The organism is Vreelandella sp. 2A-K22 (genome assembly GCF_054065485.1).
In genome coordinates, this window is record NZ_JBSUGC010000022.1 from 1 (window position 1) to 57,671 (window position 57,671).

43 protein-coding genes (1 of these 43 running past the window's edge) are annotated in these 57,671 nt (G+C 56.4%); 18 read left to right on the forward strand and 25 right to left on the reverse strand.

All coding sequences use genetic code 11. The features are described from left to right. Positions 1–1,082, forward strand: a 1,082-nt coding sequence (locus tag ACW17M_RS22530; protein WP_457548128.1) for a transketolase-like TK C-terminal-containing protein, incomplete at its 5' end; no start/stop codon positions are given. 79 nt (positions 1,083–1,161) lie between these two features. On the opposite strand, the gene ACW17M_RS22535 is transcribed toward ACW17M_RS22530, so the two are convergent. From ACW17M_RS22535 to ybaK, 3 genes are all read right to left on the reverse strand, one after another. After that, complete coding sequence (locus ACW17M_RS22535) at positions 1,162–2,037, reverse strand: PA4780 family RIO1-like protein kinase (RefSeq protein WP_457548129.1); 876 nt, start codon at positions 2,035–2,037, stop codon at positions 1,162–1,164. A 33-nt stretch (positions 2,038–2,070) separates the two neighbouring features. Continuing rightward, positions 2,071–3,504 carry an ATP-dependent RNA helicase DbpA gene (gene dbpA, locus ACW17M_RS22540; protein WP_190374810.1) on the reverse strand — a complete coding sequence of 478 codons (1,434 nt, stop codon included), beginning with the start codon at positions 3,502–3,504 and terminating at the stop codon, positions 2,071–2,073. Between the two features lie 99 nt (positions 3,505–3,603). Continuing rightward, complete coding sequence (gene ybaK / locus ACW17M_RS22545; protein ID WP_022522462.1) at positions 3,604–4,071, reverse strand: Cys-tRNA(Pro) deacylase; 468 nt, start codon at positions 4,069–4,071, stop codon at positions 3,604–3,606. Positions 4,072–4,387: 316 nt separating this feature from the next. On the opposite strand from ybaK, the gene ACW17M_RS22550 reads away from it, so the two are divergent. After that, positions 4,388–4,573, forward strand: a complete 186-nt coding sequence (locus ACW17M_RS22550) for a DUF3008 family protein (RefSeq protein ID WP_022522460.1) — start codon at positions 4,388–4,390, stop codon at positions 4,571–4,573. Positions 4,574–4,636: 63 nt separating this feature from the next. Here ACW17M_RS22550 and ACW17M_RS22555 read toward each other — a convergent pair whose 3' ends face one another. Further along, entirely contained in the window at positions 4,637–4,909 is a 273-nt protein-coding gene (locus ACW17M_RS22555) for a hypothetical protein (RefSeq protein WP_022522459.1), read from the reverse strand. A gap of 101 nt (positions 4,910–5,010) precedes the next feature. Further along, on the reverse strand, positions 5,011–5,877 hold the full coding sequence (locus ACW17M_RS22560; RefSeq protein ID WP_457548130.1) for a cation diffusion facilitator family transporter: 867 nt from the start codon (positions 5,875–5,877) through the stop codon (positions 5,011–5,013). A gap of 115 nt (positions 5,878–5,992) precedes the next feature. Between ACW17M_RS22560 and ACW17M_RS22565 the strand changes: the two genes are divergently transcribed. Both ACW17M_RS22565 and ACW17M_RS22570 read left to right on the forward strand, forming a co-directional pair. After that, a complete protein-coding gene (locus tag ACW17M_RS22565) occupies positions 5,993–6,862 on the forward strand; it encodes a LysR family transcriptional regulator (protein WP_144811058.1) in 870 nt (289 codons plus the stop codon). A 216-nt stretch (positions 6,863–7,078) separates the two neighbouring features. After that, a complete protein-coding gene (locus tag ACW17M_RS22570) occupies positions 7,079–8,488 on the forward strand; it encodes a PhoH family protein (protein WP_027958544.1) in 1,410 nt (469 codons plus the stop codon). Between the two features lie 75 nt (positions 8,489–8,563). On the opposite strand, the gene ACW17M_RS22575 is transcribed toward ACW17M_RS22570, so the two are convergent. The 10 genes from ACW17M_RS22575 to ACW17M_RS22620 form a co-directional block, all read right to left on the reverse strand. Then, entirely contained in the window at positions 8,564–9,547 is a 984-nt protein-coding gene (locus ACW17M_RS22575) for a YihY/virulence factor BrkB family protein (protein WP_457548131.1), read from the reverse strand. 36 nt (positions 9,548–9,583) lie between these two features. Then, on the reverse strand, positions 9,584–11,356 hold the full coding sequence (locus ACW17M_RS22580; RefSeq protein ID WP_457548132.1) for a proton-conducting transporter transmembrane domain-containing protein: 1,773 nt from the start codon (positions 11,354–11,356) through the stop codon (positions 9,584–9,586). After that, the gene (locus ACW17M_RS22585) at positions 11,353–12,858 is read right to left on the reverse strand and encodes a complex I subunit 5 family protein (protein ID WP_457548133.1); all 1,506 of its coding nucleotides are present in this window, start codon (positions 12,856–12,858) and stop codon (positions 11,353–11,355) included. The genes ACW17M_RS22580 and ACW17M_RS22585 overlap by 4 nt, the downstream gene beginning before the upstream one ends. Next, complete coding sequence (locus ACW17M_RS22590) at positions 12,855–14,345, reverse strand: complex I subunit 5 family protein (protein ID WP_457548134.1); 1,491 nt, start codon at positions 14,343–14,345, stop codon at positions 12,855–12,857. The genes ACW17M_RS22585 and ACW17M_RS22590 overlap by 4 nt, the downstream gene beginning before the upstream one ends. Continuing rightward, positions 14,342–15,040, reverse strand: a complete 699-nt coding sequence (locus tag ACW17M_RS22595; RefSeq protein WP_144811071.1) for a hydrogenase subunit MbhD domain-containing protein — start codon at positions 15,038–15,040, stop codon at positions 14,342–14,344. Before ACW17M_RS22595 ends, ACW17M_RS22590 begins: the two co-directional genes overlap by 4 nt. Positions 15,041–15,086: 46 nt before the next feature. Continuing rightward, complete coding sequence (locus ACW17M_RS22600) at positions 15,087–15,752, reverse strand: alpha/beta hydrolase (RefSeq protein ID WP_035584878.1); 666 nt, start codon at positions 15,750–15,752, stop codon at positions 15,087–15,089. A 90-nt stretch (positions 15,753–15,842) separates the two neighbouring features. Next, entirely contained in the window at positions 15,843–17,612 is a 1,770-nt protein-coding gene (locus ACW17M_RS22605) for an SLC13 family permease (protein ID WP_138801470.1), read from the reverse strand. A gap of 220 nt (positions 17,613–17,832) precedes the next feature. Further along, the gene (locus ACW17M_RS22610) at positions 17,833–18,039 is read right to left on the reverse strand and encodes a cold-shock protein (RefSeq protein WP_022522448.1); all 207 of its coding nucleotides are present in this window, start codon (positions 18,037–18,039) and stop codon (positions 17,833–17,835) included. A gap of 204 nt (positions 18,040–18,243) precedes the next feature. Then, positions 18,244–19,929 (reverse strand): GMC family oxidoreductase, encoded by a 1,686-nt coding sequence (locus ACW17M_RS22615; protein ID WP_051052176.1) that lies wholly within the window; start codon positions 19,927–19,929, stop codon positions 18,244–18,246. Between the two features lie 26 nt (positions 19,930–19,955). After that, positions 19,956–21,467, reverse strand: coding sequence for a CoA-acylating methylmalonate-semialdehyde dehydrogenase (locus ACW17M_RS22620; protein WP_041158289.1), 1,512 nt, complete (start codon positions 21,465–21,467; stop codon positions 19,956–19,958). 150 nt (positions 21,468–21,617) lie between these two features. Between ACW17M_RS22620 and ACW17M_RS22625 the strand changes: the two genes are divergently transcribed. The 3 genes from ACW17M_RS22625 (at position 21,618) to ACW17M_RS22635 (ending at position 24,839) form a co-directional block, all read left to right on the forward strand. Then, positions 21,618–22,526 (forward strand): LysR family transcriptional regulator, encoded by a 909-nt coding sequence (locus ACW17M_RS22625; protein WP_022522445.1) that lies wholly within the window; start codon positions 21,618–21,620, stop codon positions 22,524–22,526. Positions 22,527–22,633: 107 nt separating this feature from the next. Further along, positions 22,634–23,257 (forward strand): peptide-methionine (S)-S-oxide reductase MsrA, encoded by a 624-nt coding sequence (msrA, locus tag ACW17M_RS22630; protein ID WP_039860491.1) that lies wholly within the window; start codon positions 22,634–22,636, stop codon positions 23,255–23,257. A 199-nt stretch (positions 23,258–23,456) separates the two neighbouring features. Next, positions 23,457–24,839 carry an NAD-dependent succinate-semialdehyde dehydrogenase gene (locus ACW17M_RS22635; RefSeq protein WP_009288336.1) on the forward strand — a complete coding sequence of 461 codons (1,383 nt, stop codon included), beginning with the start codon at positions 23,457–23,459 and terminating at the stop codon, positions 24,837–24,839. 89 nt (positions 24,840–24,928) lie between these two features. Here ACW17M_RS22635 and ACW17M_RS22640 read toward each other — a convergent pair whose 3' ends face one another. The 5 genes from ACW17M_RS22640 to ACW17M_RS22660 all read right to left on the reverse strand — a co-directional run bounded on the left by ACW17M_RS22640 (position 24,929) and on the right by ACW17M_RS22660 (position 32,304). Beyond that, positions 24,929–25,417: a phosphatidylglycerophosphatase A family protein gene (locus tag ACW17M_RS22640; protein ID WP_457548135.1), complete on the reverse strand. Its 489-nt coding sequence runs from the start codon at positions 25,415–25,417 to the stop codon at positions 24,929–24,931. After that, the gene (locus ACW17M_RS22645; RefSeq protein ID WP_457548136.1) at positions 25,417–26,163 is read right to left on the reverse strand and encodes a tellurite resistance TerB family protein; all 747 of its coding nucleotides are present in this window, start codon (positions 26,161–26,163) and stop codon (positions 25,417–25,419) included. Before ACW17M_RS22645 ends, ACW17M_RS22640 begins: the two co-directional genes overlap by 1 nt. A 129-nt stretch (positions 26,164–26,292) precedes the next feature. Further along, complete coding sequence (locus ACW17M_RS22650) at positions 26,293–29,358, reverse strand: AAA family ATPase (RefSeq protein ID WP_457548137.1); 3,066 nt, start codon at positions 29,356–29,358, stop codon at positions 26,293–26,295. Continuing rightward, entirely contained in the window at positions 29,355–30,503 is a 1,149-nt protein-coding gene (locus ACW17M_RS22655) for an exonuclease SbcCD subunit D (protein WP_457548138.1), read from the reverse strand. Before ACW17M_RS22655 ends, ACW17M_RS22650 begins: the two co-directional genes overlap by 4 nt. Positions 30,504–30,654: 151 nt before the next feature. After that, positions 30,655–32,304 carry a DASS family sodium-coupled anion symporter gene (locus tag ACW17M_RS22660; protein WP_457548139.1) on the reverse strand — a complete coding sequence of 550 codons (1,650 nt, stop codon included), beginning with the start codon at positions 32,302–32,304 and terminating at the stop codon, positions 30,655–30,657. Positions 32,305–32,606: 302 nt separating this feature from the next. Here ACW17M_RS22660 and ACW17M_RS22665 point away from each other — a divergent pair, with 302 nt between their 5' ends. The 8 genes from ACW17M_RS22665 (at position 32,607) to ACW17M_RS22700 (ending at position 47,404) form a co-directional block, all read left to right on the forward strand. Continuing rightward, a complete protein-coding gene (locus ACW17M_RS22665; protein WP_457548140.1) occupies positions 32,607–41,243 on the forward strand; it encodes a GH36-type glycosyl hydrolase domain-containing protein in 8,637 nt (2,878 codons plus the stop codon). Positions 41,244–41,342: 99 nt separating this feature from the next. Then, positions 41,343–42,563 carry a serine/threonine transporter SstT gene (sstT, locus tag ACW17M_RS22670; protein WP_009288341.1) on the forward strand — a complete coding sequence of 407 codons (1,221 nt, stop codon included), beginning with the start codon at positions 41,343–41,345 and terminating at the stop codon, positions 42,561–42,563. Positions 42,564–42,719: 156 nt separating this feature from the next. After that, positions 42,720–43,250 (forward strand): helix-turn-helix domain-containing protein, encoded by a 531-nt coding sequence (locus ACW17M_RS22675; RefSeq protein ID WP_414122867.1) that lies wholly within the window; start codon positions 42,720–42,722, stop codon positions 43,248–43,250. After that, positions 43,247–43,987, forward strand: coding sequence for an AzlC family ABC transporter permease (locus ACW17M_RS22680; RefSeq protein ID WP_022522426.1), 741 nt, complete (start codon positions 43,247–43,249; stop codon positions 43,985–43,987). The genes ACW17M_RS22675 and ACW17M_RS22680 overlap by 4 nt, the downstream gene beginning before the upstream one ends. Continuing rightward, positions 43,984–44,319 carry an AzlD domain-containing protein gene (locus ACW17M_RS22685; protein WP_022522425.1) on the forward strand — a complete coding sequence of 112 codons (336 nt, stop codon included), beginning with the start codon at positions 43,984–43,986 and terminating at the stop codon, positions 44,317–44,319. Before ACW17M_RS22680 ends, ACW17M_RS22685 begins: the two co-directional genes overlap by 4 nt. 108 nt (positions 44,320–44,427) lie before the next feature. After that, positions 44,428–45,372 (forward strand): ABC transporter substrate-binding protein, encoded by a 945-nt coding sequence (locus ACW17M_RS22690; RefSeq protein WP_457548141.1) that lies wholly within the window; start codon positions 44,428–44,430, stop codon positions 45,370–45,372. Further along, complete coding sequence (locus ACW17M_RS22695) at positions 45,366–46,370, forward strand: FecCD family ABC transporter permease (protein WP_457548142.1); 1,005 nt, start codon at positions 45,366–45,368, stop codon at positions 46,368–46,370. The genes ACW17M_RS22690 and ACW17M_RS22695 overlap by 7 nt, the downstream gene beginning before the upstream one ends. Continuing rightward, complete coding sequence (locus ACW17M_RS22700) at positions 46,367–47,404, forward strand: FecCD family ABC transporter permease (protein ID WP_457548143.1); 1,038 nt, start codon at positions 46,367–46,369, stop codon at positions 47,402–47,404. Before ACW17M_RS22695 ends, ACW17M_RS22700 begins: the two co-directional genes overlap by 4 nt. Before the next feature lie 84 nt (positions 47,405–47,488). Here ACW17M_RS22700 and ACW17M_RS22705 read toward each other — a convergent pair whose 3' ends face one another. After that, positions 47,489–49,627: a TonB-dependent receptor gene (locus ACW17M_RS22705; RefSeq protein ID WP_457548144.1), complete on the reverse strand. Its 2,139-nt coding sequence runs from the start codon at positions 49,625–49,627 to the stop codon at positions 47,489–47,491. 283 nt (positions 49,628–49,910) lie between these two features. Here ACW17M_RS22705 and ACW17M_RS22710 point away from each other — a divergent pair, with 283 nt between their 5' ends. Then, positions 49,911–50,747: an ABC transporter ATP-binding protein gene (locus ACW17M_RS22710; RefSeq protein WP_342584941.1), complete on the forward strand. Its 837-nt coding sequence runs from the start codon at positions 49,911–49,913 to the stop codon at positions 50,745–50,747. A 63-nt stretch (positions 50,748–50,810) separates the two neighbouring features. Here the strand turns inward: ACW17M_RS22710 and ACW17M_RS22715 are convergent, their stop codons facing one another. Together ACW17M_RS22715 and ACW17M_RS22720 are read right to left on the reverse strand one after the other, a co-directional pair. After that, complete coding sequence (locus ACW17M_RS22715) at positions 50,811–50,870, reverse strand: FitA-like ribbon-helix-helix domain-containing protein (protein ID WP_412768185.1); 60 nt, start codon at positions 50,868–50,870, stop codon at positions 50,811–50,813. Between the two features lie 117 nt (positions 50,871–50,987). Continuing rightward, the gene (locus tag ACW17M_RS22720) at positions 50,988–53,051 is read right to left on the reverse strand and encodes a TonB-dependent siderophore receptor (RefSeq protein WP_457548145.1); all 2,064 of its coding nucleotides are present in this window, start codon (positions 53,049–53,051) and stop codon (positions 50,988–50,990) included. A gap of 576 nt (positions 53,052–53,627) precedes the next feature. On the opposite strand from ACW17M_RS22720, the gene ACW17M_RS22725 reads away from it, so the two are divergent. Together ACW17M_RS22725 and ACW17M_RS22730 are read left to right on the forward strand one after the other, a co-directional pair. Next, on the forward strand, positions 53,628–54,338 hold the full coding sequence (locus ACW17M_RS22725) for a Crp/Fnr family transcriptional regulator (RefSeq protein WP_138801457.1): 711 nt from the start codon (positions 53,628–53,630) through the stop codon (positions 54,336–54,338). A gap of 199 nt (positions 54,339–54,537) precedes the next feature. Then, a complete protein-coding gene (locus ACW17M_RS22730; protein WP_027958581.1) occupies positions 54,538–55,251 on the forward strand; it encodes a Crp/Fnr family transcriptional regulator in 714 nt (237 codons plus the stop codon). A gap of 131 nt (positions 55,252–55,382) precedes the next feature. Here the strand turns inward: ACW17M_RS22730 and ACW17M_RS22735 are convergent, their stop codons facing one another. Continuing rightward, positions 55,383–56,609: a metal-dependent hydrolase family protein gene (locus ACW17M_RS22735; protein ID WP_138801456.1), complete on the reverse strand. Its 1,227-nt coding sequence runs from the start codon at positions 56,607–56,609 to the stop codon at positions 55,383–55,385. 47 nt (positions 56,610–56,656) lie between these two features. After that, a protein-coding gene (locus tag ACW17M_RS22740) for a TRAP transporter large permease (RefSeq protein WP_022522415.1) crosses the window boundary here: on the reverse strand, positions 56,657–57,671 show its 3' portion. 293 nt of this gene lie beyond the right edge of the window; 1,015 of the gene's 1,308 nt are visible here — the last part of the coding sequence; its start codon lies off the right edge, out of view; the stop codon is at positions 56,657–56,659.

Consider the following 57,671-nt stretch of genomic DNA (forward strand, 5'->3'; position numbering starts at 1 on the left):
CCCGCTACGCGGAAGCCTTCCCCACAGAAGCGCGGGAGTTCACCCGCCGGATGAAACGTCAGTTGCCCGCGGAACTGCCCACCGAAGCCTTGATCGAGCAGGCCCAAGAGCGCGGCGAGACCATTGCCTCGCGTAAAGCCTCCTTTGAAGTGTTAAATGCCATTGGCCCGCAAATGCCGGAACTGCTGGGCGGCAGTGCCGATCTGGCGCCGTCTAATCTGACCTTCTGGAAAGGCGCCAAAGCGATCACCCCGGAAGACGCCAGCGGCAACTACCTGCACTACGGTGTCCGTGAGTTTGGCATGGGGGCGGTCATGAACGGCATCGCCCTGCACGGCGGTCTGGTACCTTACGGTGCAACCTTCCTGATCTTTATGGAGTACATGCGTAACTCGATTCGCATGGCGTCGCTGATGGGCCAGCAGGTGATTTACGTGTTTACCCACGACTCCATCGGCCTGGGTGAAGATGGCCCGACTCACCAGCCCATTGAGCAGCTCACCAGCCTGCGCACCACGCCGAATCTAAACACCTGGCGCCCCTGTGATGCGGTCGAAACCGCCGCCGCCTGGGATGCGGCGATTAAGCGTCACTCCGGCCCCACGGCGCTCGTACTGTCACGCCAGAACCTGCCTCACCAGCAGCGCACGAAGGCGCAGTTGGCAGCGATTCAAAACGGGGCTTATGTTCTTAAAGACCCGGTTCTGAAAGATAGCGAAGGCACGCCCAAAAAGCCGGAGTTGATTCTGATTGCCACTGGTTCTGAAGTCGGCCTGGCCATGGACGCCGCCGCCGAGCTCGAGCAGCAAGGCAAAGCGGTACGCGTGGTCTCCATGCCCTCGGCTTATCGCTTTAACGGCCAGGATGCCGAGTACCGTGAGAGCGTACTGCCTAAGGCGGTCACCAAGCGTATCGCCATCGAAGCCGCCCATGCCGACTACTGGTACAAGTATGTGGGTCTTGACGGCCGCGTGATCGGCATGACCACCTACGGTGAATCCGCACCAGCGGGGGATCTGTTCAAGCACTTCGGCTTTACCGTCGACAATGTGGTCAAGCAAGCGAATGAACTACTGGGTTAAATCTTAAAAGCAGGCAAAAGCTCGAACCTGGCTCCTCACTTTGCTGTAAAACGAGAGGAGCCAGCTTTATTGAGGCTGTTCAGTAAGGCTGCGGAATCTCGCCGTCGTCATCATCGTCGCGCATACGCGCCTGGTGTTCCGCCTCTTCCTCTTTGGCATCGTCGATGACTTCCATCAACTCATCGACGTTAGCAATATGTGTGTCAGCATCGAAGTGGCCTGTGAGCTTACTATCCGGATGCAGTTCACCGGTTTCGTACAGCGCCCACATCTCTCTCCCATATTCGGTATTCAGAAGCTCTGGCGCGAACTGGCCGAAGTAGTTGCGCATGTTATCCACATCGCGATACAGCATCGCGGCTGCGCTGTTATTACCGGCAGCGTCAACGGCCTGGGGCAGATCGATAATCACCGGGCCAGAGGCATCGACCAGCACATTAAATTCCGACAAATCGCCATGAATCAGGCCCGCGCACAGCATCTTAACCACGTCTTGAATAACCTTGGCGTAGTAGGTCTCGGCCTGCTCTGGCGTTAGCGTGACTTCGTCCAGGCGCGGTGCGACGTTGCCTTCGGCGTCGCTGATCATCTCCATCAACAGTACGCCGTCCACAAAGCCATGAGGCTCAGGTACCCGCACACCCGCCGAGGCAAGACGGTAGAGCGCGTCGACTTCGGCATTCAGCCACGCCTGCTCCTGCTCTTTCTGGCCGTAACGGGTTTTTTTGGCCATCGCCCGTGAACGGCGGCTGTTGCGCTCTTTACGTCCCTCTTGATACTGAACGGCCTGTTTAAAGCTACGCTGTTTGGCCTCCTTAAATACCTTGGCACAGCGTACTTCTTCACCGCAGCGCACCACGTAGACCTGCGCTTCCTTGCCACTCATTAACTGCACCAACACCTCGTCGATCATTCCATCATCGACCAGGGGTTGTAATCGCTTAGGGATTTTCATGGTTAGCTGCGTCGGCTCCTCTTTGGTACGCGTTCAATAACGGATACGGCGAACACGGAAAGCCCGCCCTTTTAATTTATCACGCTCGAGCTTGGCCTGAGCCTGCTGAATCACATCGCGGTCAACGGCCACATAGGCACTGCGGGCGAGCACTTTAATTTTACCCACTTGATCGCCGCGCAAGCCGCCTTCACTGGTCAGTGCGCCAAGAATATCGCCGGGGCGCAGCTTGTCTTTTTTGCCACCGGCTAACTGCAATGTCGCCATTAGCGGCTCGAACGGCACCGAGTGCTGCGGTTTAGGCAAGGGCTCAGTTTTAATCGCCTGCTCCAGCAACCCTTCCAGTCGCTCCAGCCGGTAACTCTCTTTAGGGGTTACCAGCGTACAGGCAATGCCACTGGCCCCGGCACGCCCGGTGCGACCTACCCGGTGCACGTGAACATCAAGCTCGCGGGCAATTTGGTAGTTAAACACGGCGTCCAGCTGGGCAATATCAAGGCCGCGGGCGGCAACGTCCGTGGCCACCAGAATAGACGCACTCTGGTTAGAGAACAGAATCAGAATGCGATCACGATCCTTCTGCTCTAAATCGCCATTGAGCGCCACGGCGCTAAAACCAGCATCGGTCAGTTGCTCAGCCACTGCCTGGGTTTCGCGTTTAGTGTTGCAGAATACCACGCTGGTCGCGGGCCGATAGACCAGCAGCAGTTGGCGCAGGGCGTCAAATCGCGCCTCTTCATTGGCAACACTGTAGAAGTGCTGTTGAATCGTCGTGGCGTCGTGCACCTCGGCGATTTTCACCATCACCGGTTCACGCATGACGCCACGGGTCATCTCGGTTAGACCGCCCGATGTCTGCTCGTCTGGGAAGGTCGCGCTGAACAGCAGCGTTTGACGGTCAGTTGGGGTCTCGGCAATGATGTCATCAATGGTTGCCTGGAAGCCCATATCCAGCATGCGATCCGCTTCATCTAACACCAGCATCGCGAGGGATTCCAGAGTGAGCGAGCCTTTGCGCAAGTGCTCGTCAATACGCCCTGGTGTGCCTACGACAATGTGTGCCCCGTGCTCTAAAGAGCCGAGCTGCGGGCCAAAGGGCGCACCGCCGCAGAGGGTCAGTATTTTTACATTGGCCATGCCGCGGGCTAAACGGCGCAGCTCTTCAGCCACCTGGTCAGCGAGCTCCCGGGTAGGACACAGCACTAGGCCTTGCACCGCAAAGCTCTCGACTCTCAATTTAGCCAGCAGTGCCAAACCAAACGCCGCCGTTTTGCCTGAACCGGTTTTCGCCTGCGCCAGCACATCGCGCCCGGCCAGCATCGGCGGCAGGCTCTCTGCCTGCACCGGCGACATTTCGTGGTAGCCAAGGGACGCAAGGTTGCTCAGCAGAGCTTTTGGCAACGCTAACGAGGAGAAAGAGGAGTCAGACACGATATTACCTTGCTTGGGCCACAGGTAGATGGCCATCGGAAAACAGCGCACGCAGCCTAAAAGACAAACGACACACGCAAATATTACCGCACCATACCAGAAAGTGCCCGGGGCTGCGCCGCCATCACAGTGACATCAGGTTGCCAGGGGCACAAAGGTAGCCTGACTCAGCGTGGCTAAATCCCCCGGGGCCAGCTCGATTTCAAGTCCACGACGCCCGGCGCTTACATAGATACTGGCAAAGCTTTCGGCAGAATGATCAATAAAAGTGGCCAAGCGCTTTTTCTGACCCAGCGGGCTAACACCGCCCAGCACATAACCGGTTGTGCGCTCTACTTCCGACGGTTCCGCCATGGTCGCTTTCTTTGCGCCGGCGGCTTTAGCGATCTGCTTTAACCCTAGTTGGCCATTCACCGGCACAATGCCTACCGCCAGCTGTTTACCATCCAGCTTTACCACTAAGGTTTTAAAAACCTGCTCCACCGCGACGCCCAGTTTTTCCGCCGCCTCCAATCCATAGGAGTGCGCGGTGGCGTCGTGATCGTACTCATGGATTTGAAAGGCAATGCCTGCGTGTTTCGCGCTATTAATAGCCGGTGTCATGTCGCTCTCTTCGTTAACAGGATTAATACGATGACGTTACTGAGTGAGCCACTTCGCCCGGTAGGTTAATAACGCGACAGGCAAATGGAAGTCAACCGGTGGCTGAGCATGAATGTTAGCACGCTATAAATGGAAAGCTGAGCGTGTAAATGAGCATTTCGAGGCGATTTTTAACGCAGTATTGTCGAGCGCAGTCAGTTTTCGTACAAAGCCTAGTACGCTATGAATGGAAAGCTGAGCACCAGTGACTATGCTTAAAAATGCAATGCTCAATAGTGCAGTAGGTAAACGGAAGCTAAATGAAAGGAGTTCAACAATGCCAGCAACCTCCAAGGCGCAACAGAAAGCGGCGGGCGCGGCACTATCCGCTAAGCGCGGAGAAACCAAGCCCAGTGAACTTTATGGTTCGTCTAAAGAGATGTATGACTCCATGAGCGAGGAGGAGCTAGAAGATTTCGCGAGTACACAGCGCAAAGGCAAACCGGAAAAGAAACAGGATTAACTATCCTCTTTGCGTATAAAACCGCCAGCTTAGCGAAGCTGGCGGTTTTGGTTTTACTAACGACTACTGCTTGCAAGGCACCACTTTACGCAGGGTGTCTTTTGCCCATAACGTTTGGCCATCCGGCGTACGGCCATGCTCATTCCAACGTTCGGCGGTTTCCAGGCAGAACGATCCGGCGCTTTCAACGCTCGCATCGCGGTTAGCCGGGCGCTCACCGCCAATCCGCATAACGTCAGGATTGTCGGTAGTATAACTTGGCGCAATGGTAGAGCTTGCACAGCCAGCGACCAGTGCGGTCAGTAGCAGTACGGGTAAACAGCGGCGCAGTGGCATGTTTTTACAACCCTCAACGTAGCACTATTAAGCCGACACCTATTGTCGGTAGCGCTAAATAGCACTGCCTGTAACAGAACGTCAATCTTTTTTCACCCTTCTCAGCCAGCGACTAAGGTAAGACTGGTAATAGGGCGCAGGTTTAGCCGTTTACAGCGCTTCTCTACACTCTCCACTATCTCTTGAGCGTCGTCGAACTGCTGCTTGTCGAGCTGGATATCGACCATTAAAAAGCTGCCCACCTGGGCCAGGCGCACATCGTCGGCAGAGACATCAAAGTCAGCTATATCCTCCACCACATCGCGTCGCACGCTGCTGCATGAACCGCCAAACATCAGCTCACGCAGTGCTCCCTTCACCATGCGAACCGGCATGGGCAAGAAGTAGCCTGCAATGATCAGCACCATCACCGGGTCGGCAAAGCGCGCGTAGCTGGCCCATGGCGACTGGGTTAACACCCAGGTAAGCCCAAACCCCAACATGACAGCGGCACTCAGCCAGGTATCCATCTGCCACTGACGTAGCTCGGCGGTCAACAGCGAAGAGCGCGCTACCCGGGCGTAGCGCGCCAGCCACCACCAAGTTAATAAACAACCCGTGACGTTGACCACGCCAAACATCAGCGCCAAATCCAGCGTGACCAACCGCCCACCATCGAGCAGGCTCCATAGCGCGGAGACCAATGACACGATACACACCATCGCGATCACTACGCCTTTGAGCAGCACTGCAAGCGGCTCTACCGTCAGCCGTCCAAAGGGGTAGTGTTCATCCGCAGGTTTACGCGCCTGCTGAAGTGCAAACAGAGACAACGATGCCAGCACAAGGCTCAGCAGCGAGTAGCCGCTGTCAAAAAGAATCGTTATAGAACCGCTGGTTAGCCCTAGCGTAAGCCCGGTAAACGCAAATAGGCTGGCTGAAATGGCTGAAAATCTTAGCGCACGGCGCTCGGCAACAAAGGGGGTCACGCGGATAACTCCATCACTTTAAGCGAATTATGCGCCATAATAGAGAAGAGTTATGACAATCACGAATCGCTCAGCGCCAAGTTAACTGGCGCTCAAGGCGTTAAACGAGGCGACTATGCGTGCAGAACAGGTACAGGCCTTTATTGATGTCACCGAGCATGGCTCCTTTGCCGCAGCAGCAAGACATACCGGCCTTAAACGGAGCACACTGAGTGCCGCCGTCAATGCGCTTGAGGATAGCCTGGGCGTGGCGCTATTTGAGCGTTCGGGCAATAGCCTAACGCTCACCGCCGTGGGCGATAGCGTGCTTCCTGACTGCTACCGCCTGCTGACCAGCGCAAGCCGAATCAAAAAACACTGCCACCAGCATTTGCAGGGCGTTGAAAGCCAACTCGGCATCGCCCGTGATGACGCCCTGCCCGAGGTGTTTTGGCGTCAGGTAATGCATGATTTAAAACAGCAGTTTCCGTTAACCGCGATTTCGGTGTACTTGGTGCCACCCCAGGAGCACACCCAGTTTGTGCAGCGCCAAACGGTGGATATTGCCTTTGGGCTGTATACCGCTGAAGGTATCGACGCCAACGCCGCCAATCTGGCCCCCGTCAGTATGCGGCTAGTGGCAGCGCCCCATCACCCGCTAAGCCGCCTCCCCAGCGTTAATCGCGACGACTTGGCCCAGTACACTCAAGTGTGTTTAACCCATGTACAGGACGACAAACTGATCAGCGAAGCGCTGTTTTCAGGTAATTACCTTGGGCTGACCATGTTTGAGGTGATTCGCGATGCCGTTATCAACGCTACCGGCTGGGCGCTGCTGCCTTACCCGCTGGTTAAAGGCGCCCTAGAGGCAGGCACGCTCTGCACGCTAAATCACGATCTAGTGCTAGACAGCCACTATTACCGCTATGTGGAGAGCGATAATCGTGGCGTGGTGGCCACCGCCTTGTTAAACAAGGTGGCGCACTTCTTAGCTTCCCAGAACTGATACCCGGGCGAGTACCAGGCTAATACTCAGGACTTGCTGACATATCGTTGAAATCTTTTTTGTGGAAAAAAACGCCAAAGCCTTCCACGCTATTAAAAAGAGCTAAATAAGGAGACGCCAGGACACGCCACGTGAGGAACACTGGTAAGTGTCATCCAGACGTAATACGCACCTGCCAGTGTCGAAGTTGCCGTCAACCAAGGAGTGATTCCAACGATGGTACGAATCGATAAGAAAGCCACTCGGCTGTATGTGTTGGACACCAATGTCCTGATTCATGACCCCACCGCGCTCTACCACTTCGATGAGCACGATGTCGTTATCCCCATGACCGTCCTGGAGGAACTTGATAAGCACAAAAATGGTGTACGTGAAATTGCCCGCACGGCTCGCCAAATCAGCCGTACGCTCTCCGACCTTACCAGCCAAGTCACCTTTGATGAGATCCAACGCGGCATTCCGATTCCCCGACTCAGTGGCGACACAGGACGCCTGCACTTTTTATGCTACAACGATTTAAAGCTGTTTGATTCCCTCGACGATAGCCCCGATAACCGCATACTGGCGGAAACCTGTCGCCTACGCGAAGAACGTCCTGACGCCTCGGTCATTCTGATCACCAAAGACATTAACCTGCGCGTTAAAGCCGCTGCGCTGAAAGTACCGGTGGAAGATTATCTCAACGACCGCGCTTTCTCCGACAGTGACGCCATGATTGAGGGCGCACAGGTCTACGCCTCCGCCGGCCAGCATGGCGCTTCACTGTGGGAAGCGTTGAATGTTGATGTCACAGTGGAACGACTCGATCACCACACTTTCTACCAACTCACCGGCACTATGCCCCGCCACTGGCACGTGGGCATGCTGGTCTCGGATAGCGAAAACGGGGCGGAGTTCGAAGCAATCGTTCGTGAACTGGGGCCCTCTTCGGCGCGCCTGCAATTGCTGACGAACTATCGCCACCACGCGGGCGTGTGGGGTGTTCACGCCCATGACAGTCGACAAAACTTCACGCTAAACCTACTCATGGATCCCGATATTGATCTGGTCACCATCGCCGGTAATGCCGGTACGGGTAAGACCTTTATGACCCTGGCCGCGGCCTTTCAGCAAACCCTGGATGCCAAGCTATTTGAGCGTATTGTGTTTACCCGCGCGCCGATCCCCATGGGGGAAGACATTGGCTTTCTACCCGGCACTGAGGAGGAGAAGATGTCACCGTGGATGGGTGCCTTCCACGACAATATGGATAACCTGCTGCGCAACGAGGAGGGAGAAACCAGTTGGGATAACGGCGCCACGCGGCAGTTGATTGGTTCACGGGTACAAATCCGCTCGCCGAGCTTTATGCGCGGTCGTACCCTAAACGACACCTTTTTAATCATTGATGAGGCGCAAAACTTCACCCCCAAACAGCTTAAATCGCTAGTAACACGGGCGGGGCGCAATACCAAAATTGTCTGTCTGGGTAACGTCGGGCAGATTGATACGCCCTATCTCACTGCCAACACCTGCGGTATGGCCGCAGTCGTTGAGCGCTTCCGTGATTGGCCCCACGCCGGGCATATTACGCTGAAAAGTGTTGAACGCTCGCGCTTGGCCCTGGCGGCAGAAGAACTGCTTTAAGCTTTCTTCTTTAAACCTGCTTTTTTTTAAAACCAACTGCCTCCCACCGCTGGTGGGAGGTGCTTCTCCACACCCTCAGGTATCGTTACTCTCCTCAATGTCCTTCCACGGCCGGGGGGCACCAATGGTATCCGCGGCAAACGCCTCGCGTTCACCTAACGGGCGCGCCTCGCCAATGGTGGTGTCAGTGAAGGTTTGCCGCTCCATCTCACAGTTGACTTCCGCACCAAACAGCACCACAAAGGCAGAGAGCCAAAACCATAGCATTAGCGCCACCACTGCCCCCAGTGAGCCATAAAGCTCGCTAAAGGTAGAGAAATAGCGCACGTAGAGCGAAAGCCCACCGGAACCTAACAGCCACATCCCCGTTGCCAGCAGCGTCCCATAACTTAACCAACTCCACTGGGCCGAGCGCCGATAAGGGGCGTAGCGGTAGAGCAGCGCAATCAGCATGCTCATCACCACTAACAGTGCAGGCCAGCGTAGCCATTGCAGGATTTGATCCAACGGAGGATTAATCTCCAAAGAGTTGACCAGCACCGGTACGATGGCAATAAACGCTAGCGAGATCAGCGTCATAAAAATCAAACCAAAAGTCAGCGCGACCAATACCGTACTACGGTGTAACAGGCTGCGTTTTTCAGTTTCGCCGTACACCACGTTAAGGCCAATAACCAGCACCGCCACCCCTTTGGAAGCGATAAACATCGCAATCAGCAGCCCGGCTAATGCGCCCAGAAAATTACCCGATTCCGCACTCTCCACGACCTTTTGAGCCTGCTGATCAATCAGTTTGGCAGCATCCGGCGGCATGAACCGGCTGATTTCATACAACTGCTGACCGGCTTCATAAGGGTCAAACAGTAACCCCCAGAGGGAAATAACCGCGGCGATAGTGGGAAACAGCGCCAGCAAGGCGTAAAAAGCCACACCGGCGGCCAGCATGGTCAGGCGGTTACGACGAGCGGCGCGCACTACCCGCCAAGTAATATCGTGCCAACCCCGCTGGGGAATATCACCGGGTACCTGCGCCCGGCGACCGCGCGGGAGCTTACCCATAGCAGGCTCCTGACAAGTACAGTCCACACAGTCGTCTCATCGCTGACCTTCCCACATCATTAGCGCCGCAAGCAGCACGGCAAGCAACATCATCAGCCCACTGACATGGTGACGCAACCAGGACTCCGTCGACAACAGGCGAGTTAAATGGCCCATTAATATCTCTTCAGTTTTTTGTGCGCTTGCCACACTCGCCGCTTTAAGCTTGGCGCAGTAGTGCCCAAGCCGCCGTATTGGCACCAATGCAGCGCCGACCATCCCCGCATAGAGCCACCATAGATCTCCCGCGGGGAGGGATTTACCCTTAAGCGGACGCGTTAATAGCCAGCCCACCGCGGCGAACAGTACCCCCACCGGGAATGGCCACATAATCCCCAACCACTCTTTAAGCGGCGGCATCTCGATACTCCCCGCAGGGAGGGGAAGCCAAAATGGCGTTAACAGCGCTGCCGCTATGGCAACTAACCAGGCGCCCCACTGCTCTCGGTTACTGCCTCCTTTATGGCGCTGCTGCCACTGACGCCATAAAGCAACGCTTACCAGAGCCGCGGTGCCAACAGCCGCCCAACTGAGTAGTTTGATTAACGATTCATGATGCATTTCGTAGAGTGGACTCTTCACCCCCCACTTGCTGATCATGCCCGCCCCAATGGCACCCGCCAGCGAGATACCCGGCAGTGCCAGCAAACCCCAGACCAACGGCAGCGGCCACCGGGGTAGATGCTCACTGATACTGGTGCCCATAAACAGTGAGCCTTTGGCCAGCGCGTGGTGGGCAGCAAACAGCACCAAGCCTGGCCACAGCAACGGCCACACCTCTGGCGCGACTAATCCCATGGCCACCAAAGCAGTCATCATGCCCATCTGGCTGATACTGGAGTAGGCTAAAACAGCTTTAGGATGACGCTGAAAAACGCCATACAGCGCGGCGCCAAACGCTGCCGCCAGCCCTGCCATTAACATGATGTTGCCAAACTGGGCTAAGGAAGCTGAAATCTGCTCATCACCTAACGGCAGCACACTAATCCAGCCCAGCAGCCCTGCTTTAATCATCGCTCCGCTAAGCACCGCGCTGGCAGGGGCCGGTGCCACCGGGTGAGCTAACGGTAGCCATACGTGTAAGCCAATAGCCCCTGCTTTCACGCCAAAGCCCAAGCACAACAAGGCGGCCATCCATGCGCCTTGCTCTGCGACTAAAATGCCTTCACGCAAGCCTTGCAACGTTAATGTGTCAGCTTCACCGGCTGCCCATAGAAAGCCGCCTATAATAAGCCCTTCACCCACCACGGCTAACATCAAATAGGCCTTGGCCCCCAGCCGCGCCTCTGCGGTACCGCTATGCACTACCAGTGCGTAGGCGGCGAAGGTCATCAGCGCAAAGCCTAGATAAAAACTGGCGATATCCTGGGCAATAATCAGTAGTACGTTGCCCAGCAGTGTCAGCGGCCAAAGCAGCGCTAAGCGCAACAGGCGTCGCTGAGTATCCTGATCCCCCTCCTGGGCCTTCGCCTGTTCCGTCGCAAAATAGCCCCTCGCGTGGATGGCTGCCAACCCCCAGAGCAGCGCGGTAAACGCAAGCCAGGGGCGGCTTAGCGAGTTAAGCGCCCATTCGCCGCCTAGCATCCAGGCATCCATCGTCCACTGCGCTTCACCGCCATAGGCTAGCAGCAGCGCTGGCCAAGCGGCGCTTAGCCATAGTGCTGAAAAATAGCTCTGATAAGCAGCCGGAGCGCGGTAGGCGCTCCATAGCGTCCAGCCGATGACGACCAGCGGCCAAAGTAGCGCCAGGGCAAGCAGCATGGTCATCATGGCAGATACTCCCCGTTGGCTACCCGAGCCGCCCAATCCAAGGGGCTAAAGGGGAGCCCGGCAAACAGCCCGGCCCCCAAACTCACCAAGGCGGTAAACACCATCGGTAACAGCAGCCAACTATGAGTTTCAAAACGGCCTAGACGCTGCTCTTTGGGCCAACTGCCTTTGCCATGGGCAGGCCCTGAACGGAACCATAAGCGGTGCACAATGGGCAAAAAGTACATAGCATTGAGGGTACTGCTCGCCACTAGCACGGCGACGACCCAATACATCTCGGCCTGAATCGCGCCAACGCCGAGGTACCACTTGGTAATAAACCCCGCCACGGGCGGAAGGCCAATCATGCCAAACGCGCCGATAGTAAACGCGATGCTGGTCAACGGCATACGCTTACCAGCACCGTCCATTTCATCAATACGATGGATCCCCAGCTCTTCGGCATAGTTGCCCGCACAGAAGAATAGCGTGACCTTCATTAAGCCCTGATGCAGCAAGTGCGCTAAAGCACCGACGGTGCCGAAAGGGCCAAACAGGCCTATACCGAGAATGACATAGGAGACCTGACTGACGGTGGAGAACGCTAGGCGGGGCTTGAGCTCCTCTTGGGCAATGGCCCTTAATGAACCATAAATAATCGTAAATGAGGCAGCTACCGCTAGCGCGGTAATAACGCCGAGCTCCACGCTCAGCTCAATGCCAAACAGGTCGTAAACTACCCGCAGAATCCCGAAAGCCCCCGCCTTCACCACCGCTACCGCGTGTAGCAGCGCACTCACCGGCGCGGGGGCAACCATTGCCCTGGGCAGCCACCCATGCAGCGGTACCATGGCCGTTTTTACCGCCAACCCACCCACTAGCAGGGCAAATATTAGCGTTAGCAGACCGCGATGATCGTTTAAATAGTCGCCCAACCCCTCTTCTGAGGAGAATGACTGATCCCCAGTCAGGCTATATAGCAACACGGTGCCAAGCAGCAGTACCACACCGGCGCTTAAGGTATAGCGCAAATAGACGCGCCCGGCATCGAGTGCTTGCTGGGTACCGTTATGAACCACCAAAGGGTAGGTGGAGAGCGTCAACATTTCGTAGAAAATCAGGAAGGTAAACAGGTTATCAGCCAGCGCAATGCCGATCGTGCTCGCAACGCAGAGGCTAAAAAAGCCAAAAAAGCGCTTCCGATTAGCTGAACCTTCCAAGTAGCCAATGGCGTAGATTGTGGTGCATAGCCAAAGCAGTGACGATAGTCCGGCGAACATCACCCCCAACGCATCGCTGCGCAGTACGAAATCAACGCCACCGATCACTTGAAAGCTAAAAATATCCTCATGCCCCGCGGCTACCCGCCTGACCATCAGCATAACCAGAATAATCTTAACGACAGCCGCCGCGAGGTTGATCGTTGTGCGCAGGCGCCGAGCGTCTTCCGGCAGTGCGAAAATAATCACCACCACCAGTAGCGAGGTCGCCAAAGCGGTCAGTGGTAACCAGGCGGCGTTCATGGGCTACCTCCATGCATCAATTCCAGCGGGAAGTGCGCCAATAGCCCTAGGGCGAACGCAATAAGGGCCAGCGTTAGTGCGATCATATCCATACCGGGCGCCAGAGGTTGGTAACGATGGCGAGGGGCCGTTTCGTCAAACGAGTAACGAAACAGGCGAAATATATAGGCCGCTGTTAATAGCGTACCGGTTAGTAGCGCCGCTACCGCCCACCACTGCTGGGTGATGATCATCGCCTGAAGCAGCATCCATTTGGCCGTGAAGCCAGCACTGGGGGGAAGGCCCATCAGAGTGATAGCGGCGATGCCAAACACCAGTAGCGAAAGCGGCAAACGGCGGCTGGTACCCGCCAGGCCTTTGAGCGTGCTCTCACCGGTGGCCAGTATTAGGTTGCCTGCGGCCATAAACATGGCGGCTTTGGCAAAGGCGTGGCCCATTAGCTGCAGCCAAAACCCCTCCCAGGCTAACGCCCGGGGCAGCGGCGCAATATCGGGCCCCAGCAGCAGCGGAAAAGCCACCATGAGATACCCCAACTGGGCCACAGTGGACGAAGCCACCAGGGTTTTAAGTGAATCAGTACGCCAGGCCAGTAACCCGCCCCATACAATCGCCAGTAGGCCTAGCCAGGCGATAACACGCGGGGCGTAGAAGGTTTCAGGTAGCAGAATGCTCCACAGCTGCAGCAGTATAAATAGCGACGCCTTGATCACCAGCGCGGCATGCAGCGCGCTCACGGGCGTCCAGGCATTCTCGTGCACCGGGGTCAGCCAGGCATGCAGCGGAAATAGCGCGGCTTTTAAGGCCAGCCCAGCACCAATCAGCGCGGCGGCGAACCACGCCACCGGCCCAGGCTCTACCACATCAGCCAAGCCCTGCAGATCCAATCGACCCCAGTGACCTAAAATCAACGCGACCCCGAGTAGATAGGTAAGCGAACCCACCAGCGCCAACAGCAAATAGCGCATTCCCGCCACGAGTGCGGGCACTTTGCCCGATAGCATCAGCATGCCAACCGCCGCCAGCCCCATTAGCTCCAGCCCGGCATAAAGGGTCAACAGATCGGTGGCCAGCCAAATTAACGACAACGCACTCAGTACAACGCCCATCAGCGGCCACAGCCAGCGTGCCAGCGGCCCGGTTTCGCTTAAGCGCAGATATCCCGGTGTATAGAGCGCTGCGGCAACGCCGATCACCTGGGTCATTAACAGCAGCAGCACGCTTAGTCCGTTTAAGCGTAGCGATAAGTGAACACCGGCTATTTCCCACTGCCAGCGGAGCAGACCCGCCTGGTCATAAGCAGATAACAGCATCCACCCGGACGCCAGAACTGGCAGGCTAGCCAGCGCCACAGGCCATGCCCGCTTAGGAGGAAAGAGTGCCGCCAGCATGCCCAGTAGTAGCGGCAAGCCAAGCGCAGCTAACAGCGCCCAATGGGTACTAGCAAGAGGTTCAAAGGTGCTCTCGAAAAGGCCAAAGCGCCAAATCATATGGCGCCCTCCTTGGGCTTACCGTCAGGCCCTAAGGCCTCGACCCCTTCCAGGTGCAAAAGCTGTCGAATTAGCAGCGCACCCAGCATCGTCCCCAGCCAGGCGACCAACAGCCCGACGCTAATTAACGCCTGAGCCGCCGCCGAGGTGCCCGCCACACCCGCCAGCAGCATAAATACCCCCGAGCCGAGAATATTGAACGCCAGCAAACGGCGCAGCAAATGACGGTGTAGTGCAAAAGCTCCCAATGCACTAGCGGCAATCACCACCCCCGCCAGCAGCAGTGGATGCTCTGAAGGTGAATACGCCATGTCAGCGATGACATAGCGGATTGCGGCACCGACCATGACAAACCAGGCCAGCGCCAACGCCACGCGCATCGCCACCCGCGACCAGGGCTCGCTAAATCTATCGCGCTCTAGAGGGGATGAAACACCTGGCGAAACGTGGCCCAGGGCATAAAAAAAACAGGCTCCTGTTAGCACAACGCCCAACACGAGTTCGGCAGCGGCGAGCCAGGGAGCCTCTAGCCGCCACCAAGCCAGCGTCATTGCCGCTGCAAAGGCGACAAAAAAGCAGCAGGCGCGCAGCAAGTGGCGATCAAACAGGCACACTAGCGCCGCCACCGTTAGGCATAGCGCCAGCAGCATTTCCATTGCTTCAAGAGGTTTCATCGCATCAAAGAAAGCTATCATTCGTTTTCGCTACATCCTTGCATCGGTCACGAATAGGACGAGGCGCTTAGTTTAGGCGAGAACCCAACCACTTGCCGATATCATTGACCTGCTGGGGGCAGAGCGCATGGGCCATGGGGTATTGGCGGTAGTTGACCGCGTAGCCCATCTCTTTTAAGCGGTCGGCGCCGCTGCGACCCAGGCTTTCAGGCACAATGGGGTCAAAGTTACCGTGCTGAACTTCCACAGGAATCTGACGATTAGCTTCTGCAAGGTCGATATTGTCGGCGGTCGCGAAGTAGGTCGACATGGCTAACAAGCCACCCAGCTGCGCGGGAAAAGTCAGCGCGGCGTGGTAGGCAACCGCGCCACCTTGCGAAAAGCCCGCGACAATAATGCGCTGGCTATCGATACCCTGGTCAATCTGCTCTTGAATCAGCGCTTGGATGCGCTCAGCGGATTTCTTGAGTTGAACCTCATCGACCCGACGCCCCAAATCCATGGCGAGAATATCGTACCAAGCGGGCATCACCATACCGCCATTAATCGTCACCGGCAGGCGTGGCGCATGGGGCATGATAAAGCGCACGTGAGAATCTTTAGGCAGCGCTAATGCGGGCACCAAGGGTTCAAAATCGTGCCCATCCGCGCCTAAGCCGTGAATAATAAACACACAGGCATCGGCGGGTTGACCATCTTTCGGCTCAATAATCAGTTCGCCAGGAGCAGTCATGACATCGTATTCCTTATGCAAAAAGGGCCACCCTAGCGCAAACCCGCGTTAACAGCGAGCCATGGCATGCTTAAAAAGGCCACGCCACGTTTAAAAGGGCCACACGAGGGGAATCAAAACGAGCGCTATGGCACCCGTCAGTATATTTAATCCACCGCCCAAACGTAGAAAATCGCTCACACGGTAACCACCTGGGCCATACACCATCAGGTTGGTTTGATAGCCGATGGGGGTTAAAAAGCTCGCTGAGGCGGCAAACATTACCGCCACCACATAGGGCATCGGGTTCACGCCCAAGCTTTCGGCCGCGCTCATCACCACCGGAAAAATAATCACTGCCGCTGCATTGTTGGTCACCAGCTCGGTGAGCAGCGCCACCACACAGTAAGTGCCTACTAACAGTAGCAAAGGGTTTCCGGCCACTAAGGTGAGCACTCCGCCGGCCATTACCTCGGCAGCACCAGAGCTTTGCAGCGCGGCCCCCACCCCAAACGACGCGGCAATAGTGAGCAACACCTGGGTGTCCAAGCCACGCTTGGCGGCGCCCACCGAACAGCAGCCCGTTAGTAGCGCCAATGCCGCCCCCAACATGGCAGCGTTGAGCATGCTCAGCACACCGAAGGCGGCGAGCAGTACGGCGCCTAACAGCACTCCCCACGCTAGCGGCGCCTTCTCATGGATCGGCCGCGCTGCGCCATTTAACTCACTAATCAGCAGAAAGTCCCGCGACTGACGATGACGCTCAATAAAAGGAGGACGCGCCTCCAGCAACAGCACATCGGCAGGCTGCAGCCGCACTTGGCCAAGATTACCCTTAACCCGTTCACCGCCACGGCAGATCGCCAGCACTGCTGCCCCATAAAGGGTTCTAAAGTGACCATCGCGAATACGCTGGCCAATAAACTGGCACTGATTTGAGACCACCGCCTCGACCAAGCGACGCTCTTTAAACTCTTTCTCCAAGCTGGAAGTACCATCCCGGGAAGGGATTAAGCCACGAATTTGCTGCAACTCCACCGCCGCATCAGAGGTACCTGCAAACACCAGCCGATCGCCACCTTTTAGCTGCTCGCCAGGCCCAACAACGCTAACCACGTTGCCTGCGCGCTCAATCTCAACCAGAAACAACTCCTGCAGGTGGCGTAGTCCCGCCTCTTCGACAGTGCGATCCACCAACACGCCTGACGGGTCGACTTCCATTTCGATAGTGAACTCGCGTGGGTTGGCAAACGCATTGGCCAGCCCTTCCCTGGCAGGCAACAACCGCGGCCCGAGCAAAATAAGATAGCCAAGCCCTACGACGGCGACGGGAACACCGACCCAGGCCAAATCCAACAGGCCCATACCGAGTTCTGGGTAACGCTCCAGCAATAGCCCGTGCACCACCAAGTTCGTGCTGGTACCAAAGAGCGTGATGGTGCCACCGAGGATAGAGGCGAAACTGAGCGGCATCAGCAGCCGCTGGGGAGACAAGCGCAGCCGACGGCTCCAGCTCATGACCGCGGGAATATAGGTAGCGACAACCGGGGTATTATTGACAAAACCGCTAAGCGTGGCCACGGGGAGCAGCAGGCGAACCAACGCGCCTCGCTCGCTTTTGGGCCGTTTGAGCACATAGCGAATGATCAGGTCGATGCCGCCGGTTTCGCGAATGCTGGCCACCAGCACATACATAAACGCCACGGTAAACAGGCCGCTATTGGAGAAGCCCCCCAGCGCCTGCTGTGGGTCAATCACCCCCAGCGTCATTAGCAAAATCACCGCGCCCAGCAAAATAATATCCGGCCCCAGGCGTGAAAAGGCCATCAACGGGAAGATGGTGAGCACCACCCCGACCGCTATCCAAGCATCCAGCGACATAACCACGACATCCTTAACAAATAAGCATGGCGGTATTGTGAAGCCAATCGCATATTCTAAAAAGTTATTTTTAGAAACATTTAAAGATCAAAATGGAATATGAGGCGTGAGGAAAGCATAAGGATTGCCTTAATTATACAGATACAAAAAACCCCGCGCTCGGCGGGGTTTTCTGGTCAATCAACGCTAGGCGGTGATTGTTAACACCTTAGTAAAGGAATTAACCTTCTACTTTGATGTTAGAAGCCTGAAGGCCTTTTTTACCCTGTGTGACGTCGAAGGAAACCTTCTGGCCGTCTTGCAGGGATTTGAAGCCTTCTGCCTGAATTTCTGAGAAATGCGCGAACAGATCGTCGCCATTGTCGTCAGGAGAAATGAAGCCGAAACCTTTAGTGTCGTTGAACCACTTAACGGTACCAGTTGCCATGATCGAAATCCTCAATGTTGCTAATTAAACCGGGAAATACCCGAATTGCAGTGGGTATAACAAGAGACTTTCACCAGATTTAACGCTAGAGGCGCTTCTATACTGCTGACAACGTTCGACTTGCTAACCAACTGTAACTATTCTGCGCTCAACCACCCTCCTGCGTCAACACCCCCATAAAACGCTGCTTAGTAGATTTTGTCGCTAGTAAACCTCACGCCTCTCAGCCAGTATCCAACCGGCGGCCTTCTCGGCAATCATCAGCGTCGGAGAATTGGTGTTGCCACTGGTGATGGTCGGCATAACGCTGGCGTCAGCCACTCTTAGCCCGCTAATACCGCGCACTCTCAGCCGTGCATCGACCACTGCCATCGCATCATCTTCCTGGCCCATACGTGCGGTGCCCACCGGGTGGAAAATAGTCGTGCCGATATCACCAGCCAGCCGGGCTAACTCATCGTCACTTTGATACTCGACGCCGGGCTTCACCTCTTCCGGCGCGTATTTGGCAAACGCAGGCTGCTCGGCGATACGCCTCGTCACCCGCAGAGAATCCGCCGCCACTTTGCGATCTTCAGGGGTGCTCAAGTAATTGGGAGAAATCGCCGGTGCCTGGCGCGGGTCGCTGCTTTTAAGTCGCACGGTGCCCCGGCTGGTAGGGTTCAAATTGCATACGCTGGCGGTAATCGCTGGGTAGGGATGCAGCGGCTGACCAAAGGCTTCCAGGCTTAGCGGCTGCACGTGGTACTCAATATTGGGGTGCAGCTGATCCTTCGTGCTGCGGGTAAAAGCCCCCAGCTGCGAAGGTGCCATGCTCATCGGCCCAGAGCGCTTAAACAGGTACTCAAGGCCAATTCCCGCTTTACCCCACAGCGTGCTGGCTATGGCATTGAGGGTTTTGCCATTAGTAATCCGATATATCGAACGAATCTGCAGGTGATCCTGCAAGTTCTCGCCGACGCCCGGCAGCTCATGCACTACCTCAACGCCATGCTTACGCAACGACTCTGCGGGCCCCACACCGGAAAGCTGCAGCAGATGCGGCGTACCAATCGCGCCTGCGCAGAGCACTACTTCCCTGTTCGCCATGACGCGAAGCGGGCTGCCCTCACGCTCCACCTCCACCCCTGTGCATCGCAGCATGTTGGCACTTTTTTCGAACAGCAGCCGATTGACTTGAGTGGAGTGCCATAGTGTGAGGTTTTTGCGCTTAAGCGCGGGGCGCAAAAACGCTTTGGCGGTATTCCAGCGCCAGCCCGAGCGCTGATTGACCTCAAAGTAGGCCACGCCTTCGTTAGAGCCACGGTTAAAATCGTCGGTACGCGGGATGCCCGCCTGCACGGCAGCTTCGGCGAAATCATCCAGCACCTGCCACTTGAGGCGCTGCTTTTCGATCCTCCACTCCCCACCGTGGCCGTGAAAATCCCGGTGCTGGGCGTCTGCATCTCCGCCCTCGTCCAGACGGTAGTGGTCTTCATGTTTGATAAAGTCGGGTAGGCAGTTCTCCCAGCGCCAGGCATCGTCGCCGGTGACTTCCGCCCAGTGGTCGTAGTCACGCGCTTGGCCGCGCATATAGATCATGCCGTTGATGCTAGAGCAGCCGCCCAGGGTTTTCCCCCGCGGGTAGATCAGCGAACGGCCGTTGAGGCCTTTATCGGGCTCGGTGCGAAACAGCCAGTCGGTACGTGGATTATTAATGCAGTAGAGGTAGCCCACCGGAATATGAATCCAGTGGTAGTTATCGCGACCGCCCGCCTCTATCAGCAGTACCTTATTATTGGGATTGGCACTCAAACGATTAGCCATCAGGCACCCCGCGGTGCCTGCGCCGATCACGATATAGTCGAAGTAACTGATATGGTCGATATTGTTATGGGTAGATTCTGACATTGGTTGGCTCCGGTAACGTTTAGTCGCTACTTCGCCGTGGGCATTACAAATTCAGCCCCGGCATCAATCGAATCCGACCAACGCTGCATAATCGATTTCTGCTTGGTGTAGAAACGCACGCCTTCTTCCCCATAGGCGTGGGTGTCACCAAACAGCGAGCGCTTCCAGCCACCAAAGCCGTGCCATGCCATAGGTACCGGAATGGGCACATTGATACCCACCATGCCGACCTGAATACGGCGGCCAAACTCCCGCGCCACCGTACCGCTTTCGGTAAAGCAGCTAACGCCGTTGCCAAACTCATGGTCGTTAATCAACTGGATTGCAGTGGCGATATCCGGCACCCGCACGCAAACCAGCACCGGGCCAAAAATTTCTTCTTTATAGATCGTCATCTCGGGAGTGACATTGTCAAAAAGCGTGCCGCCCATCCAGAACCCGTCGGCGCAGTCCTCGCCTGCCGATGAAGCATTAAAGTTGCGTCCATCAACCACCAGTTCCGCACCTTCAGCCACGCCTTTTTCGATATACCCAGTAATCCGCTGGTGGGCTTGACGAGTCACAATGGGGCCCATTTCCGCATCCAGCTGCATACCATCTTTTACTTTCAGCGCTTTAGCCCGCTCAGCCAATGCTGGCACGACTTTATCCGCCACATCACCTACCAACACCGCCACGCTAATCGCCATGCAGCGCTCGCCGGCGGAGCCATAGGCGGCGCCAATCAGTGCGTCGACGGCTTTATCCAAATGTGCATCCGGCATCACTACCATATGGTTTTTGGCCCCGCCCAAGGCTTGAATGCGCTTGCCGTTGCGCGCGCCGCGCTCGTAGATCAGGTTGGCAATTGGCGTTGAGCCTACAAACGACAGCGCCTTAACATGCGGATGGTCGATCAGCGCTTCCACAGAGTCTTTATCACCCTGCACAACGTTGAACACGCCGTCGGGCAGGCCAGCTTGCTTAAGCAAGTCAGCCATCAGCAGCGAAGCACTGGGATCGAGCGGGCTTGGTTTCAAAATAAACGTATTACCCGCCGCAATTGCCAGCGGGAACATCCACATCGGCACCATGGCAGGGAAATTAAATGGCGTTATACCTGCAACGACGCCCAGCGGCTGGCGCATCGTCCAGTTATCGATCCCGGTACTCACCTGCTCGGTGTAGTCACCCTTTAACAACTGCGGGATACCACAGGCAAATTCAACAATATCGATACCACGGGCCACTTCACCCTGGGCGTCAGTGAACACCTTGCCGTGCTCTTTGGTAATTGCTTCGGCTAGCTCATCTTTATGAGCGTTTAACAGCTCTAAAAACTTGAACATCACCCGGGCGCGGCGGATCGGAGGGGTATCGGCCCAGGCAGGAAAAGCGGCTTGTGCGGCCTCTACCGCCGTATTGACGTCCGCCGGGGAAGCGAGCGACACACGACCAGTAACTCGGCCAGTGGCAGGGTTAAAGACGTCCTGGGATTGAGCAGACTCACCCGCGGTGACCTGACCATTAATAAAGTGCTGAATCGCTGTTGTTGTCATGGGAGTACCTAGTTAAGAACGCATGTTTAAAGCGTGTGCAAAAAGCTTACTTTCAGCCTAGCCTACTGGGCCTAGTGAACGGATCAATTGAGTTATTTAAAAGCCAGTTATAAGCTTTACTAATATCACGACGAGTATTTGAGGCTAATCATGCAAGAGTACGCCACCCTGCGCGCCTTCGTGGCCGTTGCACGAACAGGCAGCGTGTCACGCGCCGCAGAACAGCTGCACCTGACTCAGCCGGCCATTAGCCTAAAGTTGAAGCAACTGCAGTCGAATTTAGGCCTCACGCTGTTTAGCCGACGCCCTCAAGGCCTTGCGCTGACGCCCGACGGCCATGCACTGCTGCCTGCCGCTGAAAAGGCGCTGGCCAGCGCCCTGTCGTTTGAGCAAACCGCCGGGACATTACACAGCACGCTGCGCGGCAAGCTCTCAATTGGCACCATTGTCGACCCCGAATTTCTCCGTCTAGGCGCCTTTTTGAGCCGCTTGATGGCCCGTGCACCGCAGTTAGAAACCGAACTTCACCATGGGATGAGCGGCAGCGTGCTTAATCGCATTGAACAAGGCGACTTAGACGTTGGGTTTTACCTGGCGCCACCCGCTCAAGGCCCTGGAAAAGGCCATGAGACGCTTGCTTGGCGTGAGCTAACCCATTTTGATTATCACGTGATTGCCCCAGCAGGCTGGGAAAATCGACTCATTGATACTCGTTGGGAGCACTTAGCCACGCTGCCCTGGATTGTTACGCCACAGGATTCCGCCCACCACCGGCTGTTAAAACAGGCGTTGGCACCGAGCGGCGCAGTTCCCAATCGGGTGGCCCAGGTGGATCAGGAGGCCTGCATGCTTGACCTGGTGCGCGCAGGCGTTGGCTTAAGCCTGGCCCGGGACGCCCTGGCGATGACCGAACGCCAGGAGAGCGGCCTGGCGGTGGCGGAGAATATTCGCCTGCCCTGCGCGTTAAGCTTTATCTGGCGTCATGAAAGCACCAACGAATCGACCGTTAACGCTGCGCTAAGTACGCTGGATGAGGTATGGCCCCATCGTCTAGGCTAAGTCATAAAAAAAGGGTTGTGACAAAGGGGCTGTAAGGAAAGGGAACACCAAGCGACTAATCAACTTCATAATGAACAGTAACTCGCCCTGCTACTGGAGTGCTTGCAATGATCCGTCTGTCCCCTCTTCGTCCATTTACGCTTGGCGTATTGGCGGCCGCTGGCCTAGCCAGCCCTTCGCTTCAAGCCCAAAGCAGTGCAGAAGCCACGTTTGCAGGCGGCTGCTTCTGGTGTATGGAACCCCCTTACGACAACCAGCCCGGTGTTAGCGCCACCATTTCCGGCTATATCGGCGGCGAACTAGAGAACCCCACCTACGAAGAAATCTCCCAGGGCGGTACTGGCCATGCTGAAGTCGTGCAAATCGAATACGACTCCGAGCAGATCAGTTACGAGCAGCTCTTAGAAATCTTCTGGCGCAACATCGACCCCTTTGCGGTCGACCGTCAGTTCTGTGATGTAGGCGATCAATACCGCTCGGCGATCTTCTATCATGACGAAGCCCAGCGTGAACTGGCCGAAGCGTCCAAAGCCGAAATGGAAGCGCGCTTCGACCGGGAGATCGCCACCCAGATAGTACCAGCCACCAAGTTCTGGCCTGCTGAGGAGTACCACCAGGACTATTATCAAAAGAACCCCGTGCGCTATAAGTTCTACCGCTACAGCTGTGGTCGCGACGGGCGCCTGGAAGAAGTGTGGGGCGAAGAAGCCGGTGGACCTTCGTTTGAGTAACAAGCGGTACACCATCAACCATTGACTGAAGTGATGGGTTGAACTGTTTGCTTTAATCACTGCCGGAAAGGTAACGCCAATGTTATGCATGGTCGTTCTTTTTGTACTACAGTGACCGTGCACCAGTAATAGACCGGTCGATTAGGCGCCCTGGAGCTAGGCGCTTTGACCCCACGTTGATCTATAGATAGGAGATCTTATGAGCAACAGTATCAAGACGATCAATCCCACCAATGGTGAAACCCTCGAATCCTATACGCTAATGAGCAGCGCGGAAGCCAAGCAGATAGTGGACGCCTGCTACGAGGCGTTTCTCGATTGGCGCCTAGAATCGCTGGAAAGCCGCGCTAAAACGGTCAAAGCCATTGGCCAAGCGCTGCAAAAGCATAAAGAAGAGCTTGCCGACCTGATGGTCAATGAGATGGGTAAACTGCCTTCTCAGGCCCGCCAGGAAGTCGATCTTTGCACCGGCATCTGTGATTACACCGCTGAACATGGCCCCAAAAAGCTAGCCGACGAAGAGCGTCAGCCTGGCAATGGTAAACGCGGTTTCGTGACCTACTCACCGATGGGTGTGATCTACGGCATTCAGCCCTGGAACTTCCCTGCATATCAGGTAGTACGTTACTCAATCGCCAATATCATGGCGGGTAACGGCGTGCTGCTAAAACACGCTGAAAACGTGACTGGCAGCGGCCTGCTGTTGGAAAAGATCTACCGCGAAGCGGGTCTTCCGGAAAACGTCTTCCGTACACTGGTGATCTCTCACGATGTTTCTGATGAGGTGATTGCTCATTCTGCGGTACGTGGCGTAACGCTAACGGGTAGTGATGGCGCAGGTCGCAAAGTCGCTGGCAAAGCGGCTGAGTACCTTAAAAAGACCGTGCTTGAGCTGGGCTCTAACGACGCCTACCTGGTGCTTGATGACGCCGATATGGATGTCGCCATCAATACCTGCGTCCAGGGGCGCGTCTACAACGGCGGTCAAACCTGCGTCGCGGCCAAGCGTTTTGTGGTCACTGAAAAGAACTATGAAACGTTTAAAAAGCGCTATGTAGAACGTATGCAGTCGCTTAAAGCGGGTGACCCGACCCAAGAAGACAGCGATCTGGGCCCCATGGCTCGCGTGGATCTCCGCGATGGTCTCCACGACCAAGTGGAAGAGAGCGTGCGCAAAGGTGCGAAAATTCTCTGCGGTGGCGAAAAGCCATCCGGTAAGGGCGCGTTTTACCCGGTCACCGTGCTGGACAACGTCACCCCCGGCCAGCCCGCTTACGACGATGAGCTATTTGGCCCTGTCGCTGCGCTGATTCGTGCCAAAGACGACGAAGATGCCATGCGCATTGCCAATGACAGCCGTTACGGTCTGGGCGGCGGCATCATCTCTAAAGATGTGAAACGCGCTACCGAGCTTGCCAGCAAGTACTTTGATACCGGCATGGTGTTTATCAATGGCTTTGGTGTTGCGACACCGGAAATGCCTTTCGGCGGCGTTAAAAACTCCGGTTACGGTCGCGAGCACGGCGGCTTCGGCATGCACGAGTTCGTCAATGCCAAGTCGGTGATTGTCGTTCAAGAGTAAGCCTGTAAGCGCTCAAAATCATGAGCGATAAGATAGAGCGCCGCTAGCTTTTTATTAAGCTAGCGGCGCTTTTTTCGTTGCGTGTTCTATTACGAGTTTAACTGTTGCCCAGAGGTTCGACGCTGCCAAAGCTTTAGCCCAATCGCTATTACCACCCAGGTCACCAACGCCGCGATAACATCATCCAAGACAATGCCAAAACCGCCATGAACATACTCTGCCAGATGAATCGGCGGCGGCTTCAGCGCATCGAAAAAGCGGTAGACAACGAATGCCAGCGCTATCACCGCTGGATGGCGCGCACCGGCTAACCCGATTACCGCCAGCGGGAACGCTACATATTCATCGGCAACGATACTGCCATGATCCAACCCGGCGTAGTGCCAGGCAGCGACGTGGCAAACCGGTACCGCAAGTAACAGCAGAGCTGCCATTATAGCGCCTTGCTGACCTAGCGAGCGGCTCAACAACCACCACGCCAGGGGGATGCCCAGCAGCGAGCCAAAGGTACCCGGCGCCATCGGCGCTAGCCCCAGCCCAAAGCCGGTAGCTAGCCAAAAATTAACCGTATCCAGCATTAACCTGCCTGCTGCGCTTGACGCTCAAGTTCAGCGGTCATCTCTTTGGGTAAGTTAAGTGCATTGCCCAACTGATCAAGCCAGGCGCGCTCCATGGGGTTTTGATCATCGGTCACGGCCACGCTGATCAGGTACATTTCACGGGCCGCTTGAGGGGAGTCCGCTTCGCGGGCCAGTGCCTGGGCATCCAGCGGTGCTTTTAGCTGCTGCTCCACCCAGTTATGCATCTCTTGATCAGCACCTAGGGCGTCAATCTGTTCAGTAATCAGCGCCTGCTCCTGCTCATCAATATGGCCATCGGCCCGGGCGGCCATAATCATCGCCTGCAGCAGTTCCAGGCTGCGACGCTCTTGGTACTCGCCACTAAGCGCTTCTACCCGCTCGCCCTCTGTCGCATTCTGGGTCGTATTTTGCTGCGCATTGCCATTTTTCGCCGCCTGAGAACTCTGCCACGCTTTCCATGCCAGCACGCCCACCCCAGCAATGGCGCCGTATTTTAGTGCTTTGCCGCCCATGCTGCGACCACGTTTGGAACCCACCAGTAAACCCATGGCACCGCCACCAAGCAGGCTTTTCATATCAAAGCTACTGGAGGAGCCGCCACCTTGACCGCCGCTACTGCCACCGCCTAGCTGCTTAGAAAGCCCGCTCAGCATGCCTTTAACATCGACACCACTGCTACTGCCGCCCTTCTGGCTTCCGCCGGCTTGCTGCATCAGCTGCTGTAAAATTTTGCTTGCGTTCATCCTTGTACTCCTAAGTAGATAGTATCTTTAGGGCTCGTTTGACGATTCATTTACTTTATAAAACATTCTATATGAACCCAGCATGAACCAGGCCTTGTAAGAAAACTGCCTGCACTCGGCCATGCGGCGTTAAAGAAATACGCCCTTTACTTCCACAGAGCTCCCGTGGCGGCTGGCACTTACGTCTATACGAACTGGCATTTGCTCTTTGAGTTCGCTGACATGGGAGATCACCCCAATCATGCGCCCGCCCATTTGCAGTTCGCTGAGCATGGCAATAGCTTGATCCAGCGCATCCTGATCCAGGCTGCCAAAGCCCTCATCGATAAATAGCGTATCCAGTTGAATACCGCCAGCGTACGCCTGCACTACATCCGAGAGCCCTAGCGCCAGCGAGAGCGCAGCCATAAAAGACTCCCCGCCAGAGAGTGTCGCTACCGAACGGTTCTTGCCGGTGTAGGTGTCGGCCACATCAAGCTCCAGACCCGACGCTCTGTTACCTTTGGAGGGATCTTCCCGACGCACCAACTGATAACGCCCGCGGCTCATGCGCACCAAACGCTCCGAAGCTTGAATCAATACGTCATCCAGCAGCACACCCAGCACAAAGCGCTGCAGGCTAATACGGTGCCCCGTACGACCATTAGCGACCTCGCTGAGCGTGCCCCACAGCTGATACTGGGCTTCGAGCTCTGCCTGCGCCCTGTGGGCAGTCGCAAGCTTTTGACGAATACCGCGCAGCGTGGTCAGCCTCCCATCCAGCCCCCGCCACGCCTCTAGCTGGGTGTTCTCTTCGACCTGGGCCGCCTCGGTTAGGCTGGTCAACGCGGCCATATTCGGCGGCGTTTTTTCCGCAAGCTGAGTTTGGTAGTTCTCCAGCGCGCCTTCAAGCTCGGCCAGGCGGCGTTGGTACGCCTCTACTTGGCGAGTCAACTCTTGCCGCTGGGTATCATCCAACTGCGCAGCCTGAAACGCTGCTTCATCTTCAAAGGGGCTGGCCTGCAGGGCGGCTTGCCACTCAGCTTGCACCTGCTGAAGCGTCTGCTCGCTACGTTCGATTCGCTCGTTCGCACCGCGTAGCTGCTCTTCCGCCCGCGCCAGTTGGGTTTGGCTGGTCGAGAGCATCTGCTGGGCGCTCTCCCAGGCTTTTTCGAGCTGTGCGATCTGGTGTTCAAGCTCAGTGAGGGTTCGGCGCATTGCCTCAGGGTCGCGGGCATCTTCCGGCAGCGATTGGCTCAGTTGATCGCGCTGACTCTCTAGGCGCAACGCGTCCTCTTTTGCCTTCTCCACCGCGGGCCGTTGGGTTTTAAGCTGCTTATCCAGCGCGCCCCACTCGCGGCGCAGCGCTTCGCGAGCAACGGTTTGCTGGCTAATCTCACGTTCAACGCTTTCCCAGCGCTGCACTTGGCGGCGCAAGCCTTCGCAGGCATTTTGCAGTTCAAGCAGCGGTTGGCTAGCCCACTCGCCCAGCTGTTGGGTAAGCCGCTGGGCCTGCTCTGTATTGTAGTTAATCTGCTGAGTGAGCTGATGATGGTAACGCTCGGCGCTCTGTTGTGCTTGACGAGCCTGCTCTTGCGCCGCCCTGGCTTCTTCAACCTGCGCTTGGCTGACCACGTCGGCACTGTTAACCGCTGGGGCTGGATGCTCCAGGCTGCCGCACACCGGGCAAGGGACATCCTGTTCAAGGGTGAGCGCTAACAGCGCGGCCTGCCCCTGGTGCCAACGCATCTCCTGCTCAGTGGCGTGGCGTTGCGCTCGTTCTGCTTCGCTTTGCTGGCGGTTGAGTGCCTCCGTCGCCTGCTGCTGTTGGCTGGTTAACTCATGCGCTTGCCGGGTGAGTTCATCCAGCTCTTGGCGCTGGGTCAGCAGGTCGTTATGTCGGCTGAGCTCAGCGGGGGCGCTGGCCAGTTGCTGAAACTCTGTCTGTAAGCGTTCCAGGTTAACGCTAATCGCTTCGCCCTGCTGGCGAATGTTATCTAGCTGCGCCTCATCACGCTTGAGCGCACTATCGGCTTGTTGCCAGGTGGCCTGCGCCGTTTTAAAACGCGCCTGCAACTCGCTTAACTGCTGGCTTTTATGAATAAATTCGCCCAATTGGCGATGCCGTTCACGGAGCGCGGGGAGCTCTGCCTGACGCTGGCGTGCCACTTCTAACGCCTGCTGCGCCTGTTCGGCGTTAGTACGTTGAGTGGCTAATTCGGCTTGCGCCTGTCGCTGATCGGCCTGGGCGGTGATCAACGCCTGCAGCGCTTGGTCTAAGGCAGCTCTCTGTGGGCGCAGCGCCTGGGCGTGGGTGCTTTGCGCTAAGCGCTCCTTAGTGCTTTCTATCTGTGTGTGCTGCTCAAGATGACGGGCTTTATCCGCCGCCAGCCGATCGCGGGCCTCAAATTGACGCTGCAGCGCCAGCGCCTCATCGCGCTGCTTTTCGGCGCTACGGCGCTGCTGCTGCGCGGTTTCAAAACGTTGCCGCGCTTGGTCTACCTGGGGTGTCAGCGCTTCAAGCTCTTGCGCTAACGCGGCTTCGCTCTCAAGCTCCCCCCCGGCGAGGATGCCGCTGATATGCTGGCGATGATCACTCACTGCCCGCTCGATTTGATTGGCCTGGGTGCGCAGGCGCTCTTCGATGCGCTGAAAAATCTGGGTTTGAAACAGCTGGGAAAAAATCACTTCGCGCTCTTTGGAGCCTGCCAGCAGCAGTTCGCGGAACTTGCCCTGGGGTAGCACCATCACCTGACGAAACTGGTTGGCATCCAGGCCGATCAGGGTTTGCAACTCCGCGGTGGCATCATTGACCTTGCGTGCTACCAGGCAGGATTCCACTTCACCCTCTGCCTTTAATCGCCACAGCTGGGCTTCTGCATTATGGGTGGTCGTCCCTTCGCCGCGAGCCTTGGGGCGCTCCTGCTGGGGCACCCGGCGAACCCGGTAATCCACGCCGCGCAGGCGAAAATCCAGCGTCACTTCCGTTAGCAGCGAAGCGTCAGCCTGGTCGCAACGCATCTGCGCCGGATCGCGTTCATTGCCCGTGGTTTGGCCGTAAAGCGCAAAACAGATGGCATCAAGAATCGAGCTTTTACCGGCGCCGGTAGGGCCATTAATCAAAAACAGTGGGCTTCTTCCCAGCGCGGTGAAGTCGATGGTCTCACTGCCCGCAAAGGGCCCGAACGCCTGCATGGTAAGGGTTAGAGGTGTCATCCCTGAGCCTCTTCGTCACGACTAAGCTCGCCTATCAGTTCGCTTATCGCCTCGGCTTGTTGGTCGGTCATGGGCTCACCGCTGGTTTGGGCGAAAAAGTCACTGAACATATCCAGTGCGCTGAACTTCAGCCGCTCACGGTCAAGCTGCTGATTACCCTGGGCATCCAGCATGCCGGGCTTCTCGAGATGTAGCACGTTGGGATACACCTCACGCAACTTGCCCATGGGGTCGAGAATGGCGTGGCGATCGGTTAACCGCACCAGCAGGTAATCGTCGGCATTGGCGTCTGTTCGGCCCTGGGCAATCAACGTATCAATCTCGCCCTCAAGTACGCGTACTTCACGACTGGGTATGAGGGAGATCTGTTGAACCTGGGTGACGCCAGTCGCGCCGATATCCACCAGCGTCACGCCTTTACGCTGGCTGGCTTCGGAGAAGCTATATTTGAGCAGCGAGCCGCTGTAGCGAATATGTTCACCGCCGCGGTACTGAGGGCCGTGAAGGTGGCCAAGCGCCACATAGTCAAAGCCTTGCATAGGCTCCCAGGCGACGCTTTCGGCGCCGCCCAGGGTCAGCGGGCGTTCAGAATCAGAGGCGCTGCCACCATCCACAAAGCAGTGACTCATCAAAATGCAGGGGCGTGTGGGGTGACGCTGCTCTTCGATGCGCTCAACCAGATAACGGTGGGCGCCGTCAAAATCACGCACCTCAACGTTGAACTGGCTGCGCACATGCTCGGGATCGGCGTAGGGAATACCGAACACATCCATCTCAGCGCCCTTAATCGTCAGCGTTACAGGTGTGTCAAAATCAGCTAAGTCGGAAAGAATATGCAGACCGGCCTGACGCAGGTGGCGCGCGCCGAAACGAAGCCGCTCAGCACCATCGTGGTTACCTGAAATCATGATCACCGGCAGCTTGCGCTCCTCGCAGAGCGCGTGGAGCACCTCATCCAGCAGCGTTACCGCCGCCGCAGGCGGCACCGAACGGTCGTAGATATCGCCCGCAATCAGCACCGCATCGACGTTTTCCCGGTCGACAATCTCGATAAGCTGGTCGAGCACATCGCGCTGATCATCCAGTAACGACAGGTTGTGGAACAGCCGCCCCAGGTGCCAATCGGCGGTGTGAAGTAGACGCATAACAGGCTCAGCAAAAAATAGTGTAGCGGCATGATAACAACCCGATACTCAATCTACCCACAAAACTCCTCACCTACATAAACGACCGACAAAAAGCCCCGCTCAATGGCAGGGCTAATCGTTTCTCTAAAGGCTCTAGGCTCAACCAGCGCTAGCGACGGAAGGCGTCTGGATAGCTGGTGAGATCAACTCCCCACATGACCGGCAGTAGGAAGTAAACCGCCGCCACAATCAGCAGCATGGCGATGATGTTGATCCAGAAGCCGGTGCGCACCATCTCGATAATTTTCAGTTTGCCAGTGGCGAAGATGATGGCGTTGGGCGGCGTACCAACAGGTAGCATAAAGGCACAGTTGGCGGCCATGGCGGCGGGCACCATCAGCACGAAGGGGTGGATATCCAGCGCCAGCGCCAGCGACGCCAACACCGGCAGAATCATGGTGGCCGTGGCGGTATTCGAGGTGATTTCGGTCAAGAACAGCACCATGCCGGTCGCCAGCAGGATGACCAACAGGAAGTTGGCGCCTTCCAGCACGCTCATTTGCCCACCGATCCACTCCGCCAGGCCGGAAGAGCCGAAGCCTGCGGCAATTGCCAAACCACCTCCGAACAACAGCAGAATGCCCCAGGGTACGTCTTTCGCCACGTCCCAGCCCAGTAGGCAGCCACCTTTATTTTTGGAGGGAATCAAAAACAGCAGCAGCGCAGCGACAATCGCGATCATGGTGTCATTGATGCCGGGGATATTGATGATCTGCCCCTGCCACAAGAACGAGCGGGTGATCCACATAAAGGCAGCGAACAAAAACACCACCAGCACCGCTTTCTCTTCGAAGCTGGTGTTACCCAGCGCCGCTTTTTCTTTGTTAATCAGCTCTCGGCCACCTGGTAGGTGACTAAAGTCAATGCGGAAAAACACCCGCGTAAGTAGCAGCCAGGTGATAACTAGCAGTACACACACAATGGGAAATGCAAACATGAGCCAACCGGCAAAGGAGATCTCAATGCCAAACAGCTGATTTACAATTGCGGCGAGTATGATATTCGGAGGGGTTCCAATGAGCGTGCCCAGGCCCCCAATGGTACCGCCATAACCGATACCAAAAATCAGCGCTTTGCTGAACTTATCGATTTCGACACTGTGGTCGCCGTCACTTTTCGCCAGCTCTTGACTCACCTGATACACGATAGCGGTACCGATCGGCAGCATCATCATGACCGATGCGGTGTTGGAGACCCACATGGACAAAAAGCCCGTCGCGGCCATAAAACCAAACACGATGCTATTAATACTGGTGCCCAACACGGCAATAATCGACAGCGCGATACGCTTGTGAAGATCCCATCGCTCCATTGCCAGCGCGATCATAAAACCGCCCAGAAACAGGAAAATGATCGGATTACCGTAGGCGGCCGTAACGGTATTGCCATCCAAAGCGCCGGTAATCGGTAAAAGCACAATGGGTAGCAACGAGGTCGCGGGAATCGGAATAGCTTCGGTGATCCACCATACGGCCACCCACAGAGTGGTAGCGAGCACCATACGCCCTTCAAAGCTTAAGTCTTCAGGGTGAAAGAACATCACCACAAAAGCGAACAGCAGCGGACCAAGCAACAGGCCAATCTTCTGCGGCGTGGTGTAGGCAGGCGGCTTAGGTTGAGGGGAAGGATTACGCTTGGTATTCGAAGCCGCGGCGTTGGCGGCCCCGCCCGTAGGTAGCGCGCACATCAATAGTTTTTTGGCTTGGTAGTGGGAGTGCCATAGCTGATCCCATACCGTCATCAGGGCAGTTTTATGCATACAATTTGCGCCACTTACGGTCAGAGTGAAAAGAACAAATCGAGGATCAACATTCCGATATATATGCCGCACGATGGGCGACACGGAACCTCCTTTGGCGCCCTTTATTAACTGCAATAGGCAATTAGTCCAGTGATTTGCCATTAATTACAACCAAAGTCTAACAACTTTAGTTTAACTATGCGCAAATACTAACAGTGACATAAGCGCAATGTGCGCTAGCGCACGGACGAAATCTCACATCACGACCATTGTTCTGGTAAGGAAGCATCGTTGGTGCACCGAGGTGCATTCTCACCAGGATGGAATCTGTGAAACAACTTCTCCGTTTTGTGCGTCCGCACCCTACGTTTGCAGCGCCGTGGAACTCGACTAGCCCCGTCAGGGAAGAGCTCTTCAGCGCAGAGCGACTTGAACAGCACGCCGGCAGCTTGGCGCTTAACCAATCAGTGACCAGCACGCCACCCAAGGTAGTTTCGTTAGCAAGACGGCTCAACGATAACGCGCGCGCTTTGCTGGACGTTTACCGCGCCAGTGCCACAGCGCTGGCAGGTGGGCGAGAAATTGTGCCTGCCGCCGCTTGGCTGCTCGATAATTACCACCTAATTGAAGCGCAAATTCGTGAGATACGCAGCGACCTCCCCCCTGGGTATTACCGCCAGCTACCGAAGTTAGCCAACGGGCCTTTTGCGGGCTACCCGCGTGTATTCGGTATCGCCTGGGCCTTTGTGGCGCATACCGACAGCCATGTCGACCTGGATAATTTGCAGAACTTTATCACCGCTTATCAGCGCGTTCAGTCATTGACCATTGGCGAGCTCTGGGCAGTGGCGATCACGCTACGCATTGTGCTGATCGAGAACCTGCGACGCCTTGCCGACCAAATTATCAGCGAACAAACCGCAAGGGACGAAGCCGATGCATTGGCCGCTAAATGGCTAACGCCCACGGATCGGCAAACCTCCCAGGAACGTCATACCTTTCACTTGGAAACCAGCACGCTCAATATTCATAAAGGGCCATTAGCAGAGCCCTTCACCGCTCAGCTCGCTAAGCGGCTACGCGGCTTAGACCCCCGCTGCAGCCCGCTGGTAGGTTGGCTAAACGAGCAACTTAGCCAGCAGGGTGAAAGCATTGACGACATGGTTCAGCACGCTCAGCAGCGCCAAGGCGCCGCCAACGTAACCGTGCGCAATATCATCACCAGCATGCGCTTCGTTTCCAGCATCGACTGGGCGGAGCTGTTTGAGAACGTTAGTTTAGTGGATAGCCGGTTACGCCAGCAAAGCCACTTCAGCCAGCTCGATTTCCCCACCCGCAATCAGTATCGCAGCGCCATAGAACAACTCGCCCGTGGCTCTCGTTTCAGCGAGTTTGAGGTAGTCGAAGCGGCGCTCTCACTCTCCCAGCAGGCAGGGGACGCCACCAGCGACCCGGCCGAAGCTGCACGCCGGGGAGACCCTGGCTACTTCTTGGTGGGCTCAGGGCGGATAACCCTTGAGCGGCAGATACGATTTACCCCCTCCTCACGCCAATGGCTGCGCCGGACACTCATTCACCACGGCATTCGCAGCTATATCGTACTGATGGCCGTGGTGACATTGAGCCTGATGACGCTGGCCGGCGGGCTGCTGCTTTCGTTGCCGCTGGCGATGGGTGATGTACCGTTACCCTGGCTTATGCTGCTAGGGGCGTTCGGTTTCCTGCCCATTATGGAAGTCGCGACGCTGATCGTGAACCGCCTGATTATCTACTCTATCGACGCTCAACCGCTGCCTGGGCTCGACCTTGCCAAAGGCATTCCGCCACAGTTAAGAACCCTTGTGGCGGTGCCTACGCTGCTGACCAGCGAAGAAGATCTGCGCGAACAGATTGAGCGTCTTGAAGTGCACCACTTGTCCAGCGGTGAGGGGGCGCTTGGCTATGCGCTGCTGCTTGACGGCGTGGATGCCCCCCAAGCGGAACTCCCCCATGAGGCCGCGCTGTTAACGGCTGCCCAAGCAGCGGTGGAGCAGTTAAATAAGCGTTATTGTCCTCTCGCCCTGGATAGCGATAAACGCTTCTTTTTGCTTCATCGGCGGCGGGTATTTAACGCAAGCGAGAATACCTGGATGGGGTGGGAGCGTAAGCGGGGCAAGCTACACGAGCTAAACCGCCTACTACGTGGCGCCACGGACACCACCTTTATCGAGCCGCCGCCACTGCCCAGTGACGTGCGCTACGTCATCACTCTAGATGCCGACACTCGCCTGCCCCGGGGCGCAGCCAGCCGGTTGATCGGTAAAATGGCGCATCCGTTAAACCGGCCACGAATGGATCAACAACTACGCCGGGTCGTGGAGGGGTATGCAATACTGCAGCCTCGAGTGACGCCGTCGCTGCCCACAGGGGGCGAAGGCTCCATCTACCAGCGGCTATTCTCCGCACCGGGGGGTATCGATCCCTACGCTGCCGCTATTTCAGATCTCTATCAGGATCTGGTCGGCGAAGGCTCGTTCGCCGGTAAAGGTATTTATGAGATTGATGCCTTTGAAGCCTCGCTGGCTGGCCGAGTGCCCGACAATAGCCTGCTCAGCCACGATTTGTTCGAGGGTGTATTTGCCCGTGCGGGACTCGCCTCCGATATCGAAGTGATCGAAGACTTCCCGGCCCGCTATGATGTAGCCGCCAAGCGTCAGCACCGCTGGACACGCGGTGATTGGCAACTGCTCCCTTGGCTAATCGCCCCGGCGCTGCCGCTCACTGGGCGGATGAAAATGCTCGGCAATCTGCGCCGCTCGGTAACGCCACCATTAGTGCTGGCAAGCCTTGCGGTTAGCTGGCAGTTGCCGCTGAGCATGGCGATCACCAGTACACTGCTACTACTGGCCGTTGTCGGGGCACCGGTGTTGCTTTCCCTAACGGTCTCATTCGTTCCCTTCCGAGCTTGGTCTAGACTACGCCACCACTATCACCTTTGGTTTGACGAGTTAAAGCTGGGTAGCGCGCAAATGCTGCTACTGATCCTGTTTTTGCCTGACCAAGCGTGGCGCATGCTGGATGCCATCGCCAGAACGCTCGTCCGTGTTCTGGTCACCCACCGGCGTCTACTGGAGTGGACATCTGCCGCCCAGTCGATGAAAAGCCCGCCACTGACCGTACTGGGATTCTATCAGCGCATGGCCCCAGGCACCGCACTGGGGCTAGCGGTGGTGATCAGTGCGCTCTGGACAGCCAGCCACACATGGCCCATCACACTGCCCATGGCGCTACTGTGGATGGCGGCACCAGCAGTGGCAGCCTGGTTAAGCAGCAGCACAAGCGCCGTTGTCCAACCCACCATCTCAGAAGAAGAAGCCCTTGAGCTACGGGTCATTGCTCGGCGAACCTGGCGCTTTTTCGAAACCTTCGTCACCGCCACCGATAACCGCTTACCGCCGGATAACTTTCAGGAGGATCCCCAACCCGCCCTCGCCCAGCGCACCTCGCCGACCAATATGGGGCTCTATCTGCTCTCCACCCTGGCGGCACGGGATTTCGGCTGGATTGGCACCCATGAGACGCTTGAGCGGCTTGAAACCACCCTGGGCGTAATGCTGGGGCTACCCCGCTATCGTGGGCACTTCTATAACTGGTACGCCACCCACGACCTGAGCCCGCTTAACCCCCGCTATGTGTCAACGGTGGATAGCGGCAACCTTGCAGGGCACCTTATCGCGATCGCCAATGCCTGCGAAACCTGGCAGACGGCAGGCTTTATAACTGACCCACGCGTAGGCATCGCCGACACCCTAAACCTGGCCCGTCAGACACTTAAACAAGCATCCACTTTGTCGAAAGAGTTCACGGCTCAGCTTAGCGTGCAGTTGGAGACCATAGACGCTCAGTTGAAAGGCAACGTGATGTCGTCGGGATGCTTGGCAACTATCGCCGCATTGACGGATAGTACGTTAACGCTGGTGTGCACTCCCCTCAGCGAGCATAGCGACCCATACAGCGAAGACCTGCTGTTTTGGTTGCAAGCCCTGCACGCCTCAGTGGCGCAACACGGCTATGACCGGGAAACCCAGCCAAACCTTGAAGAGGGTGCACTCGCGCTACGCCTGCAACAGTTTGCAGACTCTGCGCGACGCCTGGCACTGGGCATGGATTTCGCTTTTCTACTCGATAGCGAGCGCCAGCTGTTGTCGATTGGTTATTCGCTGGACGACAACTGCCTGGATACCAGCTGCTACGACCTGCTGGCCTCCGAGGCGCGCCTGGCTAGCCTGTTTGCGATTGCCAAAGGCGATATTCCCACCCGCCACTGGTTCAAACTCGGCCGTGCTGCCACCCCGGTCACCTTTGGCTCGGCGTTGATCTCCTGGTCGGGGTCGATGTTTGAATACCTGATGCCTTCGCTGGTGATGCGCGCCCCTGGGGGCAGCCTGCTGGAGCAAACCAACCGGCTGGTGGTCAAGCGTCAAGAGACCTACGCCGCCCAGCTCTCCGCTCCTTGGGGTATTTCCGAATCTGCTTATAACGCCCGTGATCGGGAATTCACCTATCAATACTCTAATTTTGGGGTGCCGGGGTTGGGGCTTAAACGGGGGTTATCGGCAGACCTGGTTATTGCGCCCTACGCCACCGGGTTAGCCGCCATGGTTGACCCCAGTGGCGCCTGTCGTAACTTCAAGCGATTGGCGGAGATGGGCGCATTAGGCCGGTATGGCTTTTATGAAGCGCTCGATTTCACCCGTTCGCGGCTACCCGCCGGTGAGAAAGTGGTGATTGTGCGCAGCTTTATGGCCCACCATCAGGGCATGACCATCGCGGCCATCGCTAACACCCTGCACCACGGCCAGATGCGCGCTCGCTTTCATCGCGAGCCGATGATTCAAGCCAGCGAACTGCTGCTTCAAGAACGGGTTCCGCGTAACGTAGCGATTGCCCACCCCCGCGCTGAAGAGGTGAAGTCAAACGCGAGCCAGACGATTAACGAAGCACAAACCATTCGCCGCGTTTCTACGGCGGCCAGTGGGCCGCCCGTTACCCATTTACTCTCCAACGGCTGCTATTCGGTGATGCTAACGGCCACAGGCGGTGGTTACAGCAGATGGCGAAACATCGCCATTAGCCGCTGGCAGCCTGATGCCACCCGCGATCACTTAGGCAGCTTTATTTTTCTACGCGATGCTAAACACCCTGGCGTGTGGACTGCCACTGGGCAGACGGCGGCACACCCGGCCGGCGCTAACGATGAGCATAGCCATGCGCTATTTGCTGAGGATTATGCCCGTTACAGCCATCGTCATGACGACATCACCAGCCATTTGGAGGTGTTGGTTTCCGGCGAGGATGACAGCGAAGTTCGCCACCTTTCGCTCACTAATAGCGGTCGTCACGCCCGGGACATCACGATCACCTCCTATCTAGAATTAGTCTTGACCGCTCCCAGTGCCGACAATGCGCACCCTGCGTTTGCCAAAATGTTTGTGGTCACCGAGTATCTAGAGGCCTTCAACGCCTTGATCGCCACTAGGCGGCGACGCTCACCCGATGAAGAGCAGGTATGGGCGGCTCACTTTGCGGTGGTAGAGGGCGACACCGTGGGCGAGCTGGAGTTCGAGACTGATCGGGCCCGGTTTTTAGGCCGCGGCCGAAGTACGCTGCATGCCTCAGCGCTGGCAGAGGGCCAGCACCTTTCAAGCAGTGTTGGTAGCGTACTGGATCCTATTTTTGCACTGCGCTACTGCCTGCGCGTGGTCCCCGGCAAAGCGGCCCGAATCGCTTACTGGACTGTGGTCGCCTCCTCCCGTGAGGCGCTGATGGATCTAATTGATAAACACCACGACCGCAGCGCCTTTGAGCGCGCCAAAACCCTCGCCTGGACTCAGGCACAGGTGCAGCTTCGCCATTTGGGCATTCAGCCTGAAGAAGCCGCCGACTTTCAGCGTCTTGCCGCGCCAATTCTTTACCCTGATACCCGCTTTAGAGCGCCTGCCGAAGCCATTGAGCGTGGTGCCGGGCCGCAGTCGCGACTCTGGCAACACGGCATTTCCGGTGACCTGCCGATAATTTTAATGCGCATTGATAGCATTGATGACATTGGCCAGGTACGCCAACTGCTCCGTGCCCACGAATATTGGCGCATGAAGCGGCTGGGCGTGGATGTGGTGATTATCAATGAGCGCTCCTCCTCCTATATTCAGGATCTGCAGCAGGCCATTGAAACAGCGGTGCTTAGCAGCCAAACACAACCTCGTCTTAAAAAAGATTTCGCTCAGGGCGCCGTGATTGCATTGCGTGCCGACCTAATAAGTCTGGAAGTACGTATGCAGCTTCAGTCGATCGCCTGCGTTGCATTAATGGCCCATCGCGGCAGCATAGCGAATCAATTAGCCTTGACGCTGCCCACACACCTTGCCACAACACCGCCCCAAGCGTTGGTCAAACGTCCCCTACCCAGGCACACCCCGCTCAATGCCAGCGAAACGCCACTCCCAACGCTTGAGTTTTTTAATGGCCTGGGCGGCTTTGCTCAGGATGGTCGTGAGTACGTCACGGTACTTGAGGCAGGGAGCTCCACGCCCGCGCCGTGGATCAACGTGATCGCCAACTCAGGCTTCGGCTTTCAGGTATCAGCAGAAGGCGCAGGCTATGTATGGGCGGATAACAGCCGCGAAAACCAGCTCACAGCCTGGTCAAACGACCCCGTGATGGATCCAAGTGGCGATGTGATCTATGTTCGCGATGAAGAGACGATGGCGCTCTTCACCGCGACTGCCCGACCTTTGCGGGATCATGGCCGCTACATGGCACGACACGGCTTCGGCTATAGCCAGTTCGAGCACCAAGTGGATGGGATCGCTCTGGAGCTTCTGCACTTCGTGCCCCTAGAGACCCCGCTAAGGATTTCACGGCTACGCCTTAGCAATCACTCCGGGCGACCACGCAAGCTCTCGGTGACGGCTTATGCCGAGTGGGTGCTAGGGACTTCACGTAGCGGCTCGGCGCCTTTTCTGATCTCGCACCCAGACGCCGACAGCGGCGCGCTGCTGGTGGAGAATCCCTGGAATATAAATTTCCCTGGCCGGGTAGCGTTTCTGGATATCGGCACCCAACCAACTTCCTGGACGGCTGACCGCTGTGAATTTATCGGCCACGGCGGTAGCCTGGGGGCGCCCGCGGGGCTGCGCAGCCAGGCTCCGCTTTCCGGCACCCACGGTGCGGGGTTGGATCCCTGTGCCGCACTTAACCGCAGCGTAACGCTAGGGGCAGGAGAAAGCGTCGATATCGTTGTACTGATGGGGCAAAGCAGCTCAACCGCTGAAGCCAAATCGCTGATCGCGCGGTATCGCCAGGCGGACATTGACGCGGAGCTCGCACTGGTCACTGCGCACTGGCAAACGCAGCTTAACGCGGTACAAGTGGCCACCCCTGACCGCGCCATGGACATCATGCTTAACGGCTGGCTAATGTACCAAACCATTGCCTGCCGAATCACCGCGCGCTCAGGGTTTTACCAAGCCAGCGGCGCCTATGGTTTCCGCGACCAGTTACAGGATGGCATGGCGTTAACCTTCACCAGCCCCGAAACCACTCGTCAACACCTGCTCCGCGCCGCCTCACGCCAGTTTGTCGAAGGCGATGTCCAGCACTGGTGGCTGCCCCACTCCGGCCAAGGGGTGCGTACGCGTATTTCCGATGACCGGGTCTGGCTGGCTTATGCCTGCGCCCGCTATATTGCCACTTCCCACGACACCGCCGTGCTCGACGAGCCGGTGAGCTTTCTCGAAGGGGCCGAATTAGCGCCTGAAGAGCACGATTGCTTTTTTCAGCCGATGATCGCAGGGGAAATCGCCTCGCTGTTTGAGCACTGCGCCCGAGGCTTGGATCAAAGCATTGATCTAACCGGCGAGCACGGCTTACCGTTGATCGGTGGCGGTGATTGGAACGATGGCATGAACCGCGTTGGCGAAGCGGGCGAAGGTGAAAGCGTATGGCTTGGCTGGCTGCTGGTGCATACCCTGGAGCTGTTTCTACCCTTTGCCCAGCAGCGCGAAAAGCAAGCGCCTTCAGCGGCTAAGGACTCAACCACACTGGACTCAGCCACAATGGACACTCCACGCGCCGAGCGTTGGCGCGCCCATATCACCGCGCTGCGTAGTGCGCTGGAAAGCAACGCCTGGGACGGCCAGTGGTACCGCCGGGCGACCTTTGATGACGGCAGCTGGCTGGGCAGTAAAGGGAGCGACGCCTGCCAAATTGATTCGATTGCCCAGACCTGGGCGGTACTCTCGGGGGCAGCAGACCCCCACCGCGCAGCCCTCGCCATGGCGTCACTGGAACGTGAGCTGATCAGGCACGATGAGCAGCTTGCACTGCTGTTTTGGCCCCCCTTCGATCAGCCCCAGCGCGACCCAGGCTATATCGGCGGCTACCCGCCCGGCATGCGCGAGAACGGTGGTCAATATAGCCACGCCGCAATGTGGGCAATTCTCGCCTTTGCCAAGCTCGGCGAGGGCAGTAAAGCGCATGGGCTTTTTGCGCTACTCAACCCAATCAATCATGCCCGCACCGTCGAGGAGGTCGCTCGTTATCAAGTAGAACCCTATGTGGTGGCCGCGGATGTCTATTCGGTTGCGCCTCATACCGGACGCGGCGGCTGGACATGGTACACAGGCTCAGCGGGCTGGATGTATCGCGCCGGGGTGGAGGGCATTCTGGGCATTCGCCGAGAAGGTGGCTGGCTGGTGATTGCTCCCTGCCTTCCCCACGACTGGCCAGGTTTTAGCGCAACGCTAACCATTGCCGCCACCCACTACGCGGTTAAGGTTACCACCACCGATGAGGCACCCAGCGCGCAGCTCGATGGCCGAATACTGACCCGTCAACAAGGTGAAGTACGCATTCCGCTGGATGGCAAACGACATCAGTTAGAGGTATTTATCAAGCCAAACACAGTCGCTGAAAAGTAACGGAGGCAGGTCGTAGCTGATAGAATACCGCCCCTTTCAGGCGCGTTAGCGGCTAAACGCCGATACGCCACCCACCTTTTACTACCTGAGAGTTGCGCAATGATCGCCACCGCCCGCACCGTTTTCCGGCCACTTATTCGGCTGGGCCTTATCCCGCAGATTTTAATCGGTATCGTTGCCGGGGTAGTGCTCGCCCTGTTTTCACCGGGCATTGCAAGCGACGTGGCCCTACTTGGCCAGCTCTTTATCGCCGCATTGCAGGCAGTGGCGCCCATTTTGGTGTTTGTACTGGTAGCCGCTGCGATCTCTGCTCATCAAAAAGGTCAACCCACCCATATTCGCCCCGTGCTGGTGCTCTATGTGGTGGGCACGCTGATCGCCGCGCTCATTGCAGTGGCAGCCAGCTTCCTGTTTCCCACGGAGCTTACGTTAGATTTGGGCCAAGTTGACGGCAACCCGCCCGGGGATATTTTTAGCGTTCTACGCGATCTGCTGTTGAATGCGGTTGCCAACCCGGTTAGTGCGCTGATGGAGGCTAACTTTATCGCTATTTTGGCCTGGGCTATCGGCCTGGGTTTAATGCTGCGCCAAGCCAGCGATACCACCCGCCAAGCATTGAGCGATTTATCCGCAGCGATCACCCGCATTGTGACACTGGTGATTCGTTTAGCGCCGCTGGGTATCTTTGGTTTAGTGGCAGGCACGCTGGCAGAATCCGGCGTTGAGTCGCTGCTCAACTACGCCCAACTGCTGGGTGTGATCGTGGGCTGTATGCTGTTTGTCGCGCTGGTTAGCAACCCGCTGCTGGTTTACTTCACCACCCGGCAAAACCCTTATCCCCTGGTGTTTACGTGCCTGCGCGGTAGTGCGATTACTGCCTTTTTCACCCGCAGTTCGGCCGCGAATATCCCCGTGAACCTGGAGCTTTGCCGCCGCCTAAAGCTCGACCCTGACACCTACTCCATTTCCATTCCGTTGGGTGCAACGATCAATATGTGTGGCGCAGCCATCACCATTACTGTCATCACTCTGGCGACCACTCATACGCTAGGCATTAGCGTCGACTTTCCCACGGCGCTGCTACTTTGCGTGGTTTCAGCGCTGGCGGCCTGCGGCGTTTCAGGCGTGGCGGGCGGTTCACTGATGCTGATTCCCATGGCCGCCAACCTGTTCGGTATTCCCACGGAAGTGGCCATGCAGGCGGTGGCGATTGGCTTTGTGATCAGCGTGGTACAGGACTCCACCGAAACTGCGCTCAATTCCTCTACCGATGTGCTGTTTACTGCAGCGGCCTGCCGCTCCAAGGAAGCGAACAACTAGCACTGCCCGGGGCATAGTGCCCCATTAGGCATACTCCCAGCGCGCCGCCGCTAGAGGGTGCCACTTCCGAATAAGGCTATTGTTGCCGAGCGAGGCCATTGACAGACGAACGTTCCTTATATAGAACGTTCTATATAAAGAACAGCGGACAGCCTTATGGATAAGCTCTCACTCAACACGTTGGGCCAGCACCTTCAAGCACTTCGCCTGGAGCGGGGCTGGTCACTGTCGCAGTTAGCCAATGAGGCGGGGATTGCCAAATCCAACCTGTGTCGCCTTGAACAAGGCAACGGCAATCCGACCCTGGATACCATTTGGCGGCTGGCGGTGCGGCTCGATGTGCCCTTCGGCACCCTGGTAGCGCCAATCAGCGTGCCGCTGGGTGAAGATGGCGTACAGGTGCGTTTAATCGATCAAGGCAAGGATTCCCCCCAGGTGGACGCTTACTGGATGCGCTGCGCACCGCATACATTGCGTCATGCTGAAGCCCATACACCCGGCACCCGTGAATCACTCACGCTGATCAGCGGCTGGCTGGAAGCGGGGCCCGAAGGGGCAACCACGGTACTGACACCGGGAGAGGCCATCACCTTCGCCGCCGATCAACCGCACCTTTACCGTACCCACGAAGCGGAGGCCACGTTGATGATGACCATCACCTATGGTTTGGAAGGCCAAACATCATGAGCCAAGCTGCCAGCCACTCTCCTGTTCGTAGCGCGCTGCAGGGCGTGCGAGAAGCCATCCCACTATTGGGCGGCTACATTCCCGTGGCGCTGTCATTTGGCTTAGTCGCCACCCAGGCCGGCTTTAGCACGCTGGAGGCCACGGCTATTTCAGCGCTGATTTACGCCGGTGCTTCGCAATTTCTATTTGTCGGTATGATCGCTACAGGCGCCCCGCTGTGGCTGGTGGTAGCGATGACGCTGCTGATTAACGTGCGCCATGTGGTGTACGGCCCTAACCTGGCGGGACTACTGCCGCGCAGCCGCCACTGGCCCTGGTTAATGCACGGCCTCACCGACCAGGTGTTTGCACTGGCCCTAACCCGACTGCCCCAACTGCCTGAGGTAAAGCGTTTTAGTTGGTTTTTGGGCGCATCACTGCTGGCCTGGGGCGCCTGGATAATTGGCACCGCGGTGGGGGCTACCGCCGGTGAGGCCTTTACCGCCCGCTGGCCGCTGCTGGGTGAGATTATGCCCTTCGCGCTGCCCGCGCTGTTTTTGACCATGGTGGCGCCGCGCTTTACCGACAAGCGTTGGGCAGTCGCCATGGGCTGCACCATTTTAGCGGCGCTGTGTTTGACCCTGGTCGGCTGGGGCAACGTGGCGATTCCCTTAGCCGCCGCCTGCGGCGCGCTGTGCTTCTACTCCATGCAGTTCTATACGGTGAAATTCACCACCAGCAGGAGGCGTGAATCATGAGCACTGCACTTTGGCTAGCGGTCGCGATTTCCGCCATCGGCACGTTGTTGATGCGGGTAGTGCCGTTTTTATGGATGCAGCGCCGCCTCAACAGCGAAAGTGGCCTTAATAACATGCCCCAGTGGCTGGGTATTCTTGGCCCACTGATGATTGCCGCCGTGCTGGGGGTATCCATTGTACCGGTTAACCCAAGCGCTGTTTCCTGGATCGCCACCGCCATCGGGCTTTCTGTCACGCTGCTGGTGTGGTCGCGGGTACGCTCACTTGGCTGGCCGGTCGCGGCCGGCGTCGCGGTATTTGGGATAGTTGAGGTCGCGGCCTTCATTTGGTAATGCTTTGCATTAGCTTTTACGTCATGCCATCATCCTGGCTCTTAAGTCCGAGCCAATCGTAAAGTGACATTAATGTTAAAAGCACACACCCATCGCAAGAAGGTTTTTATGAGTGTGTTGCTGTTAACGCAGGCGGCGCTAATGCCCTTTATGGCAGCCGCTGACACGCCGAGCAGCCCCCCGGAACCGCCACGCATTGTGACGCTTTACCAGGGGGCTACCGACAGCGCCGTAGCCCTTGGACTGACGCCTATTGGCGTAGTCGATTCCTGGCTGGAAAAGCCCATGTACCGCTATCTGCGCGATGCGCTTGATAGCGTCGAGCATGTGGGGCTGGAAACCCAACCGAACCTGGAAAAGATTGCCTGGCTGAATCCAGACCTGGTCATTGCCAGCGACTTTCGCCATGCGCGCATAGCGCCGCTACTGGAGGCCATCGCCCCCACTGTATCTGCCCCGACAGTGTTTAACTTCAAGACCACGCTGAACATAGTGGCCAATGCTACTGGCCGCGAAGCGCAGGCAAATGAGCTGCTTGAGCAATGGGATGATCGTGTCGACGACTTTCGCCAGCAGATCGCCGCCAAGTTGAGCAGCGAGTGGCCGCAAAAAGTGGCCGTGGTGCGGTTTAAAAGCGACCACGTGCGCATCTATACCAGCGGCTTTGCAGGCTCGATTCTTGATGAGCTGGGCTTTACTCAGCCGGATACACTGCAAAGCCAGAGTTGGGGAATGAAGCTTTCCAGTACTGAAAACATTCCAGTGCTGGATGCCGATGCCCTCTTTATTCTGCTTGAGCCCGATGACCCCGCTATTGCAGATAATTACCAACACTGGACCTCCCACCCACTCTGGCAACAGCTGTCAGCGGTACAAAGCGGGCGCGTATTTGAAGTTGAGCCGGTGAGTTGGATGATGGGTGGCGGCATATTGGCGGCCAACGCCATGCTGGATGATCTGTATAGCCACTATGGGCTGTTGCAACCCGAAGCGGCGCCGCATCAGGCTTGCCTGCCTCACACCAGCGGCCGTGGGGAACCTGCTTCATGCTAAACAGTACTGCCGCAAAGAGTATTGGCCTGCTACTTGGCGTGCTGGTGGCACTAGGCGCCTTTTTCGCCAGCGTGATGTTAGGCACAACGGAGATCTCCCTTTCCTCTCTCTATGGCTCACTCGCCTATTACGATCCTACCAACATCGCCCATATCATTCTTTTAACTGAGCGCTTACCCCGTGCGGTGATTGCCGCTCTGGTGGGCGCCAGCTTAGCCATTGCCGGGGCGCTGATGCAGACCATTACGCGCAACCCGTTGGCGTCGCCGGGCATTTTAGGCATTAACGCCGGCGCAATGTTTTTTGTGGTGGTGGCAGTTTCGCTATTGCCGCTGCACACGCCCGCTCACTACGTATGGGCCGCGCTATTGGGGGCACTCGTTGCGGCCATACTGGTGGTGGTGCTTAGCCGCGGCCGCCACGGTGAGCTCTCCCCTCTGCGGGTCGTGCTGGCAGGTGTAGCAGTGACGGCAATGTTTGTGTCGTTCAGCCAGGGGCTCTTGGTGATTGATCAGCAAAGTTTTGAAAGCGTGCTCTACTGGCTGGCAGGCTCAGTATCGGGACGCGATCTTGCATTGGTAGCGCCCTTACTGCCGCTCTTCGGCGGAGCACTGCTGCTCAGTGCACTGCTGGTACGTCACGCCAATGCGCTGTTACTGGGCGATGACATGGTCACTGGACTCGGCATGCAGGCCACCACCATCAAGCTACTACTCGGCTTAATTGTGATTGTGCTAGCGGGTAGCTCCGTGGCGCTGGCGGGCATGATCGGGTTTGTGGGCCTGATTGTGCCCCATATGGCGCGGGGAATATTTGGCATCGACCATCGCTGGCTGCTGCCGGCCTGCGCGCTATTGGGTGCCTGTTTGCTGCTGTTGGCCGATCTCGCCTCGCGCTTTTTAATGCCACCCCAGGAGATCCCGGTCGGTGTGATGACCGCGCTGATCGGCACGCCCTTCTTTATCTATCTGGCACGACGCAAGATGGCTGGCCAATGAGAACAGACGCTACGTTAAACCTTAACAGCGAAGCAAAAAGCGACAGTAGTCGCTTACTACGTCGCCTGCTGATGCTAAGCCTTTTATTGCTAGCAAGCGCCGGACTGTCGCTCTGTTTAGGCAGTTTTCCCACGCCACCTCTGCAGGTACTAGACGCGCTGGCGACCCCACAAAGTAGCGATATCGCCTTTATTATTTGGGAGCTTCGGCTGCCTCGCATTACGCTAGCGATACTGGTCGGTGCCGCCCTGGCAATAGCAGGGGCGATTCTACAGAGCATCGTACGCAACCCGCTGGCCTCCCCAGACGTGATCGGCATTACCAGCGGTGCGGCGTTGGCGGCGGTACTGTTTCTAGCGCTATTGAGTTCGACCCTTAGCATTCACTGGCTGCCCGTTGCGGCCATGCTGGGAGCACTGGTTTCGGCACTGCTGGTGGTGAGCTTGGCCTGGAAAAACGGTGTTAGCCCATCGCGCATGGTGCTAGTCGGCATTGGCCTGGCCGCGGCCATGGGCGCTGGCACCACCCTGTTAATCGTGATCAGCGATGACTCTGCCGCCATGACCGCCTATGTATGGCTAACCGGCAGCCTTTACGCGGCGCAATGGGACGATGTGTGGGGCCTATTGCCGTGGTTAGTCGTCGCGGTGCCTATCAGCCTACTCTTCGCCCGCCATGCGGATGCCATGGCCCTGGGTGATAGCGTTGCCGAAGGGCTTGGGGTGGCGATTCTGCGCAGCAGATTGGTATTGCTGGCCTGCAGCGTGGCGCTGGCAGGTGCCGCTGTGGCGTTTGCCGGTGGTTTGAGCTTTGTGGGACTAATTGCGCCCCACCTGGCCGCTAGGCTGGTGGGGCGGAACATGGCACGCCTAGTGCCTACATCAGCGTTGGTCGGCGCCTTGATAGTGCTTTACGCCGACCTGCTGGGCCGGGTAGCGTTTTTGCCCAAAGATTTACCTGCGGGCATCTTTGTTGCCGGAATAGGCGCGCCCTTCTTCGTTTATTTACTGCATAGATCGCGAACTCGCTTTTAGAGCGAATTGACGAAAAAAAGCGGCGCCCCAAAGGCGCCGCCAAACAGTATCGAGCACAAAACATAGAAAATAGAAAGCGGCTGACTAGAAATCCAGCTGGTACCCCAGAGTGAAAGTGCGGCCCCGCCCAGTGAAGTAGTACTCATCGCTGATGCGTGCGGCTTGAGAGTAGTAAGTGAGGTAATCCTCATCGGTGAGGTTTTCGATACCTACTGACACCCTGCCGGTGGGCAGGCGATAAGCTAGAGAAGCATCCACTAAGCCGTAGCCGTCAAAATCAAGTTCAGGATTATCGACGCTTCGATCGAAGTAGTAACTACCCTGCAAGCGCGTGGAAACGCGGTCGGTCCAGGTAGCGCTCCAGCCCAGTTTGAGCGTATCCGGGGCGATATTGATACCGGTGAGTTTGGTATCCACACTGCCATCGCCATCCTGATCCGACTTGCCCTCAGTGTGGGCATAGGAGAGCGATAGATCGTGCTTGTCCGCCACCTGCATGTCGCCGGTAATCTCAACGCCCTGGATTTCGGTCTTCTCACGGCTGCCCACCCAGGTGCCATTCTGCTCGGTAAGCCGCTGGCCGTAATCTGAATTGGACTCATAGTAGCTAATCTCTAGCCCGTAGCCATCCCAGTCAAAACGCGCGCCGATTTCCCGGTTATCGGTAACAATAGGCTGAAGTTGCAGCAGGGTATCCACATCCTGGCCCGCCGTGCCAATACCGCGCAGCACTCGGCCCACGTCGGGCATGCCGAAACCTTCCGAATAGTTGGCGTACAGCTGAGCCCAATCAGTGACTTGATAGGTTACGCCGACGTTATACAGCGTTTCATCGAAACTGGGATTGCCGCCATCAACGGTAACGTTGTCTTGAGTGACATTGCTGCGATCAATTGTTTGGAAGGTATCCACATCAAGTTCGGCATACTCGTGACGCACCCCGGCGTGCAGCGTGAGCGGATCCGCGAGCTTAAACTGGCCCTGCAGAAAAGGAGCCAAATTACGATAACGGCTTTCCGGCACGTAGGTACGCCCGGTATGCACCAGCATCTGGCTTGTTTCGTCTTCCAGCACGTCCAAACCAACCGTCACACCCAAACGGTCGTCCAGCATGCCGTCACGGTTCAAGGTGAATTTGGCGCCTGTTTTATCAGATTCATTTCGCGTTTGGTCGTATTGGGTATCCCCCGCACTATCCACATAGGGGAAAAACGGCGTGGTGGCAAAGCGTGCACGAAAGCGCTGGTGATAGACCTGGGCGTCCAGCTCGTTGCCAAACCAGTCAGCGTGAGAGTAGGAAAGCCGCGCCGAGGTCACTTCGTTGAACCCAGGCTCGCCGTCACGACGGCCTTTGCGTGCCGTGGTGGGAACACCTGCGGAGCGGTCCCCGGTGACCGGTACGTAGTCGTTGCCCTCTTCCAAATCGAAGTGATTCAGCGAGAACTCAACATTCTGGTTGTCGTCGATCCAGTAGCCCAGCTTGCCGAAAAGATCGTAGCTTTCCGAGTTTTGCAGCTCGCCTGGGTAGGCAATACCGACCACCTCATCGTTGCCATCGTAAAAAACCCCGCGCTCCTGACGCGTCGCTGCGGCAACGAAATCCCAGTCGCCTTGCTGGCCGCTAATGCGGTAGTCCAGCTTGTTGCCTAGCCCATCCGACTGGAGATCATCATCCATGGTCAGGCTAATGCCCGCGTGTTGGCTAATGCCCCCGCCTTCGGCACGCCGGGTCACCAGGTTGATCAAGCCGCCGGTCGCACCTAAACCGTGCTCGGCGCTGGCCCCGTGGATGACTTCAATACGCTCCACCATGGAAAGGTCAATGGTATAGCTATCCCGCGAGCTGTCGCGCAGGGGATTGGACTGCGGCACTCCGTCAATCAGGAACAGGGCATCGCGGCCGCGGAATGTCTCGCCCGCGTTGGAGAGCTTTTGGCGGCTGGGGGAGTAAGAGGGAATAAGATTACTGAGCACCTGGCCCGGGTCATCAGTAATCGCTAGCTGCTGTTCGATCTGTTCATGGGTAATGATCGTAACCCGCTGCGGTGTTTGGCCCGCTTCGCTATGGCTGCGGGTGGCCGTCACCACCATGGTCGAGTCGGCATCATTGGCGCCGCTTTGCGATCCTGTGGAAGCAGACTCCTGCCCATAAGCATGGCTGGCAGCTACCAAACCGGCAAGCGTCACCGTAGGCCAAAATACCTGGCGTTTCTTAGTGTACATCTAGTTTTTATCCCCCTGCTTTTGAGTGAACCCTACTCTGAAAACGTAATCTACATCTAAATAATAATGATTATTTTATGCATATAAATCACAGAGGTCTACTCAAGCAGAACGAACTGTTCAGGATAACGACACGACTCCTCACCTCTCTTACCCCACATTTCTTCTGCGGCTGACGCTTAGAGACAGTGAGCAATTACTTGCTGAGCAATGGCAAGTATTGAAAATGAGAATATTTTGGCTTACGGTTCTGCCTGCTTAAACAACCCCAATGAGCACATTCATGACCCAGCCTTCTCATCAGCTACCTCGCTTGACGGGCGAAGCCCTGCACGCGGGCTATGACACTCGACGTGTACTGGATGGTGTCGATATTGCGATTGAGGAAGGCAAGCTCACGGTGCTTTTGGGGCCGAATGGAAGTGGCAAGTCGACGCTGCTGAAAACTCTTGCCCGCACGCTTACGCCTAGTGGCGGGCATGTGTATTTGGACGGCAAGGATATCCATCGCAGCAAAACGCGGGAGGTCGCCAAGCGCCTGGGAATTCTGCCCCAAGGCCCGGTAGCGCCCGAGGGGCTGAGCGTAAAGCAGTTAGTGGGGATGGGCCGTTTTCCACATCAGGGGTTATGGCAGAAAAATGCTCAGCAAGACGCCGCTGCTATTCGTGAGGCCATGGCTTATACCCACGTGACGGAGTTTGCCGAGCGCAACGTCGATGCGCTCTCCGGCGGCCAGCGCCAGCGCTGCTGGATTGCCATGGTGCTGGCCCAGCAAACCGACCTGATCCTGCTTGATGAGCCCACGACTTTTCTGGATCTGAAGGTACAGGTGGATTTGCTGGAACTGCTTTCGCGCCTGGCCCATGAGAAAGGTCGCACCCTACTACTGGTGCTCCACGATCTAAACCTAGCCGCCGCCTACGCTGATCATTTAGTGATGATGTGCGATGGGCGTATCGTTACCAGCGGCGCGCCTAGCGAAGTCTTTACCGCGGCCAATCTCAAGTGCGTGTTCGACCTTGATGCCCATGTCATCCTCGACCCTGAAAGCGGCAGCCCGATTTGTGTGCCACGGAAACGCAGCCAATCCATTGCGAAAACGGAGACAGTTGTGCAATAACGCTGCGGATCGAGAAAGAATAAGCCGCACCTCTTCCTCCATAGAGTGACCATGGCTAGCCGCTTAAATGCGGAGCTGTGCTTTGAGTTCATCATCTACATTACGCACTGTAATAGTCGCCATTCACCTATCCTCAATGCAATCATGGCATACGCTGAAAAGATCCTCAGACCCTAAAGCATACCCCAGATACGCAAACGCCCGACCTATATGACCGGGCGTTGTGGTTTGCACTGGGCCTTACCAACTATATTTCACGCTGCCAATCACACTGCGGGATTCACCGTAATAGCACCAGTATTCACAGCTGGCCACGTACTCTTTATCGGTGAGGTTGTTGACGTTGACCTGGGCCTGCCAACCGTCAGCAAACTCATAGCCCACCATGGCATCGACCAAGGTGTAGCTATCCACTGCTGTGTTGTCGGCGACGCTGGTATCAACGGTGCTGCCCACATAACGTACACCGCCACCCAGCGTCACACCATTTAACGCGCCGCCGGTGAAGGCGTAATCCAACCAAGTTGATGCTTGGTGGCGCGGGATTAACGGCGCACGCTCATCGCCTTCCAGACGAGCATCGGTGTAGGTGTAGGCCGCGGTGACTTTTAACGCATCGGTAATATAACCCACCCCTTCCAGCTCAAAGCCTTGAGAGGTACGCTTGCCCTCTTGTACCTGGAAGCCTGCTGGAGAGGTCACTAGAGTATTGGTCTCTTCCAGATCAAAAACTGCCGCCGTTACATAGCCATCCCAGTCGAATGGCGCCAACTTAGCGCCTATTTCCCACTGACGACCTTCACGGGGATCATACAGGTCGCCCGCATCGTCAACTCGGCCCACTGGATCAAATGACTCGGTGTAGCTAACGTAAGGATTAACACCGTTATCACCCAGATACATTGCGCCACCTGACCAAGACACTTGGTCGTCATCTGAGCGCTGAGTGGTTCCTGCGGTTTGATTACGGTTATCAGTTTCCGCTTGGTCGTAGCGTACGCCGCCCAGCAGCACCCAGCGGTCATCGATACGCAGCTGGTTTTGGGCATACAGACCGGTCTGCTCTTTATCGATTTCCCGAGTTAGCAGATCTTCTTCTGCAATCGGCGTAAAGTTACCGTAGGTTGGGTTAAAGATATCAATCGGCTCGCCGAACGCATAGTTATCCCCTTCCTGGCCACGCAGGCTCAAGTTTTGGTAATCAACACCCAGCAGCAGCGTATTCTCGGTGCGATCACCGTACCAAGTACCCACCATGCGGTTATCAATCGTCCAGCTATCAATGGAACCATCGCGATAAACCAGTCCACGGGATGCGCGGCGATCATCAACCATGGAGAGTGCGTAGGTGCTGCGTAGCTCTAAGTCCAGTTCGCTGTAGCGCAGGTCTTGCTCAAACGACCAGGTATCGTTAATAGCGTGGCGAAGCTCATAACCAAGCCCCCACTGAGTGCGTTTATCCTGGTCGTATCCAGGTTCGCTCAAGTTGGTCTGTGGGTCTATGCGGCCAAAGGGGGTGTTTTCCACAGTGCCATAGGGCAGCTTAAAGCCATTAACGGGAACGCCATCATCTTTTTGCACGCTGGCTAAAAAGGTAACGGTAGTATCTTCACTAAGATCAACCGCCAGGCTCGGCGCAAAATAGTAGCGCTCGTTATCCGTGGCGTTTAAATCACCGTCGCGCTCTTTGTATAATCCCACCAAGCGATAGCGCACATCGTCTGACTCTCCCAGCGGCCCGCTGGTGTCGATGCCGACTTGGCGGTGGTTGCGGTTGCCGAGCTGTAAATTAACCTCCCCTTGAGGCGTCTCAGTCGGACGCTTACTGACCGCATTGATCAAGCCCCCAGGAGGTGCCTCACCGTATAGAATCGATGAAGGCCCTTTAAATACCTCGATACGCTCCAAACCATAAGGCTCGGGTAGCCACTGATAAAACCCTTCGCGGTAGATTCGCAGACCATCTTGGTAAGTCGATTGATCAAAACCGCGCACCTTGAGCCAATCGGTATTGTTATCGCTACCGTAATGGCCCGACAACACGCCCGCACGATAGCGGAACGTTTCATCTAGCTGTTGGACGTTACGGGCTTCCAGTTCTTCACGGTCAACGCTTGAGACCGGACGTGGCGTCTCTACTAGCAGGGTATCGACTTTCAGTGCCGTGGCCGTAACCACCACGGTATCGTTGGAAGTGGTTTCTTCCTGAGCATAGGCAGATGCGCAAAAAAGCGCCGCAGTGACGGGGATCAGTGCGGAAATTGAGCGCGCCAAAGGACGACGGGCAAACGGCAGACGAGGCATGATAGAGTCTCAGTTGGAATTAGGAGCAAAGAGGAAGCAGAGAAATAAGCATCATGATAATCGTTGTTATTAGCATTCATGATAGCGCTTTTGAATAGTTGCTTTCAATGGCCTAATGCGGGGATTTTCCACGTTGACTGAAGGCGATACCAACAGACTGTACCCAATGCATCTCAACTGCTTAGATGCTTTAGCAGTTGAGATTTGAGAAGAGAGGCGCTGCGTTCCCTGCAGCGCAAAGTGCAACGTCCTGTTTAGGCATTTCCGTTGCCACACTTATATCTACATTAAACAGTTAACTATCTGTTGGCTGTGCGCTGGCGAACATGGGGGTGAAAAACTCCTGCAATAACTATCCCTCTCCAACGATTCTCTCTTATACAACACGTCGTTTCTAAGCCTGTTCCAAGAGGCTTATGTACGTTAGCGTACTGAGTTGGCCTGCCGATAGCCTATACTAAAACGATATCTGTATAAAAATTTGTGATAACAGTAAAAAACATTAGAAAATAACATCTTACTCAGACAATTTTGATCAAAAGCTGCGCGACAGCCAACAACAGGGGGAGAGGTGCGATGCTAGAACTCCAGCAGAACGCTCTGCTTGGCTTATTACCCGAAGAAGACCTTGCGCATCTGTTGCCTCATCTTGAGCAGGTTACATTGTCCTTGGGTCAGTCACTCAGCGAATCCGGCCGGCAAATGAGCCATGTCTATTTCCCATTGGATTCTATCGTCTCACTGCTGTGCGTAATGGAAGATGGTGCCTCGACGGAAATTGCCGTAGTGGGTTATGAAGGAGTGGTGGGCGTTTCGTTGTTTATGGGCGGAGAGACCACCCCCAGCCGAGCGATTGTGCAGAGTGCAGGGAAGGCTTACCGCCTTAAGGGGCAATTACTCAAAAACGAATTCTATCGCGCGGGCCCTATGCAGCGACTACTTCTGCGCTATACCCAAGCCTTGCTGACGCAGATGGCACAGACAGCGGTATGCAACCGCCATCACAGCGTCGATCAGCAGCTATGCCGCTGGCTGCTACTCAGCCTCGACCGGCTACCGGGCGATAAATTGATTATGACCCAAGAGTTAATTGCCAATATGCTGGGCGTGCGGCGCGAAGGCGTGACCGAGTCCGCAGGGAAACTCCAGCGAGCAGGGCTGATTTCCTACAACCGCGGGCATATCACCATCATTGACAGGCCTGGGCTAGAGAATCGGGTCTGCGAGTGTTACGCGGTGGTTAAGCGCGAGTACGACCGCCTACTCAACCACCATGACGTAATGTAATCCTTCAATCCCTACTATCAATCTACCCGTAAACACCATTCCAACGTTATGTACGCTAGCGTGCCGACGAGTGATTTACCCAATGTTAATATGCGCATAGTCCGTCAATAACGCTGATGATGGCCTATCTGCAGCCGACATCAAAATGATTTACACCTTCATTGTGCCGTTTGCCAGGTTCTTATAACCGGAGAGGCACATGACGTCTATTTTGAACGTTCCCGCTGCCAATCAACTCCTTGTTGAGCTGCCGGAAGTCGAGCGAAATGCCTTTATGGCTGCCTGCGACACCGTGGAGCTTAGCTTTGGTGAAGTACTGCTACAGCCCACAGAGACATTTACCCACGTCTATTTTCCCATCGATAGCTTCATTTCACTGATTGTCGTCATCGATACTGACAAACGGCTGGAAGTCGCGATGGCGGGCCGGGAAGGAATGCTGGGTAGCTCATTAGCACTAGGCATTGATGAGGCGCCGCTACTCGCGCTGGTTCAAGGGGCTGGTTCGGCTCTACGCATGACTGCTGAAAGCTTTCAGCAGCTACTACCCGGTAGCCCAGTATTACATCAGCGACTAAAGCGATATATCTATGTCGTGATGAAGCAACTGGCGACATCCGCGGCGTGTAATCACTTCCACCGGATTGAAGAGCGCCTCGCCCGCTGGCTGCTGATAACTCAGGATCGCGCGGGTACCGATCAGTTGAATCTGACTCATGAGTTTCTGGCCATGATGCTCGGGGTTAGACGTGCAGGCATTACCCTGGCGGCGATAGCCCTGCAGGCGCGAGGCCTAATCCGTTACCAGCGTGGAACCATCACGGTGCTTGATCGACTAGGCCTAATCGAGGCGTCCTGCGATTGCTATAGCGATGATTGCGCGTTATACGCCAAAATGTTACCGGTGATATAAAGAAAGGAAGCGTAACGCTTGATCAAGCATTTAATAAGCCCCCTTCCTCTGTAACGCCAACGGGCTAGGTAAAGAGGCCATTGGCTGGCCTCTTCATTACGCAGCGTTTTATTAAGCAGCATTAAGCCTGACTACAGAACATTTTTGTAAGCTACTCCCCCTTTCATAATTAGCATGAGCTGCTCATCGGGCTGAGTAAGAACATTAATATCGTCCAAAGGATTGTCTTTAAGCACGATTACGTCTCCCCTTGCGCCTGGGATAATCTCGCCAAAATCGCCGGTGTGACCATAAGCGTCGGCGGCGTGGCTAGTGGCTGCACGAATCAGCTCGTCGGTGGGCACTACATCTTTGCGTAAATGAAATTCGTTGAGTTGATGGCGTTGCATCCGGCCAAGAAGATCAGAGCCGTATAGCATCTTGACACCGTATTGTTGAGCCATTTCCAGTGCCTTACCGCCAGCATCCAGCACATCATAAACCTTGCGTTGTAGGTGCTCGGCCATGCCCGCTTCGACGCCCTCCTTCGCTAAGGCATCGTAAGTGCAGAGAGTCGGCGTTAGGTAAGCGTCGTACTCAAGGAATAGCCGACAGCTCTCCTCGTCCATAAGGTTGCCGTGCTCAATGGTCTTGACGCCTCTGGGGATAAGCCGGTTGATAGCGCGCGCCGTATAGGCATGTGCCATGGTATGAATATTGGCGGCGGAGGCTTCTTCCACAATGGCATCAATTTCCTCAAGCGAAAATTGCGTGCTGTCGATACGGTCGGTAGGTGAAGAAACGCCGCCAGACGCCATAATCTTGATCTGGGTGGCACCCTTTCTGATCTCGTCCCGTGCGGCCCGGCGTACTTCGCTTACACCATCGCAAACACGACCTAGACCCGCGCAGCAGAAGCAGCCTTCAAAGGTTTGTTGGCCTGGGCCGCGCATATCAGCATGGCCTCCGGTCTGGGAGAGTGCATTCCCGGCGTACATGATGCGCGGGCCGACCAGGGCACCTTCATCGACAGCCTTGGCTAGACCGTAATCTGCACCGCCAGCATCGCGCACGGTCGTGAATCCGCGCATCAACATAGCTTCCAGCAGCTCGCTTGATTTGGCACCGACATAGAAAGGCGAAAGTGTCTCAAGCAGAGCAAAATTGGGTGTAATTGCCGTGACGTGCACATGCGAATCAACCAGACCGGGCATCAGGAAGTGGCCTTGAATATCGATGACGTGATCATCACTGCCCTCTAGCGGCGAATCGCTCACATCGACGATACGGCCATCCTGAATACGCACCTGCTGGTTGGCGAGTACTTTTCCGTTGCGCGTGTCGATGACGTTAGCATTAATAAAGCGTGTCGTTGTCATGAGTATTCCTTGTGAGTGTTCTTGTGAGAGTTCTTGTGAGAGTGGCGTTAAAACATCTTTTGCGGAAGGTAAAGCGAAAGCGCTGGAATCAGCACGATTAGCAATAGGGCAACAATATCCATGACGATGAACCAGGCGACGCCCTTAAAGACTTCAGACAGGGTGACGCTATTGCCCAAGGCACCTTTGATGACATACACATTGAGCCCGATAGGCGGAGTGACCAGCCCCACTTCAAGCAGCTTTACGACGATGATGCCGAACCAGATCAAGTTGAGGTCTGCGCCTTCCACTAAGGGCAGAATTAACGGCAGAGTGAGGAGCAGTAAGCCAATGGAGTCGATAAACATACCCAGCACAAGATAGATCACTGCCACCGCGAGAATGATCCACCAGGTCTCGGTACTGACACCGAGGATTATTTCGGAGAAAGCAGCGGGCACGCCACTCATGGCTAGAAAGCGGGTAAAAAACAGTGACCCGATGAGAATAATAAAGATGCTTGCCGTGCTCACCGCCGTGCGAATCAGCGCTTCCCGAATGGCTGAAAAGGTTAGCGTGCGACGTGCCAAGGCGATCAGAGCGGCAATGGAGGTACCCACCGCCCCTGCTTCGGTAGGTGAGAAAACACCCAGAAAAATCCCGCCAAGAACTGAGCCGATCAGCAACGGCAACGGCCAGATATGCTTAAAGGCATCCCACTTCTCGTCCCAGCTAGAGCGTACATCCGTGTTGCCCGCCAAACTGGGGTTAAGCTTGGTTCGCACCATGATCATGGCGATATAAAGCAGCGCTGAAAGCACACCGGGAATGAAACCCGCCATAAACAGCTGACCCACCGACACCTGGGCGTAAACACCATAGAGCACCAGCAACACGCTTGGGGGAATCAGCGAGCCGAGTGTTCCAGATGCGGCGACGGTACCGGTGGCCAGCCCCTTGTCGTAGTTATGCTTGAGCATTTCGGGCACGGCAATCCGCGACATGGCCGCCGATGTTGCGACGCTAGAGCCGGAGGCTGCAGCAAAGAAGGCAGAGGCCATAACACTGGAAACAGCCAGG

Bases quoted from the DNA above. Each gene is read 5' to 3' on its own strand.
- ACW17M_RS22595 (WP_144811071.1), bottom strand. From the start codon at position 15,040: ATGATAGCTTTCTTTGATGCGATGAAACCTCTTGAAGCAATGGAAATG.
- ACW17M_RS22675 (WP_414122867.1), top strand. From the start codon at position 42,720: ATGGATAAGCTCTCACTCAACACGTTGGGCCAGCACCTTCAAGCACTT.
- ACW17M_RS22695 (WP_457548142.1), top strand. From the start codon at position 45,366: ATGCTAAACAGTACTGCCGCAAAGAGTATTGGCCTGCTACTTGGCGTG.
- ACW17M_RS22555 (WP_022522459.1), bottom strand. From the start codon at position 4,909: ATGCCACTGCGCCGCTGTTTACCCGTACTGCTACTGACCGCACTGGTC.
- dbpA (WP_190374810.1), bottom strand. From the start codon at position 3,504: ATGGCCATCTACCTGTGGCCCAAGCAAGGTAATATCGTGTCTGACTCC.
- ACW17M_RS22535 (WP_457548129.1), bottom strand. From the start codon at position 2,037: ATGAAAATCCCTAAGCGATTACAACCCCTGGTCGATGATGGAATGATC.
- ACW17M_RS22710 (WP_342584941.1), top strand. From the start codon at position 49,911: ATGACCCAGCCTTCTCATCAGCTACCTCGCTTGACGGGCGAAGCCCTG.
- ACW17M_RS22735 (WP_138801456.1), bottom strand. From the start codon at position 56,609: ATGACAACGACACGCTTTATTAATGCTAACGTCATCGACACGCGCAAC.
- ACW17M_RS22585 (WP_457548133.1), bottom strand. From the start codon at position 12,858: ATGAACGCCGCCTGGTTACCACTGACCGCTTTGGCGACCTCGCTACTG.
- ACW17M_RS22605 (WP_138801470.1), bottom strand. From the start codon at position 17,612: ATGTCGCTGGATGCTTGGATAGCGGTCGGGGTGGTGCTCACCATCTTC.
- ybaK (WP_022522462.1), bottom strand. From the start codon at position 4,071: ATGACACCGGCTATTAATAGCGCGAAACACGCAGGCATTGCCTTTCAA.
- ACW17M_RS22615 (WP_051052176.1), bottom strand. From the start codon at position 19,929: ATGTCAGAATCTACCCATAACAATATCGACCATATCAGTTACTTCGAC.
- ACW17M_RS22550 (WP_022522460.1), top strand. From the start codon at position 4,388: ATGCCAGCAACCTCCAAGGCGCAACAGAAAGCGGCGGGCGCGGCACTA.
- ACW17M_RS22580 (WP_457548132.1), bottom strand. From the start codon at position 11,356: ATGATGACCATGCTGCTTGCCCTGGCGCTACTTTGGCCGCTGGTCGTC.
- ACW17M_RS22635 (WP_009288336.1), top strand. From the start codon at position 23,457: ATGAGCAACAGTATCAAGACGATCAATCCCACCAATGGTGAAACCCTC.
- ACW17M_RS22645 (WP_457548136.1), bottom strand. From the start codon at position 26,163: ATGAACGCAAGCAAAATTTTACAGCAGCTGATGCAGCAAGCCGGCGGA.
- ACW17M_RS22705 (WP_457548144.1), bottom strand. From the start codon at position 49,627: ATGTACACTAAGAAACGCCAGGTATTTTGGCCTACGGTGACGCTTGCC.
- msrA (WP_039860491.1), top strand. From the start codon at position 22,634: ATGATCCGTCTGTCCCCTCTTCGTCCATTTACGCTTGGCGTATTGGCG.
- ACW17M_RS22620 (WP_041158289.1), bottom strand. From the start codon at position 21,467: ATGACAACAACAGCGATTCAGCACTTTATTAATGGTCAGGTCACCGCG.
- ACW17M_RS22650 (WP_457548137.1), bottom strand. From the start codon at position 29,358: ATGACACCTCTAACCCTTACCATGCAGGCGTTCGGGCCCTTTGCGGGC.
- ACW17M_RS22600 (WP_035584878.1), bottom strand. From the start codon at position 15,752: ATGACTGCTCCTGGCGAACTGATTATTGAGCCGAAAGATGGTCAACCC.
- ACW17M_RS22685 (WP_022522425.1), top strand. From the start codon at position 43,984: ATGAGCACTGCACTTTGGCTAGCGGTCGCGATTTCCGCCATCGGCACG.
- ACW17M_RS22680 (WP_022522426.1), top strand. From the start codon at position 43,247: ATGAGCCAAGCTGCCAGCCACTCTCCTGTTCGTAGCGCGCTGCAGGGC.
- ACW17M_RS22625 (WP_022522445.1), top strand. From the start codon at position 21,618: ATGCAAGAGTACGCCACCCTGCGCGCCTTCGTGGCCGTTGCACGAACA.
- ACW17M_RS22690 (WP_457548141.1), top strand. From the start codon at position 44,428: ATGAGTGTGTTGCTGTTAACGCAGGCGGCGCTAATGCCCTTTATGGCA.
- ACW17M_RS22610 (WP_022522448.1), bottom strand. From the start codon at position 18,039: ATGGCAACTGGTACCGTTAAGTGGTTCAACGACACTAAAGGTTTCGGC.
- ACW17M_RS22655 (WP_457548138.1), bottom strand. From the start codon at position 30,503: ATGCGTCTACTTCACACCGCCGATTGGCACCTGGGGCGGCTGTTCCAC.
- sstT (WP_009288341.1), top strand. From the start codon at position 41,343: ATGATCGCCACCGCCCGCACCGTTTTCCGGCCACTTATTCGGCTGGGC.
- ACW17M_RS22665 (WP_457548140.1), top strand. From the start codon at position 32,607: ATGGAATCTGTGAAACAACTTCTCCGTTTTGTGCGTCCGCACCCTACG.
- ACW17M_RS22640 (WP_457548135.1), bottom strand. From the start codon at position 25,417: ATGCTGGATACGGTTAATTTTTGGCTAGCTACCGGCTTTGGGCTGGGG.
- ACW17M_RS22660 (WP_457548139.1), bottom strand. From the start codon at position 32,304: ATGCATAAAACTGCCCTGATGACGGTATGGGATCAGCTATGGCACTCC.
- ACW17M_RS22700 (WP_457548143.1), top strand. From the start codon at position 46,367: ATGAGAACAGACGCTACGTTAAACCTTAACAGCGAAGCAAAAAGCGAC.
- ACW17M_RS22725 (WP_138801457.1), top strand. From the start codon at position 53,628: ATGCTAGAACTCCAGCAGAACGCTCTGCTTGGCTTATTACCCGAAGAA.
- ACW17M_RS22730 (WP_027958581.1), top strand. From the start codon at position 54,538: ATGACGTCTATTTTGAACGTTCCCGCTGCCAATCAACTCCTTGTTGAG.
- ACW17M_RS22720 (WP_457548145.1), bottom strand. From the start codon at position 53,051: ATGCCTCGTCTGCCGTTTGCCCGTCGTCCTTTGGCGCGCTCAATTTCC.
- ACW17M_RS22570 (WP_027958544.1), top strand. From the start codon at position 7,079: ATGGTACGAATCGATAAGAAAGCCACTCGGCTGTATGTGTTGGACACC.
- ACW17M_RS22565 (WP_144811058.1), top strand. From the start codon at position 5,993: ATGCGTGCAGAACAGGTACAGGCCTTTATTGATGTCACCGAGCATGGC.
- ACW17M_RS22590 (WP_457548134.1), bottom strand. From the start codon at position 14,345: ATGATTTGGCGCTTTGGCCTTTTCGAGAGCACCTTTGAACCTCTTGCT.
- ACW17M_RS22575 (WP_457548131.1), bottom strand. From the start codon at position 9,547: ATGGGTAAGCTCCCGCGCGGTCGCCGGGCGCAGGTACCCGGTGATATT.